The sequence below is a fragment of the Methylobacterium gregans genome (assembly GCF_022179245.1).
GTDB classification, from domain to species: Bacteria; Pseudomonadota; Alphaproteobacteria; order Rhizobiales; family Beijerinckiaceae; genus Methylobacterium; species Methylobacterium gregans.
On sequence record NZ_BPQM01000090.1, the window covers coordinates 1 to 53,567 of the forward strand.

Consider the following 53,567-nt stretch of genomic DNA (forward strand, 5'->3'; position numbering starts at 1 on the left):
AGGGCTTCGGCATCGCGCTGATCGAGGCGATGAGCGCGATGCCGAAGCCCTCGTACTCGGAGGCCGAGACGAACAGGCTGGCCTCGCCGATCAGGGCCCGGACTCCGGCGGCGTCGAGCCCCGCGTGGACGCTGACCGCCCCGCCGAGGCCGGCCGCATCGATCTGCGACGCGAGATCCGCGACGGAGAGGTCCGAGGGCACGCCGACGATCCGGAGCTGCCAGCCGGCCTCCTCCGCGCGGAGCGCGCCCATCAGCGCGATCAGCCGGTCGAGGCGCTTGTTGTGCGAGAAGCGGCCCAGCGTCAGCAGCGTGCGGCGCGGGACAGGGCTCGCCGCGCCCGCGAACTTCGCCAGATCAACGCCGTTCTCGATCACCGGCACGCCCTGGGGCACGATCGCCGCGAACTGGCGCGCGTCGCTGTCGCTACAGCCGACGACGGCGCCGTAGGCGCGGGCCGAGACGCGGGTCGGCCCGAAGAACCACAGCCGCTTCAGCCGGGCATGGGCGTGCGTGTGGAAGAAGCCCCCATGGGTGGTGGCGACGAGCGGCCGGCGGTGCAGCGGCTTGGTGAGGGCGAGCGCGTCGAAGAAGAAGTCGATCGCGTGAACGTGGACGATGTCGGCGCCCTTCAGCCGGCCGAGGAAGCCCGGCGCCAGGGGATAGCGCGACGAGCCTCGGAAGGGGATGCGCTCGACCGCGATGCCGTCGATCGTCTCCCGGGCCGCGAGCCGCAGACCCGGTTCCGAGAACAGGCGATCGAGGGTCAGCACGCGGACATCGTGGCCGAGGCGCACCTGCTCGCGCGCGAGGTTGGCGACGAAATCCTCCAGCCCGCCGCGGTTCGGCAGGAACTGGCGGACGACGTGCAGGATGGCGAGGCGGTCGGTCACGGGCGCCCCCCGCAGCGCGGCGCCGCACGGGCGGCGGCCTGGATCACCGCGGTGACCGGGCCTGTGCCCGGCTCCAGCCTGAAATGGTAGGCCGGCGGCCACCAGTCGCCCGCGCCCCAGGCGGCCCAGCCGACCCATTGCTCGGGATGGGCGTTCACATGCGCCAGGATGGCGGCGAGGTGCTCGGGGCAGCCGGCCTGCGCGGAAGCCCCGATCTCGCCGAGATAGGCGCGGGCCCGGTTCTGCGCGAGCCAGCCGGTCAGACGCTCGACGGCGCGCAGGGCGTCGGCACCGCGCGGGCAGGCGGCCGCGGTGCCCGAGAAGTCCGCGTCGAGATACTGATGCACGTCGTAGGCGACGTTCTCGCCCGGATCGACGAGACCCAGCATCGTTCGGGCGTTGTTGCCGAGCGGTGTGTCGGACTCCCAGCTGTGCACGCCCGTCCAGAGGGTGCCCGGCACCAGCACGAGCTGGCGCGCGCCGGCCTCGCGGATCGCTGCGACCGCGGCGTTCGCCGCGGGCAGCCAGTCCGCGACCGGAATGTCGTTGGGCTCGTTCATCAGCCCGAAGGCGACGAACGGCTCGCTGCGGAAATGCATGGCGAGCCGGCGCCAGACATCCGCCAAGGCGGCGTCGGTCGCCGGCCCCGTGCCGATGCGGTCGGTCCCGTAATAAGCGAAGTTGTGGAGGTCGATCACCGTGCGCATGCCGGCGAGCTTGGCCGCGACCACCGCCGCGTCGAGCCGCAGCAGCTCCGCCGCGTCGAGGGGCTCGCCGAGCCGGGGCTGTAGGCGCTCCCAGCGCACCGGCAGCCGCACGCCCGTGAGACCGAGGGCGCCGAAGCGGGCGATCGTCTGCGCCGACGGATAGGCGTAGTCGGTGCCGTAGCGGCCTGGCACGGTGCCGAATTCCGGTCCGCTCAGGTTGACCCCGCGCAGGCAAGCGGGCGCCGCGGCACGGGCCGGCACACCCGCCAGAGCGAGTGCGAGGGCGAGGCAGAGCGCTGCAGAACGCGGCACCGCCTCAGCCCGCCGCATGACGGGGCACAAGGCCTCCGGCCGCTCCGGTCGACGGCCGCAGGATAGCAGTCGCCATGTTGTCGACGCCCCAGCGCTGTCGCACCCAGAAGACCACCACCAGGTTGTAGCTCAGGGTCACGACGAGGCTCGCGACCGCGACCCCGAGCATGCCCAGGATGTCGGCGAGGCCGCAGAGCAGGAGGCCGTAGGCGCCGAACAGCACTGCGTTGCTGACGAGCAGGAAGCGCTCCCCCCCGCCGATCATCAGCAGCGACACGCCCGGGCCGAAGAAGGCCCCCACGACCGAGGAGAGGCAGAGCACCGAGAGCACGTCGATATGCGCGACGAAATCCGGCTTGAACAGGGCCAGCGCGTAGGGGCCGACCACCAGCATGGCGAGCGCGCCCGCGACGGAGATCAGGAAGCTGGCGAACGAGAGGCGCGCGACGAGCCGCTGCACCCCCGGCCAGTCCGCGGCCTGGATCCGTGCGGCGATCATCGGCAGGCCGACCGTGTCGATGGCCGCGACCGGCAGCAGCAGCAGCGTCGCGTAGCGCAGGGCGACGAAGTAGAAGGCCGCCTCCTCCATGCCGAGTACCGCCCCGATGATCACGGTCTCCAGGTAGAGCGAGAGCGCGTGCAGGCCGTTATTGGCGGTGAAGAACAGGCTCTGGGAACGCCAGGCCGTCCGTTCAGCGCCCTGCTCGGCCGGCGCGGCACCCGGCCGACCCGGCCGTATGTCGGCGCCGTGCAGGCGGACGAGGTGGACGAGCTGGAAGGCGGTTGCGGCGATGAAGAGGGCGAGGACCAGTTCCATCGCCTCGGTCGCGCCGTAGAGGACGCCGGCGAGGGAGCCGAGATAGAGCATCACCGCGCAGCCGCCCCGCCAGATGATCTCCCGCGGCAGCAGCGCCAGGGCGAAGCGGCGATGGATGCGGAAGAAGTTCTGCAGGTACTCGCTGACCGCGAATACGGCCGCGAACGCGAAGGCGAGATGGAGGCGGTCGTAGGGGTCGGGCAGGCTCCGTTCCGCCAGGATGAGCACCGATCCCGTCCCCAGGAGAAGCGCCAGCGCGAGGCCGAGCCAGACGAGGTTGTGGCGCACGAGCACGCCGTTGGCCGCCGCCGACGCGCCGTCCATGCGGTAGTGCTTCAGCAGGAGATTGTGCTGTCCAAGCACGGCGACGAGGCCGACGCCGCTGCCGATCGAGAACAGGAAGACGTAGACGCCGTACTCGTAGGTGCTGAGCAGCCGGCTCGCCGCGAGCAGCGTGAGGAAGCCGAGGACCGCGCTACCGAAGCGCGTGACGAAGGCGGTAGCGAACGGGCCTGACAGCGCCGAGCGCCGGATCATTGCGACGAGGTTGTGCATCGGGACGCCGCGCCTCTCTGGCGGGTGTGGGGTGGTGGCGCGACAGCCGCCAATTGAGGATCGGCTATCACGCAGCGGGCTAGCGGGGGATTAACAGGCCTCCCGGACAAGCGGGGCATCCATTCACGGTTCCGACACACCTGCAAATTGAGCTATTACGCCGTTAACCACAGTGAATATTAATCATCTTCCCCACATCCACGCGTACATCCCGCGGGCCGGCACATCGTTATATTTGCCGAGATCAGCTGCCCCAGATTCTGGGCAGGCCGCCGCCGGAGTACCCCATGTCCGAGTCCCCGACCGATCCGGGCGCACGCGCCTGGTCCTGCGACCGCTTCGAGATCGACGCGGTCGCGGTCTGCGACATGCCGCGCATCGCCGTGTTCGAACATCTGCGCAGTGCCATGGACGATGGACGACAGGTCGCGCTCGGCTTCTGCAACGCCAACATGCTGCTGAAGGCGCTCTGCTCGGCGAGCTACGCGGCGGCCCTGAAGAAGCTCGTGCTCCTCAACGACGGTGTGGGGCTCGACCTGTGCTCGCTCCTGTTCCGCGGCCGCTCCTTTCGCGAGAACCTGAACGGCACCGACCTCGTCCCGGCCCTGCTCGGAGGCGAGACGCGGGAACGGACCCTGTTCCTCCTCGGTGCCCGCCCGGGCGTTGCCGAGGCGGCGGCACGCAACATCGCCCTGCGCTACCCGCAGCACCGGGTGGTCGGCACCCGCCACGGCTACTTCGCGGCCGGCGAGGTCGAGACGGTGATCGCCGAGATCAACGCGGTCGCCCCCGACATCCTGCTGGTCGCTCTGGGCAACCCGGACCAGGAAACCTTCATCGCCGAGAACGCGCACCGCATCGACGCGCGGATCCTGATGGGCGTGGGAGCGCTCATCGACTACACGGCCGGCATCGCGGTGCGGGCGCCCGCCCCCGTCCGGCTCCTGCGGCTCGAATGGCTCTACCGGCTGATGCGGGAGCCGCGCCGCCTCGGGCGCCGCTACACGGTCGAGCTGGGGCTGTTCCTCGGCCTGATCGTCCGGCTCCGGATCGCGGCGCTGGTGCGGGGCCGGACGATCGTCGCGGCCGGCGAGGCCACCTCTCCCGCCCCGTGACGGCACGGGGATCCGGCGAGACTCCGTTCACCCTGCCGGAATTTGCTTGGCATCGATCGGGCCCGGAACGGCCGGCTTTAAGCGAATCGCATGCGCGCGCGGCGGATCCTTCAGAGAGAACGGGACACGGCGCCCGACCCAGGCAGGACAGGAAGGACGGAGATGCGCGGATGCTGGTCGATCGCACGGATCCGGCGGCTGTGACGACGCTCTCGGCGCAGCCGGTCCTCCTGGGCGACCTGTTCGGCTGGTTTACCCCCGGCTCGAGCGGACGCGGGGTGCTCCTGTGCGGCACTTTCGGAATCGAGCAACTCAACGCCTATCGTGCCTGGGGACGCCTCGCCGCGCGGATCGCGGGCGCCGGCTGCCCGACCTTGCGCTTCGACTACGCGGGCGAAGGCGATTCCGGCGAGCATGCCGGGCCCGACCGTGTGACGGAGGCGCTCGCCGCCATCGACCGGGGCATCCGCTTCCTGCGCGCGGAGGCGGGAGCGGAGGAGATCGTGCTCGTGGGCCTGCGCCTCGGCGCGACCCTGGCCGCCCGTGCGGCCGAGGCGGGCGGCGTCGACCGTCTGGTCCTGCTCGCCCCCTTCGTGAGCGGCCAGGCCTACCTGCGGGAGATGACGCTGCAGGCGCGCCTGATCGACCGCTTGCCCGACGGGACGCCGCTGCCGCAGGAGCCCGGCGCGCTCTCGCTCGGCGGGTTCCAGCTCGATCCCGCCACCATCGCCGCGCTGGGGGCGCTCGACCTCGCCACGACCGCGCGTGCGCCGGCGCCCGAGATCCTGCTGCTGGGGCCGAAGACGGCGGCGCTCGCCGATCGGTACCGCACCCTGGGCGCCGCCGTGACCACCGGCGCCTTCCCCGAGCTGGCCCCGCTCGTCTCGGACCCGCTCTTCGCGCCCTATCCGGAGCGCACCTTCGAGGCGGTGTGCGCCTTCGCCGCCGCGGGCGCGGCGCCCAGCCCTGCCCCGTGCCGGCGGCCGGCCCCGGCCGGGACGCTCGCCGGGACAGGCTGGCGCGAGAGCGTGCAGGCATTCGGCTCCGGCCTGGTCGGCGTGCTGTGCCGGCCGGAGACCCGGCAGCCGGGCACCCCGACCGTGATCGTGGTCAATTCCGGGCTGAACGCGCGCTCGGGCTACGGCCGGCAGACGACCGCGCTCGCCCGGAGACTCGCTGCGACCGGCATCGCCTCCCTGCGCTTCGATCCCCGGGGGATCGGCGACAGCGCCGACCGCGACGACGACCGCTCGCCCTTCTACGCCCCCGATGCCGTGACGGACGTGCGCGCGGCGCTCGACCATCTCGCGGAGGTGCAGGATGGGCCCGTGGTGATCCTGGGAACCTGCAGCGGCGCCTATCTGGCCTTCAACGCACTCTGCGCGGACGAGCGCCTGCGCGCGGCGGTGCTGGTGAACCTGTACTGCTTCGACCTGAAGCCCGGCACCGACATCGAGACGATGGTGCGCGACACGTTCCGTCACGGCCAGGGCTACCTCGCACGCGCGCGCCAGCGAGGCTCCTGGCAGCGGATCCTGAGCGGCGAGATCCGCCTCGCTCAGGTAGCGGGCGCGATCCGGCGCGACGGGTCGGCCCTCCTCGGCCGCTGTATCGCGCGCCTGTCCCGGCTGGTCTTGGTCGGCGAGAGCACCGGCCGCCGGGTGGCGCGGCTGCGCCGGCGCGGCGCGCGGATCGCCATGGTGTACAGCGCCGACGATCCGGGTCTGGCGACGCTGCGGGCCCATCTCGGCGCGTCCACGCGGGTCGGGCGACGGCTCGGCTACCCTGTGGCGCTCCTCGACGGGGCGGACCACAACCTGAGCCGCCCTGCCGATCACGACCGCCTCCTCACGATCGTTCAGGAGGTCGCGCACGATGCCGCGCGAGCGGACCGGGCCGGGGCCGCCCCGGCCCGCCTCCGAGCGGTGCCCGCGCGCGAACCGAACGGGCTGCTGCTGCGCCCGTCCGAGACCCTGCCCTAGCCCGGCGCCTCGCCCGGACATCGGGCCCCCTCCCCTCCCCGAAGCACGGCCGATCGACCATGCACTCCGATCCCGAACCCCTCGCACCGCCGCAGCTTTCCCTGCTGGTCTGCACCCGCGGCCGCTCGGCGCAGCTCGCCCGCCTGTTCGCCTCGCTCGAGAGCCAGAGCGTGGGTGATTTCGAGGTGGTGCTCGTGGACCAGAACGAGCCCGGCGTGCTCGACGACATCGTGGCGCGCCACCGCGGGCGCCTGCGGATCGACCATGTGCGCTCGCTGCCCGGCCTGTCGCGCGCGCGCAATGTCGGGCTCGCCCGATGCCGGGCGCCCCTCGTCGCCTTTCCGGACGACGATTGCTGGTACCGCCCCACTCTGGTGGAGGAGGTGGTCCGGCTGTTCGCGCAGCATCCCGAGGCGGACGCGCTCATGGGGCGCACGATCGACGCGCAAGGCCGCGAATCGCTCGGCGCCTTCCTGAAATCCGATCAGGCGATCGGCCGGCGCAACGTCTGGTCGGCCGGCAACTCGAACACCCTGTTCGTCCGGCGCACGGCGGCCGAGGCGGTCGGCGGGTTCGACGAGACGCTCGGCGTCGGCGCCGCGACACCGTTCCGCTCCGGCGAGGAGACCGACTTCCTGCTCCGCATCCTGCGGCAGGATCGCGCCGTCATCTTCCGGCACGCCCTCACGGTGCATCACGATCAGGTCGGGAACCAGGGCCGCCACAAGCGCGCGTCCGACTACGCGCGCGGTTTCGGGCGAGTGCTGCGCCTGCACCGCTACGGCCTGCCCTATCTCGGGCTCCGCCTGGCGCGCTTCACGGCGAGCGGCGCGCGCGCCCTGCTGCGCGGCGATGCGCGCACGGCGCTCGACAAGGCCCTCTGGGCCGTCGGGACCGCCGCGGGGTTCTTCGCGGCCCTTCCCGGCTCGGCGGGCCGCGTGCCGGGCGGCGCGCCGTCCTGGCGGTTCCGGGCCGGCGTGACGCGGGGCGGCTGAGCGAGGCGCGGGCGTCGAGATCTCGTCGCGGGGGTCTCGTCGCCGCAACTTCGTGCTGGCCGAGGCGCGCGAGTCAGCGGTCCAGGACAACTTCCCGAGGTTGCAAAACCCCGAGCGGACAACATCCCGAGCTTCTGTATCCCGGTCGCGGCGCGCTTGGGAAAGATACAAGGCGACATCAAGCAAGACGCCGCAAAGCAAAGGATCCGATGACGGACCGCGTTGCTCGGGCACCCGGCAAAATCTGCAGCCCCATATCGGGACACGGATCGCAAGCGCGGCAAACCCGACCTTTACCGTACCGGACGCATGGTCCCCCGGTCAGTCGCGTAACCGGTGTTTGCCATGGCTTCCCCGCGTACCGTGGTCGCTGGCGCACCCGCCCGGAAACAGGTCTCGCGTACCGGGCGGACGCCGGCGCCACGGATGGGTCTCGTACCCGCCCAGCGCCTACCCCTCGACGAGGTTCTCATCGGCGACTGCATCGCCCGGATGAACGCCCTGCCGGCGTCCTCCGTCGACTGCGTCTTCGCGGACCCGCCCTACAATCTCCAGCTCGGCACGGCCGGCCTTCTCAGGCCCGACCAGAGCCGTGTCGACGCGGTCGACGACGACTGGGACAAGTTCGATACGTTCGCCGCCTACGACACCTTCACGCGGGACTGGCTCGCCGCCTGCCGCCGGGTGATGAAGCCGAACGCGACCCTCTGGGTGATCGGGTCGTACCACAACATCTTCCGGGTCGGGAGCGCGTTGCAGGATCTCGGTTACTGGATCCTGAACGACATCGTCTGGCGCAAGGCCAACCCGATGCCGAACTTCCGGGGAAAACGCTTCACCAACGCCCACGAGACGCTGATCTGGGCTTCTCGCTCGGCCGAATCGAAGGGCTACACCTTCCATTACGAGGCGCTGAAGGGGGGCAACGAGGACCTCCAGATGCGCTCGGACTGGTTCATCCCGCTCTGCACGGGCGAGGAGCGCCTGAAGGACCAGGACGGTCAGAAGCTGCACCCGACGCAGAAGCCGGAGGCCCTGCTCGCCCGCACGCTTCTCTCCTCGACCAATCCGGGCGACGTGGTGCTCGACCCGTTCTTCGGCACCGGCACCACGGGTGCGGTGGCCAAGCGCCTCGGGCGCCGCTTCATCGGCATCGAGCGGGAGGAGAGCTACGCCGAGGCCGCGCGCGCGCGCATCGCCGCCGTGACGCCGCTCTCGCAGGCGGCGCTGATGGTGGCGCCGGCCAAGCGCGCCGAGCCGCGGGTGCCCTTCCTCAGCGTGATCGAGGCGGGGCACATCCGGCCCGGCGAGACGCTGACCGACGAGCGCCGCCGCTTCAAGGCGACGGTACGGCCGGACGGCCAGCTCGGCGTCGGCCCGGTCGCGGGCTCGATCCACAAGATCGGCGCGCTGGTACAGGGCCTGCCGGCCTGCAACGGCTGGACCTTCTGGCACGCCGAGCGGAACGGGCGCCCGGTGGTGATCGACACCTTCCGCGAGAAGATGCGGGCGGCGATGGCCGGCTGAGCGGGCAGGCTGGGCCCGCCTCACGCCTTCCCGTCCGCCTCCTTGCCCTCCTCGACCTCGGGCGCGACCTGCCCGAAGTTGAGGACCGCCACCAGGGCGACGCCGCCGAAGACGTTGCCGAGGAGCGTCGGCACGAAGAAGCGGAACGCGTAGTCGTGCAGCGAGGCGGCGCCCGTCATCACGAGGTAGAAGGCCTCGACCGAGCCCGCCACGATGTGCTCCAAGCCGCAGAGCGCGACGAGCCACGTCATCAGGACGATGACGAGCGTCGCCGCCGTGCCGGTCGCGGGCAGGATCCAGACCATCAGCGCGATGATCCAGCCGGCGAAGATCGCCTTGACGCAGGTCGGCCAGAAGTCGAACGCGATGGTGAGGTGGCTGATCTCCGCGAAGGCGGCGTGCAACTCGGGCGGGAAGGCGCCCGCGTAGGCGATCACCGCCGCCACGGCCGCGGTCGCCAGGATGTTGCCGGCGAGCACGATCGCCCAGAGGCGAGCCAAGCGCCACGCGGTCTTTGGCGTGCGGTCGTGCAGCAGCGGCAGGACCGGCGTGATGGTGTTCTCGGTGAACAGCTGCTGCCGGCCCAGGATCACCACCAGGAAGCCGACCGCGTAGCCCATGCTGCTCAGGGCCTTGGCCCATTCGGCGGCGGGCAGGTGCGCCTTCAGCGCGCCCGGGACGATCATCGACAGGGCGATGCTCAGCCCCGCCGAGAAGGCCGAGAGGAACAGTGCGCCGCCGTGCCGGCGCAGCTCCTGATCGCCGTTGCGGCGGATGACCTCGTGCAGGATGTAGGCGTCGGGCCGGCCGATCGAGCGGACGGTCGCGTCGAGCGCCTCGCGCTCGTCCGCGCCCGCGTCCCCGTCCCGCTCGCTCATGGGTCCTCCCCGCTCAACCGACGCTCGTGTCAGGAAAGGTGCGCGTCAGGCGGAAAGTTCGGCCACCAGCGCCTCGATCTCCGCCCGCGCCGCAGCGAGCGCCGCCGCGTCCTTGGTTCGGACCACGATGCGGTTCTGGAAGCCGCCCTGCGTCATCGACGGGTAGGAGCCGATCGACACGCCCGGATGCCGGCCCGCGATCTCGCCGAGGCGGCCCGCATAGGTGCCCTCCGGCAGCCCGCGCGCCTCGATCGTCTCGGACAGGACCGGCGCGCCGCGGGCCAGCCCCGGCCCGATCTGATCGAGCATCGCCTGCATGATGGACGGCACGCCCGCCATGACGAAGACGTTGCCGATCCGGAAGCCCGGCGCCTTCGAGATGGGGTTTGGGATCAGGTCGGCGCCCGCCGGGATCCGGGCCATGCGCAGCCGCGCCGCGTTCAGGTCCTCGGGCTTGTGCCGCTCCAAGAGCATCGCCCGCGCCCGCGGGTCGACGTCGATGCCGACGCCGAAGGCATCGGCCACGCAATCGGCCGTGATGTCGTCGTGGGTCGGCCCGATGCCGCCGGTGGTGAACAGATAGGTGTAGCGGGCGCGAAGCGCGTTCACGGCCTCGACGATCGCGGACCCGACATCGGGCACGATGCGCACCTCGCGAAGATCGATGCCGATGGCGGTGAGGTAGTCGGCGATGGTGCCGATGTTCTTGTCCTTGGTGCGCCCCGACAGGATCTCGTCGCCGATGACGAGGATTGCGGCGGTGACGGCGTCCGACTCTGTGCTCATGCGGCCCTCGGGATGATCCGCCGCAGATAGCGCGCGGGGCCGGGACGGCCACGGCCTTCCCGCGGGGCTGCGGGCGCCGTAAGCGGGACGGATGCAGTTCCCCTCCTCCCTCGTCGAGGGCCGGCTGGTGCGGCGCTACAAGCGTTTCCTGGCCGACATCGCGCTTTCCGACGGAACCGAGATCACCGCGCACTGTGCCAATCCGGGCGCGATGCTGGGGCTGGCCGTGCCGGGCGCCCGCGCCTTGCTCTCCGTCTCCGACAACCCGGCGCGCAAGCTCCGCCATTCCTGGGAGTTGGTGGAGGCGGATCTGCCGGGCGGCCCGCAATGGGTCGGCATCAACACCGCGCGGCCCAACCACCTCGTCGCCGAGGCCTTTCGCGATCGCCTGCTCGCGCCGCTCGCGGGCTACGACGCGCTGCGGCCGGAGGTGCGCTACGGCCGCGCGAGCCGGGTCGATTTCGTGGCCACGGGTCCCGGCCAGCCCCTCGCCCATGTCGAGGTGAAGAACTGCCACCTGATGCGCACGGCCGGCCTCGCCGAGTTTCCCGACTGCGTCGCCGCCCGCAGCGCCCGGCACATGCGCGAACTGGCGGACGTCGTGGCGGCGGGCGGGCGCGCCCTGGTGATCGTGGTGGTGCAGATGGCGGCGGACGCCTTCGACGTCGCCCGCGACCTCGATCCGGCCTTCGACCGGGCGTTTCGCGAGGCCCGCGCCGCGGGCGTCGAGACCCATGCCTATCGCTGTGCGGTCGGCCCCGAGGGCGTGCGCGTCGCCGAGCCGATCCCGGTGGTGACGCCGCCCTGACACGGCTCCCCCTCCCCCTCTGCGGGGGAGGGAGCGTTACGCCCGCTCGAACACGAGGTTGAGCCGCGTGCGGGTCAGCTCGCGGTAGCCGTGACCCTCCAGGAGCTTCGGCAGATCGAGCTGCCACTGGTCGGTGCCGTTCTCGACCAGCAGCAGCCGGGGCAGCAGGGCCGCCGGGGCCTCGCGCAGGAACGGCTCCAGGATCAGGTCCTCGGCGCCCTCGACGTCGAGCTTCACCGCGTCGATGCGCTCCAGCCCCTCGGCGCGCACGAGGTCGAGCAGCGTGACGGCGGGCACCCGGATCTGCGCGCCCTCGTTGGTGCCCACGATCTTCAGGCTCGATTCGCCGCGGTTGCGCGGGTCGATGAACAGGGTCAGCTCGCCCGCCTTGTCGGCCACCGCGCAGGCCACCGCCTTCACCGTGTGGAACGGGTTCTGGGCGATGTTGTAGCTCAGCCGGTCGAACACGTCGGGTTGCGGCTCCACCGCGACGATGCGGGCGGCAGGCCCCGCGAAGGCCGCCACGAAGAGCGCGTAGGCGCCGATATTGGCGCCGATGTCGAGGAAGACGCAGCCGGGGGTCAGACGCTCGCGCAGGACCGCCCGCTCCGCGGGGTCGAAGAACTGCGGGGTGAAGAGCACCTTCTTCTCGCAGTTGTTGTTGTAGGGGTGCAGCCGCATGCGCGCGCCGTAGCGCTCGACGTCGAGGGGACGTCCGCGCAGCAGCGAGATGGCGAAGCGGCGCAGGAACAGCGCGAGGCGGCGCCCGCCCCAGCTCCCGGCCGGGATGCTGGCGGTGCGCCGGGCGATGGCCGCCACGAGGCCGGTCGGGGCGTAGGTGCCGTAGGGAGAGGCGTCTTTCATCGCGCGGCGTGATGACAGCCGAACCGCCCGGCCGCAAGCATCCCCGCGTTGCAGCCTCGGCCCGTGCCGTTCTAAGCCGGCCCGACGAGAGGTTGAGAGGACGCGGGCCAGGATGCAGAGCTTCGATTCGGACGGCGTACGGATCGCCTATATCGACGTGCCGCCGGAGAGCGGGACCGGCGCCCCCGTGCTGCTGATCCACGGCTTCGCCTCGAACCACGCGGTGAACTGGGTCAACACGCTCTGGGTGCGCACGCTCACCCAGGCCGGCTACCGGGCGATCGCGCTCGACAACCGCGGCCACGGCGAGAGCGAGAAGCTCTACGATCCGGCCCTCTACGGCTCCGACCAGATGGCCGGCGACGCGGTGCGCCTCCTCGACCATCTCGGCATCGAGCGGGCCGACGTGATGGGCTACTCGATGGGGGCGCGCATCACCGCCTTCCTGGCGCTCGACCACCGGGCGCGGGTGCGCTCGGCGCTCCTCGGGGGCCTGGGTCTCCACCTCGTCGAGGGCCGCGGCCTGCCCGACGGCATCGCGGAGGCGCTGGAGGCACCCGCGGGCACACCGGCCCCGAACCCGACGGCCGCCGCCTTCCGCACCTTCGCCGAGCAGACCCGCAGCGACCTGCGGGCGCTCGCCGCCTGCATGCGGGGCTCGCGCCAAACGCTCTCGCGGGCGGAGGTCGCGCAGATCGAGGTGCCGGTGCTGGTCTCGACCGGCACGCTCGACACGGTCTCGGGGTCGGGTCCGGCGCTGGCCGCCCTGCTGCCGGACGCCCGCGCGCTGGAGATCCAGGGCCGCGACCACAGCACCGCGGTGGGCGCCAAGGAGCACCGCGAGGGCGTGCTGGCGTTCCTGGCGGCGCGGGCTTAGCCGCCACGCTCCCTCCCCCCTCTGCGGGGGAGGGTTGAGGACGCGCTCAGCTCTTCAGCCGGTAGCCCGTGCGGAAGATGTAGGTCACCGCTCCGAGGCAGAGGACGAGGAACAGCATCGTCATGCCGAGGCTCGCCGCGATGCCGATGTCGGCCCGGCCGAAGAAGCTCCAGCGGAAGCCGCTGATCAGGTAGACGACCGGGTTGGCCAGACTCACCGTCTGCCAGAAGGGCGGCAGCATCTCGATGGCGTAGAAGCTGCCGCCGAGGAAGGTCAGCGGCGTGATGATGAGGAGCGGGACCATCTGCAGCCGCTCGAACCCGTCCGCCCAGAGGCCGATCACGAAGCCGAAGAGGCTGAAGGTGACCGCCGTCAGCAGCAGGAAGGCCAGCATCCAGAACGGGTGCTCGACCCGCAGCGGCACGAAGAGCGCGGCCGTCGCCAGGATGATCAGCGCGATGATGATCGCCTTCGAGGCCGCCGCGCCCACATAGCCCAGCACCACTTCCACCGGCGAGATCGGCGCCGAGAGGATCTCGTAGATCGTGCCGGCGAAGCGCGGGAAGTAGATGCCGAAGGAGGCGTTGGTGATGCTCTGCGTCAAGAGCGAGAGCATCATCAGGCCCGGCACGATGAACAGGCCGTAGGGCACGCCGTCGACCGTGTTCATGCGCGCGCCGATCGCCGCGCCGAAGACCACGAAGTAGAGCGAGGTCGAGATGACCGGTGCCAGGATGCTCTGCGTCGCGGTGCGCAGGAAGCGGTGCATCTCGAAGACGTAGATCGCCCGCACGGCGGGCCAGTTCATTCGGCTCATGATTCAGGCGCGCTCCCGCATCAGCCCGACGAAGATGTCCTCCAGCGAGCTCTGCCGTGTCTGGAGATCGGTGAAGCTGAGCCCGGCCTGCGTCAGGTCGTTGAGGAGCCGGGTGATGCCGGTGCGCTCGGCCTGGCTGTCGTAGGTGTAGACGAGTTCGCGCCCCTCGGACCCGAGTTCGAGGCCGCGATCGATGAGCGCCGGCGGCAGGGCGGAGAGCGGCTCGGCGAGTTGGAGAGTGAGCTGTTTGCGGCCGAGCTTGCGCATCAGCTCGGCCTTCTCCTCGACCAGGATGATGCGGCCCTTCCGGATCACGCCGATCCGGTCGGCCATCTCCTCGGCCTCCTCGATGTAGTGCGTCGTCAGGATCACCGTGACGCCCTGGTCGCGCAGGCGGCGGACCAGCCGCCACATGTCCTGGCGCAGCTCCACGTCGACGCCGGCGGTGGGCTCGTCGAGGAAGAGCAGGCGCGGCTCGTGGGAGAGCGCCTTGGCGATCAGCACCCGCCGCTTCATCCCGCCCGAGAGCTGCATCATCCGGCTGTCGCGCTTCTCCCAGAGCGAGAGATCGCGCAGCACGCGCTCGATATGGGCCGGGTCGCGCCTCAGCCCGAACAGGCCTCGGGTGAAGCTCACCGTCTTGATCACGGTCTCGAAGGCGTCGGTGGTCAGCTCCTGCGGCACGAGCCCGATCGTGGCGCGCGCCTGCCGGTAGTCGCGGGCGATGTCGTGCCCGTCCACCGTGATCGTGCCCCCGCTCGGCGTGACGATGCCGCAGATGATGTTGATCAGCGTCGACTTGCCCGCGCCGTTCGGCCCGAGCAGGGCGAAGATCTCGCCGCGGGCGATCTCCAGGTTCACGTCCGCGAGGGCGGAGAGGCCGGAGGCGTAGGTCTTCTGGAGGTTCTGGATCTGGAGAATCGGCGGCATCGCGCTCACGGCTTCTGGTCGGCGCCGAGGTAGCGCAGGCCCGCCCCGGTGGCGACCGCGGGGCCGGTGATCAGCTCACCGCACGGTCCGCCGCGTGCCGAACGGCACATCGGGGGCGGGATTATTCTCTCACGCGGTGTCCGTCCGACCGGCCCTAGGCCGGGGCGAGGCCGACCGCCGCCAGCGCCGCCGCGACCTCCGCCGGCCCGAGCGCGCGGATCACCGGCCCCGAGGTCCAGACCAGATGCGGCCGGATCGCGTGGCCCGGGTAGATCCGGGCGAGCAGGCTCGCGTAGAGCGCGATCTGCCCGGCATCGGCCTCCGGCAGGGCGTCGCCCTCGGGCGGGCGGCCGGTCTTGAAGTCGCAGAGCCAGACCGTGCCGTCCGCGACCGCGAGCCGGTCGACCCGGCCGAAGACCGGCCGCTCGACGCCTCCGACCACGACCCGGCCCGACAAACTCACCTCCGCCCGCGCCTCGGGCGCGAAGAGCGGCGCGAGGCCGGGATCCTCGATCACCCGGAGCGCCGCGCGCACGATGCGCTCCCGCTGCGGCTCGGGGAGCGCCGGGGCGCGGGCGCCCACGTAGCTACGGGCCGCGGCCAGGCGCTTGGCCGCATCCAGCCGGGGCAGGTGCTCCAGCAGGGCGTGGATCAGGATGCCGCGGCGGCGCGCCTCAGCGTCGGCCTGCCGCGGCGGGATCAGGCGCTGGCCGTCGGCCGCCTGCATGGCGCCGGAGGGGCTGAGCGGCGGGGGCGCCTCGGCCTCCGCCGGGGCCGGTGCGTGCAGCCAGGCGGGGACCGGAGACGGCTCGGGCGCGGGCGGGCTCGCGGGGGATACGGTGTCCGCCGCATCGCCGTCGTGCCAGAGCGTGATCGCACCGTAGGGCGTCTCGCGCGCCTCGCCCTCGCCGAGCGCCTGCTCCAGCCCGGCCCGGATCATCCGGCACCACGCGGCCTCGGTCTCCCGCTCGTGACCGCGATAGGGCGCGACCACGAGCCGGTCGGCGGCGCGCGTCATCGCCACGTAGAGCAGGCGGTTGTGCTCCTCGCGGCCCCGGGCCTGGAGGGCGGCGCGGGCTTGGGCGAGGGCGGCGCAGTCGTGCGTGCGCGCGCCCGACCAGACCGGCGGAAGCGCCTCCTCCTCCGCCATCGGCAGCAGCGGCGGGTCGTTGCGCCCGAGCGGCTCGCAGCCGTCGATCACGACCACGACCGGCGCCTCCAGGCCCTTGGCGCCGTGCACGGTCATCACCCGGACCTCGTCGCGGCCCGATTCCATGTCGCGCTTGACCGTGTGGCCCTCCGCCGAGCCGTGGTAGCGGGCCAGGAACCCGCCGAGGGAGGGTGCGTCGAGCCCCTGCTCGGCCTGGGCGGCGGCGGCCAGGAACACGTCGATGGCGTCGCCCGCCTCGCCGCCCAGGCGGGCGACGAGCTTGGCCCGCCCGCCGCGGGGCCCGAGCAGCGTCGCGTAGAAGCCGAACGGCCCCTCGGTGCCGGCGAGCGCGATCCATGAGGCCAGCGCCTCGCGCCCGCGGACCGCGGCCGGGTCGCCGGCCTCCGCGTGGCGGTGGAGCGCGTCCTCCAGGGTCTCGGCGAGGTCGCGCCGGGCGGCGATGCGCACGAGGTCGTCGTCGTCGAGCCCGACGAGCGGGGTCTTCAGCGCCACCGCGAGCGTCAGGTCGTCGGCGGGCAGCAGCCCGGCGCGACCGACCGCCACGAGGTCGGCGACCGCGATATGGGCGGCGACATCCAGCCGGTCCTGCCCCGCCACCGGCACGCCGAGGCCCTTGAGCGCCCGGATCACCTCCTCGAAGGCGGCGCCGCGCTTGCGCACCAGCACCAGGATCTCGCCCGGCCGCCAGACGCGCCCCTGCGCATCGCCGGTCGTCGTCCAGGTGCGGACCGCGCGGGCGATGCGGCGGGCGGTGAGCAGCGCGGGCGCGCCCGCCTCCGGCGCGTCGACGGGGGCGGCCCAGGCGTCGGGCTCCGCCTCCTCGGCGGGCTCGGCGATCGGCCAGAGCTCGACGGCCCCGGGGGCGGAAGGCCGGGCGCTCGCGTGCACGGTACCGACCGCCGCGTCGCCGAAGGCGAGGCCGCTGTAGTGCTCGGGGACCGCGAAGACCGCGTCGACCGCCCGCAGCACCGCGCGGGTCGAGCGGAAGGAGAGCGTCAGCGGCACGTCCTCGAAGACGAGGTCGGCGCTCCGCGCCTCACCCACCCAGGCGAGCCGGGTCGCGGCGAACTCGCGGGGGTCGGCTCCTTGAAAGCTGTAGATCGACTGCTTCGGGTCGCCCACCGCGAAGCGGGTGCGGTTGAGGGCGCGCGCCCCCTCCCCCACGGCGAACTCCGCGGTGATCCGGCGCAGGATCTCCCATTGCTGCGGGTTGGTGTCCTGCGCCTCGTCGATCAGCACGTGGTCGACGCCGCGGTCAAGCTTGTACAGCACCCAGCCGGCGCCGACCCGCTGCAGGAGGTCGAGGGTCTTGTGGATCAGGTCGTCGAAGTCGAGCGCGCCGAGCCGGGCCTTCTGGGCCTCGACGCGGCGGTGGATCTCGGTGGCGAGCACGAACAGGGAGCGGGTGCGCCCGTGCGCGCGCGCGGCGCGCAAGCGGTCGAAGAGCGGCACGAGCCGGTCGCGCTCGGCCAGCATCGCGGCGCGCACCGGCTCGGGCACCGCCTTGGTGCCGAGGCTGCGGTCGGCCTTAGGTGCGTCCTTCTCGGTGAAGAAGATCGCGCGGTAGAGGTCGAGCGCGCCTTCCGTCTCGCGGGCGGCGCGGGCGGCGGTGAGCGCGTCGGCCAGCCCCTCGTCGGTCTTGGCGCCGGTGCGCAGGCCCGCGATCAGTTCGGAGAGGTCGGCGGCGCAGCCGTCGAGGATCGCGGCTTCCAGACTCTCGTCGGTCTCGCCGGGCGCCAGCCCGAGCGCCCGGTGCAGGCGCTCGAAGCGCGCTTCGAGCCCGGCCGTGTCGCCGAGAACCGCGCGGGCCGCCATCGCGCCGCGGATCGCCCGGCGCAGCGCGTCGCCCGTCGCCTCCGGGGCGACGCGGGCCAGCGCCTCGCTCAGAGCCGGGTTGCCCGCCACCGCGTCGGCCAGCACGTTGGCGGTCTCGACCTCGAAGGCCTCGCGGGACTGGGTGTCGTCGAGCACGACGAAGCGGGCCGGCACGTTCGCCTCGAAGGGGAACATGTGCAGCAGGCGCTCGCAGAGCGCGTGCAGGGTCTCGATCTTCAGGCCGCCCGGCGTCTCGACCGCGCGGGCGAAGAGGCGGCGCGCCGCGTCCAGCCGCTCGCGAGAGGCGCGCTCGCCGGTCAGGCGCTCCAGTTCCTCGCCCAGAGCCGCGTCGTCCAGCGTCACCCAGCGTCCCAGCCGCTGGAACACCCGGATCGACATGTTGGCGGCGGCCGCCTTGGTGAAGGTGAGGCATAGGATCCGCCCCGGCGCCGCCCCGTCGAGGAGGAGCCGCACCACCCGGTCGGTGAGCACCTTGGTCTTGCCCGCACCCGCATTGGCCGAGACCCAGGCGGAGGCGCGCGGGTCCGCCGCGCGGCGCTGGTTGGCCTCGGTGAGCGCGTCGACGACGAGGCGGTGCAGCGTGGGTGCTTGGGCGTTCATCAGGCCTCCGCCTCCCCCGCGAGCGACCATTCGAGCACCCGCGCGAGGTGGTCGTAGGCCCCGTAGGCGCGCGCGTATTTCGGGTAGGGCCGCGAGACGTAGGCCGCCTCGCCGGTCATGAAGCGGGCGACGAGCCCGCGCAGGCGCGCGGCGTGCTCCTCCACGATCTCGGGCACGCCGCGGGTCTCGCCGCGGGGCGTCTTCACCGGCAGCGGCGTGAAGGCTTTGCGCCCGCCCGAAGCGTAGACGTAGAGCAGGTCCGGCGCGGATTTGGTCGGCGGGAAGCCCTTGAAGGCGCCCGCCATCAGCATGGCGGCCTCCAGGGTGAGCTGCGGCGAGAAGCCGGCGAAGACCTCGCGGTTGCTCGGCGGCAGGCCGGTCTTGAAGTCGACGATGCAGGCGCTGCCGTCCGCCCGGCGCTCGATCCGGTCGGCCCGGGCGCGCAGCGTGAAGGTCTCCCGGCCCATCGGGATCTCCCAGCGGCCGTAGATCTCGGGATGGACTTGGCGCAGCCCCGCGCGCCGCTCGACCTCCCAGGGCAGGTAGGCGTTCGCCATGCGCTCGTAGCGCGGCCACCACTCGGCGTAGAGCTCCGGGTAGGTGTCGATGATCGGCGCGAAGGCCTCGTAGGCCACGCTGTCGAGATACTCGACCGCGACGTCGAAGGCCGGAAGCCCCTCGGGGAAGCGCGCGGAGAAGCGGGCGAAGATGTCGTGCACGATCGAGCCGCGGTCGCTGGCGCCCGGCTGGGCGGCCAGCGGATCGAGCGGGTCGAGCCCGAGCACGTGGCGGGCGAAGATGCTGTAGGGGTCGCGCACCAGGGTCTCGACCTCGGTGACGCTGAGCGAGCGCGGGAACAGGGCCGGGTCCGGCCGCGGCTTCGGCTGGGCGAGGCGCGGCTGCGGCGGCAGGGTGTCAATCGCGGCGACGTAGCCGAGGAAGCGTCGCCCCCGCCCCACCGCCTCGCCCCAGAGCGCCTCGCCGGCGAAGGCGCGCACGCGCTGGAGGAGCCGCGAGGGCACGGTCGGCGCGCCCTCGCGCTTGGCCGCGCGGGTGATGATCGCGTCGCGGGGTCCCAGACCCTGCACGAAGTCGTGCGCCATCTGGCCGATGCGGCGCTCGGGCGGGTCGAGGCCGACGCGCTCGCGCATCGGCCGGTTGAGGAAGGCGTCGGTCGTCGCCCGCATCGGCCAGACGCCCTCGTCGAGGCCGCCGAGCACGATCCGGTCGGCCGTCAGCAGGCGCGCCTCCAAGAGGCCGAGGACGCGCAGGCGCGGGTGCGGGGCTGCCCCTGCACAGGGCACCATCCGCTCGCCCGCGAGCGCGGTGAAGAAGGCCGGGTAGTCGTCGAAGCGGCCGGGCAGCAGTTCCGGGTCGGTCAGTTCGAGGTCGTCGAACAGGGCGTCGAGGCAGTTCAGCGAGGCGCAGGCCGTCTCGAGCGCGTCCTCGGGCGCGGCTGTCAGCCCGTCGCAGGCGGCGCGATGGCGGCCCGCCAGCGCGACGAGGTTGCAGTCGGCGGCCTCGCCCGGTCCGGGAAACTCCGCGAAGGCGAGCTCCAGCCGATCGAGGAGCGCGGCGGCGAGTTCCCAGTCGATCTCTTTCAGGCGGCGCTTGGCCCGGGGCTGACGCTCGGGCGCCCCGGCGCGCTCGGCCGCGAGCGCCTGCCGGATCCCGTCGAAGCCGGGCCTCGGCGCCGGCCCGCGCAGGACGCCGATCTCCAGGGCGGCGGCGCCGCGCACCACGTCGGCGCGGGGCATCCCGAGCAGCACGAGCGGATGGGCCAGGAGCGCCAGCAGGCGCGCGGGAATCGCGTCGCCCTGGGCGCGCAGGAGGTCGGCGGCGAGCTCCGCGGCGAGCCGCGCGAGGCGTCCCGCCGGGCTGCGGGCGAGCGGCACCCCGGCGCTGTCCTCCGCGACGATGCCCCAGCGGGCGAGTTCCTGGGCGACCCGGGCGGCGAGTCCGCGGTCCGGCGTGACGAGAGCCGCGGTGGCGCCGGGGACTTCGAGCGTCTCGCGCAGCGCGATCGCGGCGGCGAGCGCCTCCTCGCGCTCGTCGGCCGCCTCGACCACGCAGAGATGGGCGAGGCCGAGCGCGGCTGTCCGGTCGCGCTCGGCCGGGTCGAGGCGGGCCCAGGCATCGGTGGTCTCGGCCGGGCGCAGAGCCTCGGACAGCATCGCGGCGCGCGCCGCGGATTCCGGGTCCGGCCGGCCGAGCTCGACGACCGCCCCGCGCGCGACGTTCAGGCCCTGCCGGCCGAGGAGCCGGTGCAGCACCGCCTGCGGGTGGCCGTGGGCGATCTCGCGGTCCTCAGCCGTACCCGTCTCGATCGCCTCCCAGCCGGCCGCATCGAGGTCGCGGTCGAGGCCCGGCAGCACCACGGCGCCGCGGGGCAGGCCCGCCACCGCGGCGATGAGCTTCGTGGTCGCCGGCACCGAGCCTGTCGAGCCCGCGACGACGACCGGGTCGGCCGGCCGCTCGCGGGCGAGGCGCTTGGCCTCGGCGAGCACGAGGCCGCGGGCGCGCGAGACGGGGTCGCTCATGCCGCGCTCGTCGAGGATGCCGGGCCAGAACTCGGCGGCGATGCGCACGAAATCGAGGGTGAGCCCGAAATAGCGCGAGTACTCGGCCTCCACGGCGCTGCCGATCTCCGACCAGGGCAGGCCCTCGACGGTGAGCGCGTCCATCAGACGCTCGAGATCGGCCGCGAGCCCGACCGCGTCGGCGGGCGAGGAGGGCACGAGGAACGGCACCTCGGCGTCGAGCGGCAGGAGCTTGCGGTCGACGGTCGCCGCCCAGGCCTGGACGAGGCGGGCGAGGATCAGGCGCCGCTCCAGGGGCGGCATCGGCGCGCTCAGGGGGTCGGGCCCGTTCTCCAGCAGCGGCTCGGCCGCGAGGTCGAGCTCCGCCTCGTCGGCCTCGCCGAGCGGGATCATGCGCGGAAGCAGCGCCGCTCCGCCGAGCCGAGCGCCGAGAATCGCGGTTAAGCCCCGGGTAGCCCGACGGGTTGGCAGGAACAGGGTCACGCCCGCGAGCGCGAGCGGGTCGCGCCCGAGATCGCCGACGAGGCGCCCGTCGAGCAGCGCGTCGGCCAGCGTCGGCAGGAAGGGGGCGCCGCGGCCGATGGTGAAGATGTGGGACTCGGACATCGGGGGCTTTAAGCGTTCCGCTCGGCAGCGCCTGGGCGCGCGGGGGGGCCCCCGCGCGCATCCGGAATCTACGTGTTCTGCGTCCGTTCCACAATCGCGACGGACGGTTCAGGGGTGCCGCGCGCTCGCCTTCACGCGCTCCTCGGCCGCCTGGATCGCCTCCGGGGTGCCGACATGGAGCCATTGCCCGTCAAGGCGCAGGCCGTAGAGGCGCTCGCGCGCGATCGCCCGGTCGAACAGGAGGTTGAGCGAGAAGGCGCCGTCCGGCGTGTCGGCGAAGAGCTCCGGCTTCACGATCGCCACGCCCGCGTAGATGAAGGGCGCCACCGCCCGCTCGCCGCGGCGCTCCAGGCGCCCGTCCGGGGCCATCACGAAGTCGCCTGCGCCCTCGTAGCCGAGGCTCGTCGCGGTGGGGGCCACGAGGAGCAGGAGGTCCATCGCCTCGGGCTGCCAGCGCTCGATCAGGCGGGCGAGGTTCGGGGTCGGCCCCTCCAGCCAGAACGAGTCGGAGTTCATCACCACGAAGGGCGCCGCGCCCACGAGATCGAGGGCCTTCTTCACGCCGCCGCCGGTCTCGAGCAGCGTCTCGCGCTCGTCGGAGACCAGGATCTTCAGGCCGTCCGTGCGCTGCGCGACGTGCCCCTCCACGAGGTCGGCGAGGTAGTGGACGTTGACCACGGCCGTATCGATGCCGGCCTCCGCCGCCCGGTCGAGGGCGTGGTCGATCAGCGCCTTGCCGGCGACCTCGACGAGCGGCTTCGGGGTGGTCGCCGTGACCGGCCGCATGCGCTTGCCGAGGCCCGCGGCGAGGACGAAGGCGCGGGTGATGCGGGGCTCGCTCATGGTGAGGTCCTGGGAAGCGGTCTTCGCGTTCGAGGCGGGCCTTACGGCGCGACGAGGCCCGGCATGTGCCGCGCGTGCCAATCGCGCAAGCCCGCGAGCGCCGGGTGCTCGAGGTTGCGGGCGAGATAGCCCTCGATGCGCGGCAGGTGGGCGAGGTAGCCGGGCTTGCCGTCGCGCTTGTCGAGGCGCGCGAAGATGCCGAGGATCTTCGTCGCGCGCTGGGCCGCCAGCAGGGCGTAGGCGGTGGCGAAGCCCGTGACGTCGAAGCCGGGCTCGCGGGCGCGGCGCTCGCGGGCGTAGAGGCCGAGCAGGCGCAGCTCGAACTCGGCGCTGGCATCGACCCGCGCGTCCTGCAGCAGCGAGGCGACATCGTAGGCCGGGTGGCCCAGCACCGCGTCCTGGAAGTCGATCAGTCCGACGCGCTCCAGCCCCTCGCGGTTGGGCAGCCAGATCAGGTTCGGCGAGTGGTAGTCGCGCAGCGTCCAGGTCGGGCGGGCGGGGATCGCGCCCTGCAGCGCCTCGGCCCAGAGGTCGAGGAACTCGGCTCTCGCCTCGGGCGAAAGCGCGACGCCGCGGATGCCGGGGCCGTACCACTCGGGCATCAGCTCGGTCTCGAAGAGCAGCGCCTCGATGTCGTAGCTCGGGATGCGGTGCTCGATGCCGGCGGCCACCGGCAGCACCGGGGGCAGCTCGGTGGCGTGGAGCTTGGCCAAGAGCCGCGTCGCCTCGGCGTAGCGTTCGGGCCGGGGACCGCTCGCGTCCACAACCGGCTCGGCGCCGAGGTCCTCGAGGATGAGGAGGCCCGCGTCGAGATCCTCGCCGTAGATGCGCGGCGCCGAGAAGCCGAGCGCCCGCAAGCCCCGGTCCATGGCCACGAAGGCGTGCACGCTCTCGGCGAGCTTCACGATGGCGCTGTAGGGCTTGCCGTCGCGCACCGGCGGCCCGTCCGCGCGCGGGGGCGAGATCATCAGCACGGCGGTCGAGCCGTCGGGATTGGTCAGGCGCTGGTAGGCGCGCGAGGAAGCGTCGCCCTGCATGTGGGCGCGCTCGGCGAGATCCCAGCCGGCGCGCACCATCAGTGCACGCACGGCCCGCGCCCGCTCGATGCGGTCGCGCATGCCGCCCGTCCCGTCGATGCGAGCGAAGCGCGAGCCCTCGCCGAACTCGGGCCGCAGCGAGAGATCGACGGTGAGCACCGGCCCGTCGCGGGGCGGCAGCTGCTCGGGCCACTCGACCAGGGTGATGGCGGATTCGGTCATTTCGTCGAAGCCGAGCTCGACGAGTTCGTCCGAGCCGCGCAGGCGGTAGAGATCGGCGTGCACGATCGCCCGCCCGTCCCGGCCCGTATAGGGCTGGACCAGCGTAAAGGTCGGGCTCGGCACTTCGAGTTCGGGATCGCCGGTCAGTTCCCGGATGACGGCGCGGGCGAGCGTGGTCTTGCCGCCGCCCAAGCCCCCCGACAGGGCGACAATGTCGCCCGGCAACAGGAACTCGGCGAGGAACAGGCCGAGATCCTCGGTCGCGCCCTCCTCGGGCAGCACGATCTCCCAGGGCTTCGAGCCCTCGGCGGGAGCCTCGTGCGTAGTCGGATCGTCCTGGTCCAAACCCGCTCCTCCGCGGTCCCCGCGCACGCCGTACCGGGCTCCGGACACGGCCGCGATGCCCCGATCGTCCGACCGCCGTGCATCGCCGCCGCTCTCCATACACAGACGAGTCGTAGACGAGGATCGTTAACCGATCATCGCGCTCCGGCGCCGCGCGTTCCCGTCCCCGCCGAAGCTTGACAGTCGGGCACTTTCGCGGAACCGCTCCGGCTCGCTACCACGGAGAATCGTCCCAATGGATGGCCTGTTCGCACGCCTGTCGCCGTACGCACCCTATACCCTGGCCGCCCTGCGGGTCATGGCCGGCCTCCTGTTCCTCGCGCACGGCACGCAGAAGCTGTTCGGCTTCCCGCCCTCGAACGGGCCCGCACCCGAACTCCTCTCGCTGCGCGGCATCGGCGGGGTGATCGAGATCGTGACGGGTGCGCTGATCGCGCTCGGCCTGTTCACCCGGCCGGCGGCTTTCCTCGCCTCGGGCCAGATGGCGGTGGCCTACTTCCTGTTCCACGCGCCGCGCGGCTTTTTCCCGGCCGTGAACGGGGGCGACGCGGCGATCCTGTTCTGCTTCGTCTTCCTCTACCTCGTCACCGCCGGTCCCGGGGCGCTGAGCCTCGACGGGCGGCGTCCGCGGGTCTGAGACGGCTTCGTTCAGTCTCCTGAGGTGCCGCGTATCTCCTCCCCCTCTTTTGGGAGGGGATACGCGGGGGTGTCCCGCTCACCCGATGATCTTGTCGACCGTGATCGGCAGGTGGCGGATGCGCTTGCCGGTGGCGTGGAAGACCGCGTTGGCGATGGCCGCCGCGGTGCCCACGATGCCGATCTCGCCGAGCCCCTTCACGCCGAGCGGGTTCGCCCGGTCCTCCTCGTCCACGAAGATCACCTCGATGTCGTGGATGTCGGCGTTCACCGGCACGTGGTACTCGCCGAGATTGTGGTTCATGAACCGGCCGAGGGTGGTGTCCATCATCGACTCCTCCTCCAGAGCCGCGCCGATGCCCATGACCACGCCGCCGAGGATCTGGCTGCGCGCCGTCTTCGGGTTGAGGATCTTGCCGGCCGCGATCGCGGAGACCACCCGCGTCAGGCGCACCTGACCGAGCTCCTCGTCGATCTTGACCTCGGCGAAGACGGCGGAGTGGGTGTAGGCCTCGTACTGGCTGTTGAAGTCCTTGTCGGGCGCGGCCTGACCGACGGCCTCCAGCTTCTCGACGCCGGCCGCGCGCATCACGTCCACCAGCGCGACGCGGCGGGCGGGATCGCCCGCCACCTCGATATGGCCGTCCGCGAAGGCGACGCGCTCGAAATCGACGTTGGCCAGCGGCGAGTTGTCCATCTGGCGCGCCAGCCGGAAGAGTTGCTCGCCGACGTCCCGGCAGGCCTTCATCACGGCCGTGCCGGAGGAGGCCGCCGTCCACGAGCCGCCCGCGATCGGCGCCTCCGGAAGCCGCGTGTCGCCGAGCTTCGTCGTCACCGCCTCCATCGACAGGCCGAGCGTGTCGGCGGCGATCTGGGTGAGGATCGTGTAGGTGCCGGTGCCGATATCGCCCGTGGTGTTGCCGACCTCGAGCTTGCCGTCTGCCGTCAGGATGGCGTGGGCGCTCGTCTGCATCATCATCGATTCCCAGACGCCCGTGGCCATACCCCAGCCGACGAGCTCGCGGCCCTCGCGCATGGAGCGCGGCTCCGGGTTGCGTTTCGACCAGCCGAAGCGCTCGGCGCCCTCCGCAAAGCAGGCCTTCAGCGCCTTCGAGCCGAAGGGCTTGTCCTCCTGGGTCTGGTCCCGCTCGGTGTAGTTCTTGAGCCGGAGCTGGATCGGGTCCTGGCCGGCGGCGTAGGCCAGTTCGTCCATCGCCGTCTCGATGGCGAAGACGCCGGTGACCGCGCCGGGCGCGCGCATGTCGGCGGGCGTGAAGGTGTCGAGCTTGGCGAGCTTGTAGGTCAGCGCGACGTTGTCGCACCTGTAGAGGATGCCCGACCAGTTGACGACGACCTCCTGGTAATCCTCGAACTGCGAGGTCGGCGCGAGGGCATCGTGGCGCAGCGCCTGGAGCGTGCCGTCCCGGTCGGCGCCGAGGCTGATCGTCTGGATCGCCTCGGGGCGGTAGCTGAAGGTCCACATCTGGTCGCGGGTCAGCGCCACCCGCACCGAGCGGCCGAGATCGCGCGCGGCCAGCATCGCCAGGAAGAGCTGGTACTGCGGGCGAAGGCCCGAGCCGAAGCCGCCGCCGAGATACGGGTTCATCACCCGCAGGTCGTCCTTCTTCAGGCCGAACACGTTCGCGAGATAGCCCTGGCTGTTCGAGACGCCCTGGATCTTGTCGTAGACCGTGTAGGTGCCGTCCTCCTCGACGATCACGGTCGAGGCGTGCGGCTCCATCGGGTTGTGGTGCTCGGTGGCGAGCGTGTACTGCTCCCGGACCCTCACGGCCGCGGTGTCGAAGGCCGCATCGGCGTCGCCCCAGGGCTTCGGCGGGGGCTTGATGCCGTTGCGCTTCATCGGCGGGTCGTAGGCGAACGCTTCGACCTTGCTCAGATCGACGCTGGGCGCCTCCGCCTCGTAATCGACTTCGACCAGCGTCGCGGCGTGGCGCGCGGTGTCGAAATCCTCGGCCACCACCAGGGCGACCGGCTGGCCGCTGTAGTGGATCTTGTCGTCGTAGAGCGCGCGGAACGGCGCGCCGGGGGGGGCGACCTGATCCTGGTAATTGTAGTTCAGCCACGCGGTGCGCGGCCGGTTCTCGTGGGTCAGCACCTTGACGACGCCGGGCACCGCCTCGGCCGCGCGCGTGTCGATGCTCTTGATCCGGCCCTTGGCGACGATGCCCGACACGACGTAGCCGTGCAGGAGATCGGGCGCCGAGAACTCGCCCGCGTATTTGGCGAGCCCCGTCACCTTGGCGGGACCGTCGATGCGGCTGCGCGGCGTGCCGACGAAGCTGTCGCGCCCGGTGGAGGAGAAGGTCTGGGTCATCGGCGGCTCACTGGATGCGCTTGTCGGTGATGGACTGGGGCGTGCCGGCGGCGGCCTGTTCCAGGCCCCGCACGATGGCGCGCCGCGCCAGTTCCGCCTTGAAGGCGTTGCCGGCTTGCGGCTTGGCCTCGGCGACGACGAGGTCGGCGGCGGCCTGGAAGCTCTCGCGGGTGGCGGGCTTGCCCTGGAGCAGCGCCTCGGCCTCTTCGTTGCGCCAGGGCTTGTGGGCGACGCCGCCGAGCGCGAGGCGGGCGGTCTTCACGGTATCGCCGTCGAGTTCGAGGGCGGCGGCGACCGAGACCAGCGCGAAGGCGTAGGAGAGCCGGTCGCGCAGCTTCAGGTACGTGTAGTGCCGGCTGAAATCCCGGTCGGCCAGATCGACCGACACGATGATCTCGCCGGGCCTGAGGTTGGTGTCCTTCTCAGGCTGGTCGCCGGGAAGCCGGTGGAACTCGGCGAAGGGGATGCTGCGCTCGCCCTCGGGCCCGCTCACCTGCACTTTGGCCTCCAGCGCGGCGAGCGCCACGCACATGTCGGAGGGGTGCGTGGCGATGCAGTGCGGGCTCGTGCCGAAGATCGCGTGGATGCGGTTGACGCCCTGAATCGCCGGGCAGCCGGAGCCGGGCTGGCGTTTGTTGCAGGGCGTGCCCGTGTCGTAGAAGTAGTAGCAGCGGGTGCGCTGCAGCAGGTTGCCGCCGGTCGAGGCGGCGTTCCGGAGCTGCGCCGAGGCGCCGGCCAGGATCGCGTCGGCCAGCAGCGGGTAGCGCGCGCGGACGCGGTCGTCGTACGCCACGGTGGCGTTGGTCGCGAGCGCGCCGATCCGCAGGCCGCCGTCGTGCTCCGCGATCTCGCCGAGCGGCAGGCGGGTGATGTCGATGAGCCGGCCGGGGCGCTCGACATCGTACTTCATCAGGTCGATCAGGTTGGTGCCGCCCGCAATGAAGCGTGCACTCTCGGCGCCCGCGAAGGCCTGCACCGCCTCCGCCACCGTGCCGGCGCGGACGTAGTCGAAGCGGTTCATCGGGCGCCTCCCTGGGCCATCACGTCCTCGATCGCGTCGACGATGTTGGTGTAGGCGCCGCAGCGGCAGATGTTGCCGCTCATCGCCTCGCGGATCTCGTCGCGGGAGTGGGCGTGGCCCTCGTTCATCATGCCGACCGAGGAGCAGAGCTGGCCCGGCGTGCAGTAGCCGCACTGGAAGGCGTCGTGCTCGATGAAGGCCTCTTGAATCGGGTGCAGGCCGTTGGTGCCCGCGCCCTCGTTGGCGAGGCCGGACAGCCCCTCGACGGTGGTGATCTCGGCCCCGTCCTTCATGACCGCGAGCGTCAGGCAGGAATTCACCCGCGTGCCGTTCACCAGCACCGTGCAGGCGCCGCACTGGCCGTGGTCGCAGCCCTTCTTGGTGCCGGTGAGGTCGAGGTGCTCGCGCAGCAGGTCGAGCAGGGTGGTCCAGGGCGCGACCTGAAGCTCGCGGTGCTGGCCGTTGATGGTCAGGCTGATGCCGACTTTCGTGTCCGCCGCGACGGGCGAACCGCTTTCGATGAGCATGGGACCTCGCGGGAACGATGAGGCGGGCCGAAACGCGGCCGTAGAAGAAGGCGTCCCGTCCGCTGCGGGGTCTCGCGTTGGCGAGCGCGCGGACGGGTGTGCCGGGCGTCGAGCGCCCGGTCTCACCTCACAACAATTCCAGATTGTCCCTGTTCCAAACGGCCCGGCGGCCCTGGCTGCGGCAGGACATCCCGCCGTTCCGTTCGGCCCGCGCATCGGCTAACCCTGGGGCGGCCCCCCACCCTTCTCGGAGACAGCCCATGGCGGCGCTCGACGCGATCCTGAACGACATCGACAAGGACCTCGACAACGCGCTGGAGCGCCTGTTCCGGTTCCTCAGGATCCCGTCGATCTCGACCGATCCGGCCTACGCCGCCGAGTGCCGCAAGGCCGCCGACTGGCTCGCGGCCAACCTCACGGCGCTCGGCTTCGACACGGGCGTGCACGAGACCAGCCTGCACCCGGTGGTGCTCGCGCACAAACCGAAGCCCGGCACGCCGCACGTGCTGTTCTACGGGCACTACGACGTGCAGCCGGTCGACCCGCTGAACCTGTGGGAGACGCCGCCCTTCGAACCGCGCATCGCGGAAGGCGCGGACGGGCAGCGGCGCATCGTCGGGCGCGGCGCCTCGGACGACAAGGGCCAGGTGATGACCTTCGTGGAGGCCTGCCGGGCGCATATCGCGATGGCCGGCGAGCTGCCCTGCGGCGTCACCATCCTGGTCGAGGGCGCGGAGGAGAACGGCTCGCAGGGGCTGCCCGAATGGGTCGAGCAGAACCGCGACCGGCTCGGCGCCGACGTGGTTCTGGTCTGCGATACCAGCATGTGGAACGCGAAGACCCCCGCCATCACCACCTCGCTCCGGGGCCTGTGCTACTTCGAGGTGAAGGTCACCTGCGCCGACCGCGACCTGCATTCGGGTTTCTTCGGCGGCGCCGCGCGCAACCCGATCCACGTGCTGGCCAAGATCCTGGCCGACCTGCACGACGCGGACGGGCGTGTGACTATCCCGGGCTTCTACGACGGCGTGCACGAGCGGCCGCCCGCGGTGATCGAGCAGTGGCGCGGCCTCGGCCTGACGCCGGAGACGTTCCTGGGCCCCATCGGCCTGAAGGAGCCGGCCGGCGAGCGCGGGCGCATGCCGATCGAGCTGATCCAGTCGCGTCCCGCCTGCGACGTCAACGGCATTATCGGCGGCTACACGGGCGAGGGCACCAAGACGGTGATCGCCAGCGAGGCCTCCGCCAAGGTCTCGTTCCGCCTCGTGGACGATCAGGATCCGGGGGCGCTGGCGCGGAACTTCGAGGCCTTCGTGCGCGAGCGCGTGCCGGCCGACTGCAAGGTCGAGGTAATAACCTACAAGGGCTCGCGCGCGGTGAGCCTGCCCTTCGACATGCCGGAACTCGGCCTCGCCAAGGCGGCGCTCTCCGCGGAATGGGGCGCCGAGGCCGTGACGGTCGGGGCCGGCGGCTCGATCCCGATCGTCGGCGACTTCAAGCGGATCCTCGGGCTCAACACCCTGCTGATCGGCTTCGCGCTCGACGACGACCGCATCCACTCGCCGAACGAGAAGTACGATCTCCGGAGCTTCCACAAGGGCACGCGCTCCTGGGCGCGGATCCTCCAGGCGTTCGGGGAACAGGGGCGGGGCTGAACGCCCCGGTCGTGCGCCCGACCGGGTTCAGGCCACGCGGACCCGGCCGCGGCGGCCGCGCTTGGCCGCGTACATCCGCGCGTCGGCCCGGGTGACCGCCGCATTCAGCGGGCCTTCGCCGGTCCAGGTGCCGATCCCGAGCGAGACCCCGAGCGGGGTGTCGGCGCCGTCATTCGCCCGCTCGACGCCCTCGGCGATCCGCAGCGCCAGCGCGGCGGCGCTCTCCGGGCCGGTGCCCGGCAGTAGGACCGCGAACTCGTCGCCGCCGATCCGGGCCGCGTGGGCCGAGGCCGGCACACGGGCCGCCAGGACGCGCCCGAAACGGCGGATCAGCGCGTCGCCGGCATCATGGCCGCGGCGGTCGTTGACGGCCTTCAGCCCGTTCAGGTCGGCGACGATCACGGAGGTCGGCACGATCCGCTCGGCCTCCAGCCGCTCGAGATGCGCCGCGTAGGCCGCGCGGTTGAGCAGGCCCGTCAGGGAATCGGTGTGGCTCAGGGTCTCCAGGCGCGCCTCGGCGCGCTTGTTCGCGCCGATATCCGTGAGTGCGATCTGCACGAGGCGGCGCCCGTCGCCCTGGCCCGGAAGCTCGGCGTACTGCGCCTTGAGGTGGAGCGCACCGCCGTCGATGCGCCGGAAGAGGACGTCGCGGACCCCGTGGCCCGCCCCGGCCCAGAGGGCCAGCGCCTCCTCGGCGAAGACCCGCCATGCCTCCACACCGAGGCCCACGGCGACGTGGTGGGCGAGCGCGTCGCCGTCCGCCGCACCGAACAGGACCAGCGCCGGCGGGTTTGCCCCGACGATGGCGAGGCTCGCGCGGGCGGCCTCCGCCCAGTCCGGATGCGCCGCCATGTGGGCTGCCAGATCGACCACGCCCGCCGCGCGCAGGTCGGCCAGCATCGCGGCGAGACCGGACTCGTCGCGCACCAGCGTCGGCACGGGCGAGCGCTCGAACAGGCTCGCGGCGAAGCGCGCCAGCGCGTCCTCGCGGCGGCGCATCTCCTCGCGCTGGGTGATGTCCTCGACCGAGATCAGGAAGCGGGCCCAGTCGTCCTCATGGCCCGGCAGCAGCCGGCCCGCGTAGCTCACGTCGATGACCCGGCCGCCGATGGTCCGGTTCTGCGTGACGAGCCGGGCCTGCGTCGCCCCCGCCCAGAGCTGGCAGAGCACTTCGACCAGCGCGTCGGCCCGGGGATCGTCGAAGATGGCGGGGATGTGCGCGAACAGCTCCGCCTCGTCGCGCGCCTCGTAGAGCCGGAGCGTGTGGCGGTTCACCCGCTCGATCCGGATCAGCCTCTGCACCGCCAGAAGGTGCGCGGGATCCCGCAGCCAGGCGCGCAGGTCGTCCATGCCGGCCGCGCGCCAGCCCTCCAGGCAGGTCTTGAGGGCGCTCAGATCCTGCAGCCAGAGCGAGACGGGCGCCAGATCGAACAGCCCGGCTTCGAGATCGCCGGGGGGCGGCGCGACATGCGTCATCGGTGAAGGTAGTCTCGGAGTTCAGGCGGCGCCCGTGAGAGCAGCGCGCAGTATCCTCCGGAAGCCTTGCCAAAAGGTGCCGAGCAACGCCGGAAGCCTGAGCCGTCGGGCCAAGGAAAACCGCTCCCGCGCTGTTCGCGCGATGTGCTCTCGCGGCCGTGCGGCGGCGGGGCTTGCTCGGGAATCACCCGGCCCGCCGCTCGCGGTGCCACAGCAGACCGGCGGCGACGAGCGCGAGCGCGAGCAGCCCGGCATTGAAGGCAACCACCGCCGGCCAGCCGCCATGGGTCCAGAACAGGCCGCCGGCCGAGCCGAGGCAGCTGGAGCCGAGATAGTAGGCGAGCAGGTAGAGCGAGGCGGCGTGCCCCTTGGCGCCCGCCGCCATCCGGCCGACCCAGCCGCTCGCGACAGCGTGCGCCACGAAGAAGCCGACCGTGACGCCGACCACGCCCGCGATCAGACCGGGCAAAGCGGGCAGCAGGGTCAGGCCGAGGCCCGCCGCCATGATCAGCACCCCCGCGGTGAGGACGGGCCCGCGCCCGAATCGGTCGGCAAGGGAGCCCGCCGCCGAGGAGGCCACGACGCCGCTGAGGAAGACCGCGAAGACGAGGCTGATCTGCCCCTGGCTCAGCGAGAAGGGCGCCGCGCTCAGGCGGAAGGTCAGGTAGTTGAAGGTCCCGACGAAGACGCCGAGCGCCAGGAAGCCGGTGAGGAACAGGAGCGGCAGGCCGCGGTTCTTCAGGTGCCCGGCCCAAGCGCCGAGATGGTAGGCCGCGTTCACGCCCCGGCGCCGCGCGAAGTTGCGGGATGGCGGCAGCAGCAGCAGGAAGCCCACGGCCGCCGCGAGGTCGAGGAGGCCCAGCACGCCCATCGCGGCGCGCCAGGAGGCGAACTCCGTGAGCGCGCCCATGCCGAGCCGGCCCATCATGCCGCCGAAGGCCGTGCCGCCGACATAGAGGCCCATCGTGGCGCCGAGCGCCCGCGGGTGGATCTCCTCGGCGAGATAGGCCATCGCCACCGCTGGGACGCCGCCGAGCACGAAGCCCTCCAGCGCCCGGAGCACGAGGATCGCGTGCCAGTTCGGCGCCAGAGCGCTGCCGAGATGGAGGAGCGCGCCGCCCGCCATCGAGGCGAACATCAGCCCGCGCCGCCCGACCGCCTCCGAGACCGCCCCCGCGCACAGGATCGAGAAGGCCAGGAAGCCGGTGGCGAGCGAGAGCGCGAGCGAGGCCTGCGAGGCGCCGACGCCGAACTCCTCGGTGAAGCTCGGCAGCAGCGGCTGCACCGCGTAGAGCAGCGAGAAGGTCGAGAAGCCAGCCAGGAACAGGGCGAGCCGCGCTCGGCGGAAGGCGGGGGTGCCGGGCTCGATCGCGGTGGCGGCGGCCTCGCGCGGCGCGGGGCCGGCGGAGGCGAGGCCGAGGGACGCTGCGGCGGTCAGGTCGGTGCTCACGGCGGCTCGATTCTTATGACGGTGCGCTGAAGGTAGTGGGCTCGGCGCTATCGCGCCTCAGCAATCGAACTTGAACAGCTATCGCGATCCGGCATAGCTCGGAGATGGATCTCGCCCAACTCCGCACCCTCGTGCACGTGGCCGAGCTCGGCAGCCTCAGCAAGGCCGCCGGCCGCTTGCGGATCGCGCAGCCGGCGCTGAGCCGGCAGATCCGCCTGCTGGAGGACGAGCTCGGAGCCCGCCTGTTCGACCGGCACGGGCGCGGCATGGTCATAACCGAGGCCGGTCGCGAGGCCCTGCGCCACGCCAAGCGGGTGCTCGCCGAGACCGAGGAGTTGCGGGCCAGCGTCTCGGGGCCGGGCGCCGAACTCACCGGGCACGTCGCGGTCGGCCTGCCGCCCACGCTCGCCGACATGATCTCGGTGCCGCTCGTGGCGGCCTTCAGCGCCACGCATCCGCGGGTGCGGCTCCAGCTCGTGGCGGCCTATACGGGCTACCTGCTCGACAGCCTCTACCGCGGCGAGATCGACCTCGCGGTGCTCTACGATCCCCGCGCGCCCCGCAGCCTGCGCATCCGCCCGCTGATGCAGGAGGCCCTGTTCCTGATCGGCCCGGGCGATGCCGGCCTCACGGCCGAGGAGCCGGTGCCGTTCCGAGCGCTCGCGGGCCAGCGTCTCCTCCTGCCGAGCACCCGGCACGGGCTGCGCAACATGGTGCAGCACTTCGCCGACGAGGCCGGCATCGCCCTCGACATCGGCCTGGAGATCGACAGCTACACGGCGCTGAAGGACCTCGTACGCCAGGGCTACGGCCGCACCATCCTGACGCGCGCGCCGATGCACGAGGACATCGCGGCCGGCCGGCTCACCGCGGCGCCGCTGGTCGATCCCGCCCCGATCCGGCGGCTCGTGCTCTCCTTCCAGCCCGACCGGCCGGTCTCGCGCGCCGCGGAGTTCGCGGGCGCGGCGATCGCCGCTATCATGGCCGAGCAGCTCAGCCAGGGCGTCTGGGTCGGCGAGATGCTGGCGGGGTGAGGCGCCCTCAGGCGCGCCCAATCCGCCGGGCCGCCCAGGCCCAGAGCGCCCGGATCTCCTCCGCCGCCGGGCCGTCGGGCGCGTGCTCGGTGACGCCGGCGCCCAGCGCCAGAGCGTCTTGGTGATCAACGCGCTGAATCAACGCCGGCTCGGCCAGCACGCCGAGCGCCGCCAGCTGCTGCGCGTAGAGGGCGGCCCGCGGCGAGGGCGGGGGTGGGCACTGGTTGAGCACGAGACCGACGCGTTCGCGCATCCCCTGCTTCGCCATGGCCCGGATCGTCGGCTGGGCCGCCATTAGGTCGAGGCGCGAGGGGCGGATCGGGATCAGCACGAGGTCGGCGAGCCTGAGCGCGAGCGCCGCGTCGCCCGCAGCGGAGCCGGCGGTGTCGAGGATCGCGAGCGTCCCACCATCCGCGTCGAGCTGGCCGAGGATCTCTGCCATCTGGCCAATTTCCCAGGGCCGGATCCGGTCGATCACTGGGTTGCCCCGCGGCCGCATCGCGCCCCAGCCGGCGAGCGAGCCCTGCGGGTCGAGGTCGAAGGCCGTCACCCGCTCGCCGGCCTGGGCGGCGGCGACCGCGAGCGAGGCGGCGAGCGTGGTCTTGCCGGTGCCGCCCTTCTGCACCGCCAGGGCGATCACGCGCAGGCCGCCGTGGGTGGCCGCGGACGCAGCCCCGAACACGGCCCCGTGGGCGCCCCCGCTCATGCCGGCCGGCGCACAGTGCCCCTCGCGAGGCCCGTCGCGCCCGCGCCGAAGCGTCCGCCGATCCCCCCGACACCCCCCATCCCGCCGTCTCCGTACCCTGCTCCGCGCAGTCCGCCGGGGCTTACGGCAGGTGATCGCGAGCGGCTAGCCGGCCGGGACTGTATTCCGAGGCGATTCCCGCGGGATCGAGCGGGCGGCGCGGCGCGAAGATTGTCCGTGCCGGCTCAGCATCGGCAGAGGCTCTTTCGATCTGGATCGCGCCGCGCTCCCGCGCGTTGGGCCGGCACCGGACAGCTCGGAGACCGGACGGGGCGAACCGCCAGTGGACTCGCCAGCAGCTTCACCAGGGGATCCATCAGGAGATACATGCCGCATCCCGACAGACGCTCCGTCCTCAAGGGCGGGCTCGCCCTCGGCACCGCCACCCTGGCCGGCCGCGCCTCGCGCGCTGAGGCGGCGCCCGTGGTCCGAGTGGACGACCCGCGCCTGGGAGCGATCGTCGATCCGGAGGCGAGCCTCGCCACCCTCTACGCCGAGGGGCGGTGGTGCGAGGGTCCGTGCTGGGCGCCCGCGCTCGGCGGCCTCGTCTTCAGCGACGTGAAGGCGAACCGGATCCTGGTCCTGGCCGGGGGGGCCGAGCCGGGCCGGCCCGCGACCTTTCGGGCGCCCGCCAACAACGCCAACGGCAACACGCTCGACGGGCAGGGCCGCCTCGTCACCTGCGAGCATCGCGGGCGGCGGGTGGTGCGGCGCGAGGCCGACGGCACCCTCACGGTGCTGGCCGACGCCTATGACGGGCGGAAACTCAATTCCCCGAACGACGCCGTCGCCGGGCCGGACGGCGCGATCTGGTTCACGGACCCGGTCTACGGCATCGCCGAGCCCGAGGAAGGCATCCAGGCGACGCCCGAGCAGGCGGCGCGGCGCGTCTACCGGATCTCCGAGCCCGGCCGGGTCGAGGCGATGACCGACGTGCTCGACCAGCCGAACGGACTTGCCTTCGCGCCGGACGGACGCACCCTCTACGTCAGCGAGTCGGGCGCCTCCCTGAACCCTGAGGGCGGCCGGGCGATCCTGGCCTTCCCGGTCGAGGACGGCCGGCTCGGGCGCCACCGCGTCTTCGCCGAGTTGGAGGCCGGGGTGCCGGACGGGCTGAAGGTCGACGCGCGGGGCCACGTCTTCGCCGCCTGCATCGACGGGGTGCGGATCTACCACCCGGACGGGACGCGGCTCGGCCGTATCGCGACGCCGGTGGTGGCCGCCAACATGGCCTTCGGCGCGAACGGGCGCCTCTACATCGCCGCCTCCCACGCAATCCACGCCATCGACCTCAAGGTCTGAGGAGACCCGATTGACCATCCACCGCCGTCACCTGATCGGCTCCGGCCTCTTCGCGCTCGCGGCCGGCGCGGCGAGCCCCGCCCGCGCGCGATCCGAGGAAGAGAGGACCGCGAGTCCGAGCCGCCCGGTCGGCGGGCTCGAACTCGCCCACCTCGCCGACGCGCCCTCGACGCCGACGGGGCTCGCGATCTCGCGCGGGGGCCGCGTCTTCGTGATGATGCCGCGCTTCACCGCCAAGGTCCCGTTCACGGTGGGCGAGGTGATGCCGGACGGCTCGGTCCGCCCCTACCCCGACGCCGAGAGCAACCGACCCGACGCGAAGCGCCCGCAGGCGAGCCTGTTCCACGTGCCCAACGGCGTGTTCGACCGCGACGACACGCTCTGGCTGCTCGACGCGGCCCTGCCCGAGGGCAAGGGCGCGCCGGTGCCGGGCGGCGCGAAGCTCGTCCAGATCGATCTCGCGACGAACCGGATCGTGCGGGTGGTGCCGCTGGAGGCCGGCATCGGCCCGACCTCCTCACTGAACGACCTGCGGGTCGGGCGCCTGAACGGGCGGCCGGTGGCCTACATCACCGACCAGGGCCAGGACGGGAAGGGCGCGATCCTGGCGGTCGACCTCGCGAACGGCCTGGTTCTGCGGCGGCTGGCCGAGCACGCCAGCACCAAGACGCAGACGGGTGTGGTCAAGTTCGTCGAGCAGCGGCCCGTGATGCAGACGCAAGGGGACGGCCCGCCCCAATCGCCCAAGGGCGGCGCCAACGGCATCGCGCTGAGCCCCAACGGCGCCCGCCTCTACTACGCGCCGCTGATGGCCCGGCACCTCTACGCGGTCGGCACCGCGGCTCTCCTCGACCCGGCCGCGAGCGACGCGATGGTGGCCGCAACCGTCGAGGATCTCGGCGAGAAGGGCATGACCGGCGGGCTGACCACCGATTCGAAGGACCGGGTCTACCTGAGCCTGCAGGAGCAGAACGCGGTCGGCCGGCGCGACCCGGACGGGCGCATCGAGGTCATCGCCGCCGACCCGCGCCTGGTCTGGGCCGACACCTTCTGGATCACGCCTGAGCGCTGGCTCTACATCTCGGCCGCGCAGGTGAACCGCCGGCCGGAGTTCAATGCCGGGCAGGACCTCTCGAAGCCGCCCTACGCGATCCTGCGGATGCGCATCGACGCCGACCCGGTGGACGGGGTCTGACGAAACAGGCTGCCGCTCCGTGGCGGGCGCGGCTTCACCTCAGACCGGATCCGGTCGATCACGCGGGGTCTCACGGTTCCCCCTCCCCCGCGCGTGGAGAGGGGGGATACGTCCGCATCCGGCGTGATCGGACGGGGCCGGATCAGGCCGCGGTGCCGATCGCCCGGAACATGAAGCCGCGGGCCTCGGAATCCATCTCGGCCTTGAAGCTGTGGCGCCCCTTCAGGGCCTCCGCGCGCTGCGCCGCCGGTCGCGCGTTCACCGCGTCGAGCAGGCGCTTCACGTTGGGCAGATCCGCGATGGCGCCCTCGCCGAGGATGAACGGCACCATCCGGGCCCAGCCCCAGACCGCCATGTCGACGATGCCGTAGGTCTCGCCCAGCATCCAGGGCCGCGCGGCGAGGTGCGCGTCGAGGATGCCCCAGTGGCGCCGCGCCTCGAAGGTGTAGCGCTCGACCGCGTAATCCTGGCCGGGGGGCGCGAAGTGGCGGAAATGCACGCACTGGCCCGAGAACGGCCCGATCCCGGTGGCGACGAACATCAGCCAGGACAGCATCTCGCCCCGGGCCGCGTCGCCCGCGGGCAGGAAGCGGCCCGCCCCCTCGCAGAGGTGGAGCAGGATCGCGTTCGAGTCGAACACCGTGACGGCGCCGTCGACGATGGCCGGCACCTTTCGGTTCGGGTTGATCGCGCCGTAGGCGGGGTCGAACTGCTCGCCGCGGCGCACGTCCACCGGCACCGGCTCGTAGGGCAGCCCGAGCTCCTCCAGGCAGAGCGCCACCTTCATCGGGTTCGGAGAGAGATTGTAGTAGAAGCGGATCATCCCAGGTCCTCGCGGAGGGACGGAGTCCGTCACTCCGTCACGATCTTGTAGCTCTGGCCCGGCCGCAGACTGGCGTTGCGCTCCAGCCCGTTGAGGACGAGGAAGCGCTCGAGCGCCCGGTCGGGCACCGCCATGCGGCGCGCGAGTTCATCCGGATTCGGCGATCCAGCCTGCACCACTTGGAGCCTCAGAGGGCGCAGGGACTGCGTCTCGGCTGGGGAAACCGCCGCGAGGCTCGCGATCCAGCGTCGGAAGGCTGGCTCCGGGTCGGTCGCGCCCTTGGCGGCCATGATCATGCGGAAGGTGGTGTCGCCCACCCGCAAAGCCGCAAGCCGGAACGTCCAGTCCTTGCCGCGGGAGAGCGCGGTCGCGGCCGGATAGCGGCCGACCTCGCGCAACTCGACCGAGCCCGGCTCGATCGTGTCGTTCCAGGTCGCCTTCAGCACCGCGTCGAGGCCCTGGCCGGATTCCGCATCGACCTGATCGAACAGCAGGCGGCGGCTGCCCTCCGGTGTGGTGCCGAGCACGGCGTTGCGGGTGTTCTCGATCACGAAGCCGTCCGGCACCTCGAAGGCGATGCCGAGGCTCGGATGGATGAAGCGGCGCCCCCGCACCGCGCCCTCACCGGGATTGTCGCCGTAGCTCAAGCCATCGATCGCCGCGAGGTAACGCGCCCGGTCGTCCACCCCGATCCCGGGCGCGCCGCTGCGGCGGGCGGCCCGCGTCACCAGGGTGATGCGCTCGGCCGTGCCTGGATGGCTCGCCAGCATGTCGGGTTCGCCCGGCGCCCCGGTGCCGGTCTTCAGCGCCAGAGTGCGGTTGAGGCTCGTGAGGAAGCGGCCCGCGCCGTAGGGGTCGTAGCCCGCCCGCGCGAGGGTCCGCACGCCGACGCCGTCCGCCTCCAGTTCCTGCTCGCGGGAGAAGCGGGCGAGCGCGAAGCGGGACTGATTCTGAAGCTGGGCGCCGGTCGTCGGGTCGTTCAGCACGTCCGCCACCACGCGGCTGACGAGCTGCGAGCGCAGCTCCAGCTCGGTGCGGGCGGTGGCGTGCGCCAGGGTGACGTGGGCGATCTCGTGGGCCAGCACCGCGGCGATCTCCGAAGTGTCGGAGGCGAGCGCCACGAGGCCGCGGGTGACGTAGAGCCGGCCGCTCGGCAGCGCGAAGGCGTTGACCACCGAGGAATCGAGCAGGGTCACCGCGTAGGTCTGGTCCGGCCGGTCGCTCGCCCGCACCAGCCGGTCGGTGACCTCGCTGAGGAGCTGCAGCGTCGCGGGCGCCCGGTACTCACCGCCGAAGGAGGCGACGAGCTTGAGGTGGTCCGAATCGGCCGGGCGCTGGCGGCCGGTGATGCGCGGCGCCTCGGCCGGCACCGTGACGGCGGCGGGCGCCAGCACGGCGCCCGTCTGCTCGGCGGCGCAGCCCGCGAGCCCGAGCACGGCCAGCAGCGCGCAGGCCATCGCCCGCAAGCGGACGGGCGCGCGCTCGCGCACCTCATCGGTCCCGACCTGTCCCGCGCCCCTCTGCATGCCCCGATTCGGCGCCGCGGCGCCCGTCCTCCGTCCCCGCCTCGTCGAGCAGCTCGACCAGCTCCGGCACCGCGATGTCGATCGCTGGACCCCGTCGGATCTCGACGATGCCCCGCACCCGGACACGTCTGCCGGCGAGCCCCGGCCCAGTCAAACCATGTTCGAGCACCCCGCGCCAAGTGCGTTTCGACACTGTGACCGTGAGCCCGTCCTCGCCCCTGCGCACGAAGTCGATGTAGGTGCGGGCGGCCCGCTCGCCGACATGGCGCACCCGGGCCTCGACCACGACGAAGCGCCCTTCCCGGGCACGAAGGCCCGGCCCGTCCCGTGCCTCGGGGAGCGGTGTCCGCCACAGGCCGAGCCCTCGCGCCCGGGCCCCGGCCTCGACCCGCAACAGGGCCGGACGGCAGAGCGCATCGGCCTCGCCCGGATCGACGGCGGCCAGCCCCGCGGCGGCGAGCCCGCCCGCGAGATCGGGCTCCCCATCCCCCAGCAGGACGTCCGGAACAAGGTCGGCGCGCTGGCGGCCCCACCGGTCGGGCCCGCCACGGGGCACGACGGTGAGATCCCGAGCGCGCCGCACCTCCAACCAAGCCCGTGCAGCCGCCGCCTCGGGTTCCTCCGGCCAGCGCAGCGAATCGAGGAGGATGCGAGCGCCGGAGGCGAGGCGGATCTCGCCGCGTAGACCGACCTCGGCGATCCGGTCGATACGGGCAGGGCCGGCGCGGCAGGCGTCCGCTCCCTGCGCGGCGGCGATCGAGATCGGACTGCATGGCGTCAGAACGGCGAGGAGAGCGGCCGCGAGCGCGACGGTCTGCCTTCCGACTCGGCACACAAGTCGGCCCCTGATCCGCCTGCCGATCCGTTCCGCCCGCATGCGCCCCGACCCACCTGTCCGGCCACGGTTGGCCCGGCCCGCGGAGGATGCTATGAGAGCCGTGGTGGGTCTCCGTAGCTCAGCTGGACAGAGCACAGGTTTCCTAAACGCAAATTGGGCGCCGCGCCGGGAAACCGCGCGGCGGATCCGCTCAAAGTCGGGGAAAGCTCACGGCGCGTTCCGCGCCCTGCCGATCCCGAGCCAAGCCGAAGGGAATGCGCCAGCATTTCCCCCGGAAGGTGTAGAGACTAGACGGGCGGCACCTAACGGCAGGACCTTCGGGACCGCGCCCAGGGTGAAGGGATAGTCCAGACCACGAACGTCGCGGACAGTTGCGGCGGCGGCGAAAGCCGAAGTGGGATGAAACCTGGGGTCGCAGGTTCGAGCCCTGCCGGGGACACCACCACACGCTTTCGTGCTACAATTTCAAATGGCGCTACGCGCTCTGGCGCAACAATGTAACGGTTCGCGCCGTGACAAAACGCGCGCCAGCGCCTAAGCTTGGCTGTATCCAAGCCCGGATGGCCGAGCCTACGTCGTCCGGGCCGCAATGCGAGAGCGTGATGGCAGGCCAGAAGACCGATCAGCGCGATGTCTATGTCGGGCAGCGCATCGCCGAACAGCGGCGGAAAGCCTCTCTGACCCAGAGGCGTGTAGCCGAGAGCTTCGGCATGTCGGCCGCCCAGCTGCAGAAATACGAGAAGGGCACGAACCGGATCAGTGCGATCCATCTCGACATCTTTTCGCGTATGACGGGCGTCCCGCTGGAATATTTCTTCCAGGGCGCGCCCCGGCTCGATGACGTGCATCAGGACGGCTTCGCCGAGGGGCGGCAGCAGCCCTACGCGGCCGAGACCGACCTCCAGAACCTTGCCGAGGTTATGGCCCAACGCGTGGGCGAGCATCTGCCCGAATCGCTTCGACGCGACATCGCCGCTGCCGCCCAGGCCTTCAGCCGCAAGCTGGGCGGCTGACCGGGCGCAACCGGCGCTGCGAGCGGGCTGGGGCTGTTGTTCCGACCGCTTCGTCCGGAATAACGGATGCGTTCGTCGTTTCGGCTTGACCCTCGGCGGCGGCGGGTGCGAGAACCCGCACCGTCAATCCGGGCCCGTCGCCTCAGCCACGAGGATGCGCCCGTCACACGGGATGCACCGCGATGCCGCGCTCAGACTATCTGTTCACCAGCGAGTCCGTCTCCGAAGGCCATCCGGACAAGGTCTGCGACCGGATCTCCGACACGGTGGTCGACGCCTACCTCGCGGCGATGCCCGAGGCCCGCCTCGGCGTCGAGACGCTGGCCACGACCAACCGGATCGTGATCGCGGGCGAGGTGCGCGGCCCCGACTCGGTCACCTTCAAGGATCTCGAGGCGCTGACCCGCGAGGCCGTGCGGGACATCGGCTACGAGCAGTCGGGCTTCCACTGGAAGAACAACGACGTCGCCATCCACCTCCACGCCCAGTCGGCCGACATTGCGCAGGGCGTAGACGCCGCCGGCAACAAGGACGAGGGCGCGGGCGACCAGGGCATCATGTTCGGCTACGCCGCCGACGAGACCCCGGAGTTGATGCCGGCCCCGATCTTCTACGCCCACAAGATCCTCAAGGACCTCGCCGACGCCCGCAAGGCGAAGGACGGCGACGCGGCCAAGCTCGGCCCCGACGCCAAGAGCCAGGTCACGGTGCGCTACGCGAACGGCCGCCCGGTCGAGGTGACGCAGATCGTGCTCTCGACCCAGCACCTCGACGAGTCGCTCGATTCCGCCGACGTGCGCGCCATCGTGGAGCCCTACATCCTGCGCGCCCTGCCGGAGGGCTGGGTCAACGAGGGCACCGTCTGGCACGTCAACCCGACCGGCAAGTTCGTGATCGGCGGCCCCGACGGCGATGCCGGCCTCACCGGCCGCAAGATCATCGTGGACACCTATGGCGGTGCGGCGCCTCACGGCGGCGGCGCCTTCTCGGGCAAGGACCCGACCAAGGTCGACCGCTCGGCGGCCTACGCGGCCCGCTACCTCGCCAAGAACGTGGTCGCCGCCGGCCTCGCGCGCCGCGCGACCATCCAGCTGGCCTACGCGATCGGCGTGTCGAAGCCGCTCTCGATCTACGTCGACCTGCACGGCACGGGCACGGTGGACGAGGCCCGGCTCGAGGCTGTCCTGATGGACGCCCTCGACCTCTCGCCCCGTGGCATCCGCACGGCGCTCCAGCTCAATAAGCCGATCTACGCGCGCACCTCCGCCTACGGCCATTTCGGTCGGGCGCCGGACGCCGACGGCGGCTTCTCCTGGGAGCGCACCGACCTCGCGCCCAAGCTGAAGTCGGCCTTCTGAGCCTCCTGATGAGCGGGAGGGATCAGGTCCCTCCCGCGCAGGAGGGTGTTCACGACGCGGAGGAGGCGCCCGAGCGCGCCTTCTTCGGCCGCCGCAAGGGCAAGCGCCTGCGCGACGCGCAGGAGCGGCGTCTCGCCGAGCTGCTGCCCGCGCTCCGGGTGACGGTGCCGTCCGTCGGTACGCTCGATCCCGCGACGCTCTTCCCCGCGGTGTCGGATCTGCGCGAGGTCTGGCTGGAGATCGGCTTCGGCGGGGGCGAGCACCTCGCGGCCCAGGCGGCGGCCCATCCGGATATCGGCATCATCGGGGCCGAGCCCTTCGTCAACGGCGTGGTCAAGCTGCTGCGCGCGGTGGACGAGCAGGGCTTGCGCAACGTGCGCATCCGCGACGAGGACGTGACCGCGCTCCTCGCCCGGCTGCCCGACGCCTGCCTGTCCCGCGTCTACCTGCTCTACCCCGATCCCTGGCCGAAGCGCCGCCAGCGCAAGCGCCGCTTCGTCTCGGAAGGCTCGCTTGCCGAGATCGCCCGCGTCCTGAAGGACGGCGGCGTGTTCCGCTTCGCCAGCGACATCGACGACTACGCCGGCTGGACCCTGGCGCGGGCCGCCCGCTGCCCGGACCTCGCCTGGACGGCCGCCCGAGCCGACGACTGGCGGCAGCCCTTCCCGGGCTGGCCCGGCACCCGCTACGAGGCCAAGGCAATCGCGGCCGGGCGCCGGCCCACCTATCTGGAATTCGCCCGCCGCGCGCGGGGCTGAACGCTCCTGCGGAACCTGCCAAGCCCCCTCACCCATAGGCGGAGGGTACCCGCGCCGCGTGCACCGCGCGGCTTGCTACCATCCGCCGTATAAGCGCGGCCTTGCCGCCGCGGCGCGCTCCGGCCATGGTGCGCGACCGGGACGGGGGCGTCACCGGGGCCGCGAGCAGCCCCGGGCGTTCGAGGATGCGGTTTGGGCGACGGCACTGACCACGATCCGGCGGGAGCCGAAGGGATCTTCCGTACGGCCTTCGCGCGTGCGGAGGTCGGCATCGCCGTGTTGAACGCGGGCGGAACGCGGCTCCGCGACGCCAACCCCGCCCTCTGTGCCCTCCTCGGCTACCCCGCGGGCGCCCTCGCTGGCTGCCCGCTCGCGGATCTGATCGGACCGGGCGAGGAGCCGGGCGAGGGCATCCGCTCCTGGCGCCGCGCGGATGGGGTGGCTCTCGACGTCCGCGTGCGCGGGACCGGGCCCGTCCTCACCGTCGAGGCGGTCGATCCCGACGCGGCGGCGCATTCCGAAGAAAACCATGAGGCGCTCGCCGCGGCGGGCCTCGGCGAGTGGCGCTGGGAACGGGCGAGCGGCCGGGTGATCCTGTCCCGGCGCGCGGGCCAGATCCTCGGCCATCCCGCCGGCACCGCCCCGACCTGGGACACGCTGCGGCGGGCCGTGCCCGAGGAGGCCATGGAGCGGCTCGCGGCCGCCGTGCGCGCGAGCCTGGCGGATGGCGTACCCTACGCCTTCGAGGGAGCCTTGCGCCGACTCGACGACGGTCGCACGGTGGTCGTCGCCAGCCGCGGCCAGCCGGTTCGGGGACCGGACGGAACGGTGACGGGCCTCGCCGGCGTGGTGCAGGACATCACCACCCGGGTCCAGGCCCGGGACGAGCTCGTGGCCCGCGACCACCGACTGCGCGCCGCGACCTCGATCGCCCGGCTCGGCATCTTCGAGTGGCACATGCTCGAGGACCAGGCGCTCTGGGAGAACGAGCGGATGTTCGAGATCTTCGGGCGCACGCCCGAGGACGGCACGATCGGCAAGTCCGAGTTCCTCGACGACATCCTCCACCCGGACGACCGCGACCGGGTGCGCACGGCGATCTCGCGGGCCCTGCGGGAGGACGACATCCTGCACGTCACCGGCCGCGTCCGGCGCAAGAGCGACGGGGCTTGGCGCACCATCGACATGGCCGGCCGCTTCGAGCGGGACGCGCCGAACCGCCTGCCGCGCCGCCTGATCGGCGTCGTCGCCGACGTCACCGACCGCCGCACCGCGGAGGAGCGCCAGACGCTCCTGATCCGCGAGTTGCACCACCGGGTGAAGAACACGCTCGCGACCGTGCAGGCGATCGTCGGCTCGACGGCGCGCACCGCCTCCAGCATCGAGAGCTTCTACGAGGCCTTCGTCGGGCGCATCAAATCGCTCGCCCACACCCACACGGTCCTCACCGAGGACACCTGGCAGACCGCGAACCTGCGGGACCTCCTAGTCAATGAGTTGAAGCCCTACGCTGAATCGGAGGCGGCGGACGCGGTCGACGGGCGCGTCGTGCTGGAGGGACCCGACCTCGACCTACCCTCCGAGATGGCGGTGCCGGTCGGCATGGCGATCCATGAGCTGACCACCAACGCGGCGAAGTACGGCGCGCTCTCAAACCGCCGCGGCCGGGTCACGGTAACATGGTCGCTGGAGCCGGGAGAGGCAGCCGGCATCCTGCACTTCCGCTGGCGCGAGAGCGGCGGCCCGCCGGTGCAGCCGCCCCGCCGCCAGGGCTTCGGCTCGCGCCTGCTCCAGCGGGTGCTGACCGCCCAGGTCCAGGCGCAGGTCGAGACCGACTACGCCCCGGAGGGTTTTTCGCTGAGCATGCGGGCTCCGCTGCCGGGCCGGACCCGGATCTTGAACCCGCTCGCGGGGTAAGGCTTGGGGTCGCGGTGCTGCTCAGGAAGAGGCACCACCCTGTCCGGCATTCCGGGCCAGCACGCCCCGGAGCGCAGGGGAGGACGCCCGGGAATCCAGAGCAACAAGGGCGCGGAGTGGCGCGATCTTGATCTGCGGAGGAGATGTGAGCGCTTCGCGCCGTCTCTTGGCGAGATCCGGCACGCCATCCGCTCACGCCCCGGGTATCCGCGAGAGCGGTAGCGACCTCTTGGATCGCACCGCCGATTTCCAATCAGGCCGCGCCGCGCGAACTACGCTCACCGCCCGCATCCACGAAGGCCTTCAGCTCGTCGAGCGAGGCGAAGGTGAAGCGGCCCTGCGGTGTCTCGGCTTCGATCGAGCCGTCGGCGAACATGACGTAGGTGTTGCCGCCCGAGGCGTACTTGCCCACCACCTCCCGGTTCGGCCTAGGCGGTGCCGGTTCAGGCTCCGGCTCAGGCTCCGGCGCGGATGGCTCGGCGGGCTCCTCCGCCGCATCCAGGCTCGGGCGCAGCTCCGGCCTCCCCGGCTCCGCGGCCTCTGGGCGAGCGAACAGGCCGTCTTCTGGGCCGGCGCCGTCGGGCTCGGCGGGGCGCTCAGCTGCCACCCCGGGCTGCGGCAGCTGAAGGGATTCCGCGCCGGCCCGCTGCGGGTCCACGGTGTCCTGAACCGGCTCGTCGGCCGGCTGCGGGGGCTTGGGCTCAAGGCCCGGCATCGGCAGCTCGGGCTCGCGGGCCGGCTCGGGCGGTGCGGGCTCGAACAGTGTGTCCTCGAAGGTCGGCTCCGCCTGCCGCCGCCCGTTGGCCGCCAGCGCAGCGCCTCCGAGCCCGGCCGCAGCGCCGAGGGCAGCGGGCAGGACCGGGCGCGGCGCGGACGCCTCCGCCCGCGGCAGCTCGGCCCGCGGCAGGTCGGGGAACGGCGGCAGCGCGGTCGGCACAGGCACCGGGCGGCTTCCGAGACCGCGCTCGACCCGCCGCAGATACACGGCCACCACGCCGAGGCCGCCCAGCACTGCGCCCGCCGAGGCCGCGACCGAGCCGGCGATCACCATGGCCAGTCCGCTCTCCAGGCGCACGAACGGGAACCCCTGGACGACGGCGGCGCTGCCGCCGATCACCATGGCTGCGGCGAGCGCGAACAGCGCAACGATCATGATACTCTCTGGAACAGGCCGGCTCTTGCCCGGATCCGGGCGCGGCGCACAGTAAGGGGCTGGCCCGGTTTTGCAAAACCGAACGCCCGGCTCGAGGCGCGACCATGCGGGGAAAAGCCGCGCCGCGGCGTTGCCGAGCCCCACGCCGCGACTTACCTACCGGGCCGTCGATGCTCGGCCGGCCGAGAGCGGCCCGGGGACGGGGATCCTGGCACGATCCTCGAAGACCCGGAGCCGGCGCCGAGCCGCCAGGATCGGGCGCGGGCCGGCGCGGCGCACGACCGAGGAGCCCGAGAGACCAGCCCCGAGAACGGAGACGGACCCCATGACCTTCACCCTGCCGGAACTGCCCTACGCCTACGACGCGCTGGCCCCCTACATGTCCAAGGAAACCCTCGAGTTTCACCACGACAAGCACCACAAGGCCTATGTCGACACGGGCAACAAGCTGCTCGAGGGCACCGACCTCCAGGGCAAGAGCGTCGAGGAGATCGTCAAGGCGAGCTACAACACCAACCAGGCGCTCTTCAACAACGCCGGGCAGCACTACAACCACGTCCACTTCTGGCAGTGGATGAAGCCGAACGGCGGCGGCAACCCGCCCGGCGCGCTCGCCAAGAAGATCGAGGAGGACTTGGGCGGCTTCGAGAAGTTCAAGGCCGACTTCATCCAGGCCGGCATCGGCCAGTTCGGCTCGGGATGGGCGTGGCTCGCCGTGAAGGATGGCAAGCTCGCCATCCTCAAGACCCCGAACGGCGAGAACCCCCTGGTCCACGGCGCCCAGCCGATCCTCGGCGTCGATGTCTGGGAGCACTCCTACTACATCGACTACCGCAACCGCCGTCCCGACTACCTGAAGGCCTTCATCGAGAACTTGGTGAACTGGGAGCACGTGGAGGAGATGTACGCCGAGGCCACCGCCTGAACCCTGCTTCGGACGGTGCCCCACGGGCACCGTCACGGGATAATTCCTGCGGGCCGCGCCTCAACCGAGGCGTGGCTCTTTCTTTATGCTCAACTCTGTGGTGTGTCCGTCACCGAACGTTCAGAATCGCCTTGCCAGAAGCTCCTTAGAACATTTCCGATTTGCCCAGCGCCCGGGATTCGCGGGTGCCGTGCCAGGAGGGGCTTAGCCTTGAGCGGAGCGAGCGACCGTACCGATGTGGTGGCGCCCGTGCAGCCGGAGAGCGGTGGCGCGGTCTTGAGCGGCCCCGGTGCCCTGCCTCCAGCCGTCCGGGATCATCTCGGCGCACAACTGCGTGAGAGCTACGCCGTCCTGATCGAGGAGACGCCGCCCGATACCTTCGTTGACCTGATCCGCCGCCTCGTTGCGGCCCTCGACGGCCATGCGGCGGCCGAGGAGAAGACCTTCGGCGAAGACCTGATCGCAGCCCTGCCGGCGCTCCGCGCCTTCGCCCTGTCCCTGGCGGTGAGCGCCGCGCGGGCGGACGACCTCGTGCAGGAGACGGTGCTCAAGGCCTGGGCCAACCGCGAAAAGTTCCGGCCCGGCACGAACTTTACCGCCTGGCTGTTCACGATCCTGCGCAACCAGTTCTACAGCGAGATCCGCAAGCATCGCCGCCAGGTCGAGGACGTAGACGGCGCCGCTGCCGCGACCATGATCAGCCTGCCGGATCAGGTCGAGCGCATCGCACTCCAGAACGTCTGGTCGACGATGGCCAAGCTTCCGGCCTCGCAGCGGGAGGCGCTGCTCCTCGTCGGCGCGCACGGCCTCACCTACGAAGCCGCTGCCGAGGTGATCGGCTGCCAGACCGGCACGGTGAAGAGCCGGGTCAGCCGCGCCCGCGCCTGGCTCGCCGATGCGCTCGGCCTCGACCGGGCCGAGCAGGGTCTGGCCTCGGGCTCCACCCGGGCCTGAGGCCGCGGGCGAACCCGGTTTCCGGCAGGGCTCCGCCCTGCACCTGCGAAAGGTCTCGGACCTGTCGAAACCGCTCGGGGTGTTGCGGTGCCCGCGCATCGGGCGGCAGGCGGATCTGCTACGGCAGGGGCCATGCCCGCTCCGCACCCCTCCGAAGTCCGCGCCCCGTGATCCGCTCCATCCTCTCGGTCGGCGGCTGGACGCTCGTCTCGCGTGCCACGGGCTTCGCCCGCGATGTGGTGATGGCCGCCGTGATGGGGGCCGGGCCGGTGGCCGACGCCTTCGTGGTGGCGTTCCGGCTGCCGAACCATTTCCGGGCGATCTTCGGCGAGGGCGCCTTCAACACCGCCTTCGTACCCTCCTATGCGGGGCTCGCCGAGGCGGGGGAGCCGGGCGCGGCCCAGGCTTTCGCCGACCGCGTCTTCAGCCTGATGCTCGTCGTGCAGGCGGCGCTGCTGGCGCTGGCCTTGCCCCTGATGCCGCTGGTGGTGCGGGCGCTGGCGCCGGGCTTCTCGGAGGATCCCGAGCGATTCGAGCTCGCGGTCTCGCTCACCCGCATCACCTTCCCGTACCTGCTGTTCATGACGCTGGTGACGCTGACCTCCGGCGTCCTCAACGCGCATCGCCGCTTTGCGGCGGCCGCCGGCGCGCCGGTGCTGCTCAACCTCGCGATGCTGGCAGCCCTCGCTCTCGCCTTCCTATTCCCGAACGCGGCCTACGCAGCCGCCTGGGGTGTGGCGGTCTCAGGGGTGCTGCAGTTCGGTCTGGTCTGGTGGGCCGCGCGCCGGGCCGGGGTCGCGCCGCGACTGGCGCGCCCGACCTTGCGCGACCCCGCCATGGGTCGCTTCTTCAGGGTTCTGGGCCCCGCCGTGATCGGCGCGGCCGGGTTCCAGATCGCGACGTTCGCCGACACCATTATCGCGAGCCTGCTGCCGACCGGGGCGGTTTCGGCGCTGTACTACGCCGACCGGCTCTACCAGCTCCCCTTCGGGGTCATTGCCATCGCGGCTGGCACCGTGCTGCTGCCCGAGATGAGCCGGCGCATCGCGGCGGGCGACGTGGCGGGCGCCCACGCAGCGCAGAACCGGGCGGCGGGGTTCTCGCTCGCGCTGTCGGCGCCCTTCACGGTTGCCTTCCTGATCTTGCCGGGGCTGATCATGGCCGCCCTGTTCCAGCGCGGCGCCTTCGGTGCGGAGGACGCCGCCCGCGCCGCCGACGTTCTGGCCGCCTACGGCCTGGCACTGCCCGCCGTGGTGCTGGTGCGCAGCGCTGTCGCGAGCTTCTACGCTCGCCAGGACACGACGACGCCGCTCTGGGCATCGCTGACGGCGATCGCCGTCAATGTGGCGCTGAAGCTCGTGCTGACCGGCCCCTACGGCGTCACCGGCCTCGCGCTCGCCACCGCGATCAGCCAGTGGGTCAACCTCGCGCTCCTCGTGGCTCTGGCTTGGCGCCGGGGCTGGACGGCGCCGGGCCGGACGCTCGGCTTCACTATACTCGGCGTTGCGCTCGCCTGCGCGGGCCTTGCGGGGGTCGCGATCTACGGCCTTCCCCTCGCCGAGAGGCTGGTGCCGGCGCTGCCGCACGGGCGCGAGATCGCGGTGCTGGGTCTTATCGGCCTCGCGGGCGCCGCGGTCTACGGCGCTCTGCTCGTCGGCCTGCTCCACCTTCTCGGCCTGCGCCTGCGGCGGCGATGAGCTGCCGCTCCCGTGGACCGATGCCGGCCTGACGGAACCGGTATTGGTCCATCAGACCCAGGCCTTACGGGCTGAAGATCAGCACGACGTAGACGAAGAACAGGATCAGGTGCACCGCGCCCTCCAGCACGGTGGTGCGGGGCCCCGAGAAGGTGAGCGCGCTGAGGATCAGCGTCACGGCGAGGAGCGCCATGCCGGTGGGGCTGAGGCCCAGGATCACGGTCTGCCCGGACATCAGCCCGATCGCCAGCACCGCCGGCACCGTGAGGCCGATCGTCGAGGTCGCGGCCCCCAGGCACAGGTTGATCGCCCGTTGCAGCTCGTTGCGGGCGATGGCCTTGAGCGCCGAGATACCCTCGGGCGTGAAAACGATCGCGGCGATCAGCACGCCGCCGAGCGCGGATGGCGCGCCGAGCGCCGCGATGCCGTGGTCGAGGATCGTCGCGAGGCTCTTCGACAAGAGCACGATCGGCAGGATGTTGGCCACCAGCAGCCCGATGTGGCCCAGGACCATGCCCGCCGAGGCCCGGTGCTTGGCGGGCGCTTCGACAGCCTCGGTCCGCTCGGCCTCGGCCCGGGCGCGCGGATCCTTGAAGAAGTCGCTGTGGCGCCCCGTCTGTATCAGCAGGAACACCCCGTAGAGCGCCACGGTGAAGATCGAGAACGCCACCGCCTGGAACTGCGTCAGCGAGCCGTCCGGGGTCGAGGTGGTGAAGTTCGGGATGATCAGGGCGATCGTGGTGAGCGGGATGATCACCGCCAGGAAGGCGGAGGCGCCCTGCAGGTTGTAGCTCTGCTGGTGGTGGCGCAGCCCTCCGACGAGGAGCCCGAGACCCACGACCCCGTTCAGCACGATCATCAGAACGGCGAACATCGTGTCCCGCCCGAGCGTCGGCGCGGCCTTGGCCGAGAGCATCACGGCCGAGACCAGCGCGACCTCGATGATCACGATGGCGAGGGTCAGGATCAGCGTGCCGAAGGGCTCGCCCAGCATCTCGGCGAGTTCCTCAGCCTCGTGCACCACCCCGAACGCGGCCCACAGGATGATCGCGAGCAGCCACCCGAAGAGCAGGCTTGCCCAGAGCGGGCTGCCGAGGTCTCCGAGCCAGCCCTTGCCGAACCACCAGAACGCCGCGACGCTCGCCCACGCCACCGCCAACCGTACGTATCCGCCCATCGTCGTCCCCTCTGCGCACGGTTAAGCTTTTGCGGGACGAGAGGTTGCGCCGCAATGCGGCCGTGCGGGATGCAAATGCCCCATGCGGCGACGGGCGTGGCGCGCGACGCGAAAACTTGCTAAGTCAATTTCTCCGCAACACGATTCGAGACCGCTTCGCCCGCGACCTGAGCGCGTCGTCACGCGCTCGTCCGGCCCGGTCGTGAGAGCCTGACCTTTGCCGTTTCCCCATCTGCCCGCCGCCATCGCGCGGGCGCTCGACGAGCGCGGCTACGCCGAGCCGACCCCGGTGCAGAGCGCCGTCCTGGAGGCCGCCAGCGAGGGCCGCGACCTTCTCGTCTCAGCCCAGACCGGGTCGGGCAAGACCGTGGCCTACGGGCTCGCCATGGCGGGCACGCTGCTCGGCGAGGCCGAGACGCTGCCGCCGGCGGGCGCCCCGCTCGCCCTGGTGATCGCGCCGACCCGCGAGCTCGCCCTTCAGGTCCAGCGCGAGCTGTCCTGGCTCTACGCGCCGGCCGGCGGCCGCGTCGTGTCCTGCGTCGGCGGCATGGATCCGCGCCGCGAGGCCCGGATGCTCGCCGACGGCGTGCACATCGTGGTCGGCACACCGGGGCGCCTGCGCGACCATCTGGAGCGCCGCAACCTGCATCCGGAGGCCTTGCGCACCGTCGTCCTCGACGAGGCCGACGAGATGCTGGACCTCGGCTTCCGCGAGGATATCGAGTTCATCCTCTCGGGTACGCCGGCCGAGCGGGCGACCTTCCTGTTCTCCGCCACCCTACCGCGGGACATCGAGGCGCTGGCAGAGCGCTACCAGCGCGACGCGCTGCGCCTCGCGATCAAGAGCGAGGTCAGGGGCCACGCCGACATCAGCTACCGGGCGATCCGGGTGGTGCCGCGCGAGATCGAGCACGTCGTCCTCAATGTGCTGCGCGAGGCCGACGCGCCGACCGCGATCGTGTTCTGCAACACCCGCAACGCCGTGCGCCACCTCCAGGCGAGCCTGACCGAGCGCGGCTTCTCGGTGGTCGCGCTCTCGGGTGAGCTCGGCCAGGGCGAGCGCAACGCCGCGCTCCAGGCGCTGCGTGACGGGCGCGCCCGGGTCTGCGTGGCGACCGACGTCGCTGCCCGCGGTATCGACCTGCCGACGCTGAGCCTCGTGATCCACGCGGATCTCCCGCACGACGCAGAAGTGATGCAGCACCGCTCGGGCCGCACGGGCCGCGCCGGCCGCAAGGGCGTCAGCGTCCTGCTGGTTCCGAACGCCCGCCGCCGCCGGGCCGAGCAGATGCTCGCCATCGCCAAGGTGACGCCGGAATGGATGGGCCCGCCATCCGCCGACGAGATCCGGCGGCTCGACGGCGAGCGCATGCTCGCCGACCCGCTCTTCAGCGAGCCGCCGGCCGAGGAGGACGTGGCGCTCGCCGAGACGCTGCTGGCCGAGCGCTCACCGGCCGAACTGGCGGCGCTGCTGGCGCGGGTCTACCGGACGCGCCTGCCGGCCCCCGAAGACGTGACCGATCCGGGTGACCGGGGCGGCCGCGCGGTCACGGGCCGTGCGCCCTACGATCCGATGGATGCCGAGCGCATCGCCGCGATGGGCCCGGCCGTGTGGTTCCGGCTGAATCTCGGCCGGCGCGACAACGCCGACCCACGCCGCCTGCTGCCGCTGCTGACCCGGCGCGGCAAGGTCGACCGCGAGGTGATCGGCGCCATCCGCATCTTCGAGCGCGAGACCAAGTTCGAGATCCGCGGCGGTGCGGCGCGCCAGTTCGCGGAGGCTTTCGCCCGCAACGGCTCGCCGGAGATCCAGGTTGAGGCTCTGGGCAACGAGGGGGCGCCGCCCCCCCGGGACTTCAAGAGCCCGCGCGCAACCAAGCACAGTCGTCACGTCGAGCGAGGAGCGGAGCGCGCGCCCGGCCCGAAGCCGTATCGCAAAGGCAAGGTCGCCCGCGCGCCGCAGCAAGGCTGAGGCAGGACCGACCCGTCG

Annotated in this window: 42 protein-coding genes; 19 read left to right on the forward strand and 23 right to left on the reverse strand. The window is 72.1% G+C overall.

Annotated features, from left to right (window positions below; genetic code table 11):
- The 3 genes from MFF54_RS17550 to MFF54_RS17560 form a co-directional block, all read right to left on the reverse strand.
- Positions 1-892: glycosyltransferase family 4 protein (locus tag MFF54_RS17550; RefSeq protein ID WP_238304104.1), on the reverse strand; the 892-nt coding region annotated here is incomplete at its 3' end.
- Positions 889-1,911 carry a glycoside hydrolase family 5 protein gene (locus MFF54_RS17555; protein ID WP_238304105.1) on the reverse strand — a complete coding sequence of 341 codons (1,023 nt, stop codon included), beginning with the start codon at positions 1,909-1,911 and terminating at the stop codon, positions 889-891. The genes MFF54_RS17550 and MFF54_RS17555, both read right to left, overlap by 4 nt.
- 4 nt (positions 1,912-1,915) lie before the next feature.
- Positions 1,916-3,283: a lipopolysaccharide biosynthesis protein gene (locus tag MFF54_RS17560; RefSeq protein WP_238304106.1), complete on the reverse strand. Its 1,368-nt coding sequence runs from the start codon at positions 3,281-3,283 to the stop codon at positions 1,916-1,918.
- 287 nt (positions 3,284-3,570) lie between these two features.
- On the opposite strand from MFF54_RS17560, the gene MFF54_RS17565 reads away from it, so the two are divergent.
- The 4 genes from MFF54_RS17565 to MFF54_RS17580 all read left to right on the forward strand — a co-directional run bounded on the left by MFF54_RS17565 (position 3,571) and on the right by MFF54_RS17580 (position 8,902).
- Positions 3,571-4,398 carry a WecB/TagA/CpsF family glycosyltransferase gene (locus MFF54_RS17565; RefSeq protein WP_238304107.1) on the forward strand — a complete coding sequence of 276 codons (828 nt, stop codon included), beginning with the start codon at positions 3,571-3,573 and terminating at the stop codon, positions 4,396-4,398.
- A 170-nt stretch (positions 4,399-4,568) separates the two neighbouring features.
- On the forward strand, positions 4,569-6,380 hold the full coding sequence (locus MFF54_RS17570) for an alpha/beta fold hydrolase (RefSeq protein ID WP_238304108.1): 1,812 nt from the start codon (positions 4,569-4,571) through the stop codon (positions 6,378-6,380).
- Positions 6,381-6,439: 59 nt separating this feature from the next.
- The gene (locus tag MFF54_RS17575; RefSeq protein ID WP_238304109.1) at positions 6,440-7,375 is read left to right on the forward strand and encodes a glycosyltransferase family 2 protein; all 936 of its coding nucleotides are present in this window, start codon (positions 6,440-6,442) and stop codon (positions 7,373-7,375) included.
- Positions 7,376-7,720: 345 nt separating this feature from the next.
- A complete protein-coding gene (locus MFF54_RS17580; RefSeq protein WP_283206292.1) occupies positions 7,721-8,902 on the forward strand; it encodes a site-specific DNA-methyltransferase in 1,182 nt (393 codons plus the stop codon).
- Between the two features lie 20 nt (positions 8,903-8,922).
- On the opposite strand, the gene MFF54_RS17585 is transcribed toward MFF54_RS17580, so the two are convergent.
- Complete coding sequence (locus tag MFF54_RS17585) at positions 8,923-9,780, reverse strand: formate/nitrite transporter family protein (RefSeq protein WP_238304111.1); 858 nt, start codon at positions 9,778-9,780, stop codon at positions 8,923-8,925.
- Between the two features lie 45 nt (positions 9,781-9,825).
- Positions 9,826-10,566 carry a competence/damage-inducible protein A gene (locus MFF54_RS17590; protein WP_238304112.1) on the reverse strand — a complete coding sequence of 247 codons (741 nt, stop codon included), beginning with the start codon at positions 10,564-10,566 and terminating at the stop codon, positions 9,826-9,828.
- Positions 10,567-10,657: 91 nt separating this feature from the next.
- On the opposite strand from MFF54_RS17590, the gene sfsA reads away from it, so the two are divergent.
- Positions 10,658-11,374: a DNA/RNA nuclease SfsA gene (gene sfsA, locus MFF54_RS17595; RefSeq protein ID WP_238304113.1), complete on the forward strand. Its 717-nt coding sequence runs from the start codon at positions 10,658-10,660 to the stop codon at positions 11,372-11,374.
- 36 nt (positions 11,375-11,410) lie between these two features.
- Here sfsA and MFF54_RS17600 read toward each other — a convergent pair whose 3' ends face one another.
- On the reverse strand, positions 11,411-12,238 hold the full coding sequence (locus MFF54_RS17600; protein ID WP_238304114.1) for an FkbM family methyltransferase: 828 nt from the start codon (positions 12,236-12,238) through the stop codon (positions 11,411-11,413).
- A 112-nt stretch (positions 12,239-12,350) separates the two neighbouring features.
- Here MFF54_RS17600 and MFF54_RS17605 point away from each other — a divergent pair, with 112 nt between their 5' ends.
- Positions 12,351-13,115 (forward strand): alpha/beta fold hydrolase, encoded by a 765-nt coding sequence (locus tag MFF54_RS17605; RefSeq protein ID WP_238304115.1) that lies wholly within the window; start codon positions 12,351-12,353, stop codon positions 13,113-13,115.
- A 46-nt stretch (positions 13,116-13,161) separates the two neighbouring features.
- Here MFF54_RS17605 and MFF54_RS17610 read toward each other — a convergent pair whose 3' ends face one another.
- The 6 genes from MFF54_RS17610 to tsaE form a co-directional block, all read right to left on the reverse strand.
- Positions 13,162-13,923, reverse strand: a complete 762-nt coding sequence (locus MFF54_RS17610) for an ABC transporter permease (protein WP_109951029.1) — start codon at positions 13,921-13,923, stop codon at positions 13,162-13,164.
- A gap of 12 nt (positions 13,924-13,935) precedes the next feature.
- On the reverse strand, positions 13,936-14,862 hold the full coding sequence (locus MFF54_RS17615; protein ID WP_238304116.1) for an ABC transporter ATP-binding protein: 927 nt from the start codon (positions 14,860-14,862) through the stop codon (positions 13,936-13,938).
- A 154-nt stretch (positions 14,863-15,016) separates the two neighbouring features.
- Positions 15,017-18,469: a double-strand break repair helicase AddA gene (gene addA, locus MFF54_RS17620; protein ID WP_238304117.1), complete on the reverse strand. Its 3,453-nt coding sequence runs from the start codon at positions 18,467-18,469 to the stop codon at positions 15,017-15,019.
- Entirely contained in the window at positions 18,469-21,615 is a 3,147-nt protein-coding gene (addB, locus tag MFF54_RS17625) for a double-strand break repair protein AddB (protein WP_238304118.1), read from the reverse strand. The genes addA and addB overlap by 1 nt, the downstream gene beginning before the upstream one ends.
- A 108-nt stretch (positions 21,616-21,723) precedes the next feature.
- Complete coding sequence (locus MFF54_RS17630) at positions 21,724-22,458, reverse strand: nucleotidyltransferase family protein (protein WP_238304119.1); 735 nt, start codon at positions 22,456-22,458, stop codon at positions 21,724-21,726.
- 41 nt (positions 22,459-22,499) lie between these two features.
- A complete protein-coding gene (gene tsaE, locus MFF54_RS17635; protein ID WP_238304120.1) occupies positions 22,500-24,062 on the reverse strand; it encodes a tRNA (adenosine(37)-N6)-threonylcarbamoyltransferase complex ATPase subunit type 1 TsaE in 1,563 nt (520 codons plus the stop codon).
- A 235-nt stretch (positions 24,063-24,297) separates the two neighbouring features.
- Between tsaE and MFF54_RS17640 the strand changes: the two genes are divergently transcribed.
- Positions 24,298-24,699 (forward strand): DoxX family protein, encoded by a 402-nt coding sequence (locus tag MFF54_RS17640; protein ID WP_238304121.1) that lies wholly within the window; start codon positions 24,298-24,300, stop codon positions 24,697-24,699.
- Positions 24,700-24,777: 78 nt separating this feature from the next.
- Here the strand turns inward: MFF54_RS17640 and MFF54_RS17645 are convergent, their stop codons facing one another.
- Genes MFF54_RS17645 through MFF54_RS17655 form a run of 3 tightly spaced genes read right to left on the reverse strand, consistent with a single transcriptional unit; the run spans position 24,778 to position 28,581 of the window.
- Positions 24,778-27,033 carry a xanthine dehydrogenase family protein molybdopterin-binding subunit gene (locus MFF54_RS17645; RefSeq protein ID WP_238304122.1) on the reverse strand — a complete coding sequence of 752 codons (2,256 nt, stop codon included), beginning with the start codon at positions 27,031-27,033 and terminating at the stop codon, positions 24,778-24,780.
- Between the two features lie 7 nt (positions 27,034-27,040).
- The gene (locus tag MFF54_RS17650) at positions 27,041-28,054 is read right to left on the reverse strand and encodes an FAD binding domain-containing protein (protein ID WP_238304123.1); all 1,014 of its coding nucleotides are present in this window, start codon (positions 28,052-28,054) and stop codon (positions 27,041-27,043) included.
- Entirely contained in the window at positions 28,051-28,581 is a 531-nt protein-coding gene (locus MFF54_RS17655; RefSeq protein WP_238304124.1) for a (2Fe-2S)-binding protein, read from the reverse strand. Before MFF54_RS17655 ends, MFF54_RS17650 begins: the two co-directional genes overlap by 4 nt.
- A 260-nt stretch (positions 28,582-28,841) precedes the next feature.
- On the opposite strand from MFF54_RS17655, the gene MFF54_RS17660 reads away from it, so the two are divergent.
- Positions 28,842-30,236 (forward strand): M20/M25/M40 family metallo-hydrolase, encoded by a 1,395-nt coding sequence (locus tag MFF54_RS17660; RefSeq protein WP_238304125.1) that lies wholly within the window; start codon positions 28,842-28,844, stop codon positions 30,234-30,236.
- Between the two features lie 27 nt (positions 30,237-30,263).
- Here MFF54_RS17660 and MFF54_RS17665 read toward each other — a convergent pair whose 3' ends face one another.
- Together MFF54_RS17665 and MFF54_RS17670 are read right to left on the reverse strand one after the other, a co-directional pair.
- A complete protein-coding gene (locus tag MFF54_RS17665; protein WP_238304126.1) occupies positions 30,264-31,712 on the reverse strand; it encodes a sensor domain-containing diguanylate cyclase in 1,449 nt (482 codons plus the stop codon).
- Between the two features lie 184 nt (positions 31,713-31,896).
- On the reverse strand, positions 31,897-33,162 hold the full coding sequence (locus MFF54_RS17670; RefSeq protein ID WP_238304127.1) for an MFS transporter: 1,266 nt from the start codon (positions 33,160-33,162) through the stop codon (positions 31,897-31,899).
- 104 nt (positions 33,163-33,266) lie between these two features.
- On the opposite strand from MFF54_RS17670, the gene MFF54_RS17675 reads away from it, so the two are divergent.
- Positions 33,267-34,196 (forward strand): LysR family transcriptional regulator, encoded by a 930-nt coding sequence (locus MFF54_RS17675; protein WP_238304128.1) that lies wholly within the window; start codon positions 33,267-33,269, stop codon positions 34,194-34,196.
- Positions 34,197-34,203: 7 nt separating this feature from the next.
- On the opposite strand, the gene MFF54_RS17680 is transcribed toward MFF54_RS17675, so the two are convergent.
- Positions 34,204-34,902, reverse strand: a complete 699-nt coding sequence (locus MFF54_RS17680) for a nucleotide-binding protein (protein WP_238304129.1) — start codon at positions 34,900-34,902, stop codon at positions 34,204-34,206.
- A 366-nt stretch (positions 34,903-35,268) separates the two neighbouring features.
- Here MFF54_RS17680 and MFF54_RS17685 point away from each other — a divergent pair, with 366 nt between their 5' ends.
- Positions 35,269-36,243: an SMP-30/gluconolactonase/LRE family protein gene (locus tag MFF54_RS17685; protein ID WP_238304130.1), complete on the forward strand. Its 975-nt coding sequence runs from the start codon at positions 35,269-35,271 to the stop codon at positions 36,241-36,243.
- A gap of 10 nt (positions 36,244-36,253) precedes the next feature.
- The gene (locus MFF54_RS17690; protein ID WP_238304131.1) at positions 36,254-37,438 is read left to right on the forward strand and encodes an SMP-30/gluconolactonase/LRE family protein; all 1,185 of its coding nucleotides are present in this window, start codon (positions 36,254-36,256) and stop codon (positions 37,436-37,438) included.
- Between the two features lie 142 nt (positions 37,439-37,580).
- On the opposite strand, the gene MFF54_RS17695 is transcribed toward MFF54_RS17690, so the two are convergent.
- Genes MFF54_RS17695 through MFF54_RS17705 form a run of 3 tightly spaced genes read right to left on the reverse strand, consistent with a single transcriptional unit; the run spans position 37,581 to position 40,664 of the window.
- Positions 37,581-38,261 carry a glutathione S-transferase family protein gene (locus MFF54_RS17695; RefSeq protein ID WP_238304132.1) on the reverse strand — a complete coding sequence of 227 codons (681 nt, stop codon included), beginning with the start codon at positions 38,259-38,261 and terminating at the stop codon, positions 37,581-37,583.
- 29 nt (positions 38,262-38,290) lie between these two features.
- A complete protein-coding gene (locus MFF54_RS17700) occupies positions 38,291-39,718 on the reverse strand; it encodes a M48 family metalloprotease (protein WP_238304143.1) in 1,428 nt (475 codons plus the stop codon).
- 34 nt (positions 39,719-39,752) lie between these two features.
- A complete protein-coding gene (locus MFF54_RS17705) occupies positions 39,753-40,664 on the reverse strand; it encodes a pentapeptide repeat-containing protein (protein ID WP_370880293.1) in 912 nt (303 codons plus the stop codon).
- Between the two features lie 563 nt (positions 40,665-41,227).
- Between MFF54_RS17705 and MFF54_RS17710 the strand changes: the two genes are divergently transcribed.
- The 4 genes from MFF54_RS17710 to MFF54_RS17725 all read left to right on the forward strand — a co-directional run bounded on the left by MFF54_RS17710 (position 41,228) and on the right by MFF54_RS17725 (position 45,671).
- Positions 41,228-41,638: a helix-turn-helix domain-containing protein gene (locus MFF54_RS17710; protein ID WP_238304134.1), complete on the forward strand. Its 411-nt coding sequence runs from the start codon at positions 41,228-41,230 to the stop codon at positions 41,636-41,638.
- A 182-nt stretch (positions 41,639-41,820) separates the two neighbouring features.
- On the forward strand, positions 41,821-42,996 hold the full coding sequence (metK, locus tag MFF54_RS17715; RefSeq protein WP_238304135.1) for a methionine adenosyltransferase: 1,176 nt from the start codon (positions 41,821-41,823) through the stop codon (positions 42,994-42,996).
- An 8-nt stretch (positions 42,997-43,004) separates the two neighbouring features.
- On the forward strand, positions 43,005-43,754 hold the full coding sequence (gene trmB / locus MFF54_RS17720; RefSeq protein WP_238304136.1) for a tRNA (guanine(46)-N(7))-methyltransferase TrmB: 750 nt from the start codon (positions 43,005-43,007) through the stop codon (positions 43,752-43,754).
- A gap of 192 nt (positions 43,755-43,946) precedes the next feature.
- Positions 43,947-45,671 (forward strand): sensor histidine kinase, encoded by a 1,725-nt coding sequence (locus MFF54_RS17725; protein ID WP_238304137.1) that lies wholly within the window; start codon positions 43,947-43,949, stop codon positions 45,669-45,671.
- A gap of 253 nt (positions 45,672-45,924) precedes the next feature.
- On the opposite strand, the gene MFF54_RS17730 is transcribed toward MFF54_RS17725, so the two are convergent.
- Positions 45,925-46,824 carry a hypothetical protein gene (locus MFF54_RS17730; protein WP_238304138.1) on the reverse strand — a complete coding sequence of 300 codons (900 nt, stop codon included), beginning with the start codon at positions 46,822-46,824 and terminating at the stop codon, positions 45,925-45,927.
- A gap of 325 nt (positions 46,825-47,149) precedes the next feature.
- Between MFF54_RS17730 and MFF54_RS17735 the strand changes: the two genes are divergently transcribed.
- The 3 genes from MFF54_RS17735 (at position 47,150) to murJ (ending at position 50,400) form a co-directional block, all read left to right on the forward strand.
- Positions 47,150-47,749 carry a superoxide dismutase gene (locus MFF54_RS17735; RefSeq protein ID WP_238304139.1) on the forward strand — a complete coding sequence of 200 codons (600 nt, stop codon included), beginning with the start codon at positions 47,150-47,152 and terminating at the stop codon, positions 47,747-47,749.
- Between the two features lie 237 nt (positions 47,750-47,986).
- The gene (locus MFF54_RS17740) at positions 47,987-48,703 is read left to right on the forward strand and encodes a sigma-70 family RNA polymerase sigma factor (RefSeq protein ID WP_370880298.1); all 717 of its coding nucleotides are present in this window, start codon (positions 47,987-47,989) and stop codon (positions 48,701-48,703) included.
- Positions 48,704-48,870: 167 nt separating this feature from the next.
- Positions 48,871-50,400, forward strand: a complete 1,530-nt coding sequence (gene murJ, locus MFF54_RS17745; RefSeq protein WP_238304140.1) for a murein biosynthesis integral membrane protein MurJ — start codon at positions 48,871-48,873, stop codon at positions 50,398-50,400.
- A 64-nt stretch (positions 50,401-50,464) separates the two neighbouring features.
- On the opposite strand, the gene MFF54_RS17750 is transcribed toward murJ, so the two are convergent.
- Entirely contained in the window at positions 50,465-51,577 is a 1,113-nt protein-coding gene (locus MFF54_RS17750) for a calcium:cation antiporter (RefSeq protein ID WP_238304141.1), read from the reverse strand.
- A gap of 217 nt (positions 51,578-51,794) precedes the next feature.
- On the opposite strand from MFF54_RS17750, the gene MFF54_RS17755 reads away from it, so the two are divergent.
- The gene (locus MFF54_RS17755; protein ID WP_238304142.1) at positions 51,795-53,549 is read left to right on the forward strand and encodes a DEAD/DEAH box helicase; all 1,755 of its coding nucleotides are present in this window, start codon (positions 51,795-51,797) and stop codon (positions 53,547-53,549) included.
- Positions 53,550-53,567 lie beyond the last annotated feature (18 nt).

What these genes read in the sequence shown, in the direction of transcription:
- MFF54_RS17560 (WP_238304106.1), bottom strand. Translation starts at nt 3,283, where the DNA reads ATGCACAACCTCGTCGCAATGATCCGGCGCTCGGCGCTGTCAGGCCCG.
- MFF54_RS17565 (WP_238304107.1), top strand. Translation starts at nt 3,571, where the DNA reads ATGTCCGAGTCCCCGACCGATCCGGGCGCACGCGCCTGGTCCTGCGAC.
- MFF54_RS17570 (WP_238304108.1), top strand. Translation starts at nt 4,569, where the DNA reads ATGCTGGTCGATCGCACGGATCCGGCGGCTGTGACGACGCTCTCGGCG.
- MFF54_RS17575 (WP_238304109.1), top strand. Translation starts at nt 6,440, where the DNA reads ATGCACTCCGATCCCGAACCCCTCGCACCGCCGCAGCTTTCCCTGCTG.
- MFF54_RS17580 (WP_283206292.1), top strand. Translation starts at nt 7,721, where the DNA reads ATGGCTTCCCCGCGTACCGTGGTCGCTGGCGCACCCGCCCGGAAACAG.
- MFF54_RS17585 (WP_238304111.1), bottom strand. Translation starts at nt 9,780, where the DNA reads ATGAGCGAGCGGGACGGGGACGCGGGCGCGGACGAGCGCGAGGCGCTC.
- MFF54_RS17590 (WP_238304112.1), bottom strand. Translation starts at nt 10,566, where the DNA reads ATGAGCACAGAGTCGGACGCCGTCACCGCCGCAATCCTCGTCATCGGC.
- sfsA (WP_238304113.1), top strand. Translation starts at nt 10,658, where the DNA reads ATGCAGTTCCCCTCCTCCCTCGTCGAGGGCCGGCTGGTGCGGCGCTAC.
- MFF54_RS17600 (WP_238304114.1), bottom strand. Translation starts at nt 12,238, where the DNA reads ATGAAAGACGCCTCTCCCTACGGCACCTACGCCCCGACCGGCCTCGTG.
- MFF54_RS17605 (WP_238304115.1), top strand. Translation starts at nt 12,351, where the DNA reads ATGCAGAGCTTCGATTCGGACGGCGTACGGATCGCCTATATCGACGTG.
- MFF54_RS17610 (WP_109951029.1), bottom strand. Translation starts at nt 13,923, where the DNA reads ATGAACTGGCCCGCCGTGCGGGCGATCTACGTCTTCGAGATGCACCGC.
- MFF54_RS17615 (WP_238304116.1), bottom strand. Translation starts at nt 14,862, where the DNA reads ATGCCGCCGATTCTCCAGATCCAGAACCTCCAGAAGACCTACGCCTCC.
- addA (WP_238304117.1), bottom strand. Translation starts at nt 18,469, where the DNA reads ATGAACGCCCAAGCACCCACGCTGCACCGCCTCGTCGTCGACGCGCTC.
- addB (WP_238304118.1), bottom strand. Translation starts at nt 21,615, where the DNA reads ATGTCCGAGTCCCACATCTTCACCATCGGCCGCGGCGCCCCCTTCCTG.
- MFF54_RS17630 (WP_238304119.1), bottom strand. Translation starts at nt 22,458, where the DNA reads ATGAGCGAGCCCCGCATCACCCGCGCCTTCGTCCTCGCCGCGGGCCTC.
- MFF54_RS17640 (WP_238304121.1), top strand. Translation starts at nt 24,298, where the DNA reads ATGGATGGCCTGTTCGCACGCCTGTCGCCGTACGCACCCTATACCCTG.
- MFF54_RS17645 (WP_238304122.1), bottom strand. Translation starts at nt 27,033, where the DNA reads ATGACCCAGACCTTCTCCTCCACCGGGCGCGACAGCTTCGTCGGCACG.
- MFF54_RS17650 (WP_238304123.1), bottom strand. Translation starts at nt 28,054, where the DNA reads ATGAACCGCTTCGACTACGTCCGCGCCGGCACGGTGGCGGAGGCGGTG.
- MFF54_RS17655 (WP_238304124.1), bottom strand. Translation starts at nt 28,581, where the DNA reads ATGCTCATCGAAAGCGGTTCGCCCGTCGCGGCGGACACGAAAGTCGGC.
- MFF54_RS17660 (WP_238304125.1), top strand. Translation starts at nt 28,842, where the DNA reads ATGGCGGCGCTCGACGCGATCCTGAACGACATCGACAAGGACCTCGAC.
- MFF54_RS17665 (WP_238304126.1), bottom strand. Translation starts at nt 31,712, where the DNA reads ATGACGCATGTCGCGCCGCCCCCCGGCGATCTCGAAGCCGGGCTGTTC.
- MFF54_RS17675 (WP_238304128.1), top strand. Translation starts at nt 33,267, where the DNA reads ATGGATCTCGCCCAACTCCGCACCCTCGTGCACGTGGCCGAGCTCGGC.
- MFF54_RS17680 (WP_238304129.1), bottom strand. Translation starts at nt 34,902, where the DNA reads ATGAGCGGGGGCGCCCACGGGGCCGTGTTCGGGGCTGCGTCCGCGGCC.
- MFF54_RS17685 (WP_238304130.1), top strand. Translation starts at nt 35,269, where the DNA reads ATGCCGCATCCCGACAGACGCTCCGTCCTCAAGGGCGGGCTCGCCCTC.
- MFF54_RS17695 (WP_238304132.1), bottom strand. Translation starts at nt 38,261, where the DNA reads ATGATCCGCTTCTACTACAATCTCTCTCCGAACCCGATGAAGGTGGCG.
- MFF54_RS17700 (WP_238304143.1), bottom strand. Translation starts at nt 39,718, where the DNA reads ATGGCCTGCGCGCTGCTGGCCGTGCTCGGGCTCGCGGGCTGCGCCGCC.
- MFF54_RS17705 (WP_370880293.1), bottom strand. Translation starts at nt 40,664, where the DNA reads ATGCGGGCGGAACGGATCGGCAGGCGGATCAGGGGCCGACTTGTGTGC.
- MFF54_RS17710 (WP_238304134.1), top strand. Translation starts at nt 41,228, where the DNA reads ATGGCAGGCCAGAAGACCGATCAGCGCGATGTCTATGTCGGGCAGCGC.
- metK (WP_238304135.1), top strand. Translation starts at nt 41,821, where the DNA reads ATGCCGCGCTCAGACTATCTGTTCACCAGCGAGTCCGTCTCCGAAGGC.
- trmB (WP_238304136.1), top strand. Translation starts at nt 43,005, where the DNA reads ATGAGCGGGAGGGATCAGGTCCCTCCCGCGCAGGAGGGTGTTCACGAC.
- MFF54_RS17730 (WP_238304138.1), bottom strand. Translation starts at nt 46,824, where the DNA reads ATGATCGTTGCGCTGTTCGCGCTCGCCGCAGCCATGGTGATCGGCGGC.
- MFF54_RS17735 (WP_238304139.1), top strand. Translation starts at nt 47,150, where the DNA reads ATGACCTTCACCCTGCCGGAACTGCCCTACGCCTACGACGCGCTGGCC.
- MFF54_RS17750 (WP_238304141.1), bottom strand. Translation starts at nt 51,577, where the DNA reads ATGGGCGGATACGTACGGTTGGCGGTGGCGTGGGCGAGCGTCGCGGCG.